Below are 56742 nucleotides of genomic sequence, written 5' to 3' on the forward strand. Positions count from 1 at the left end.
GAACGACGCGATGCATTGCGCCGCTGTCCACTTGATGTGATTTTTTAAACTAATAGTTGCCTATTGGCCATAATTTAACTAAACTGATCTAAAAATTAGAGCGATGCAATATTTGTGGCGAAAGTATATGTAAACACGGTCAAGGGCGAGTCGATGACGTTACCTATGTCTGGAATCGACGCAGGCGTGCGTGCAGTGCTGGTCGCTTGTGGCACCGACCATGACCGTATCGCTGTGAAAAGACAAAACGTCCGTCGGCTCGCCCGTTACGTGAACCTGGCTGTTACTTGTAACGGCAGCAGAACGGCGACATGATGCTATTCACATCGCAAGCAATTCCACGAGGACGCGAAACAACGCCATCCGGAGCGCTGGACCGCAACTGCGCGGGGATTGGGACTTGAACGATGAAGTCTGGTTGAATCCGGAACGGGAGCCGCCAGAGAAATCAAGAAAAGCGGCATGACTTGACGCGACATCTCTGTTGATAACTACCGAATAAAAATGGTCGATATTCACTATATTCAGAATGAAAATCTTATTTCCGCGAGATTTAAGGGAATCAAGATCGAGGAGGTCGAAAAATGGTGCGCCGAGCTGAGGGAATTAGTTGGCTCCTTGTCTGGGGAGAGCACGCTGAGCAAATTGTACTTGCCCCTGATCGAGAAGCTTGAAGACCGGATCATAGCGGTCCTTATTCATGTCTGGCCAGTTCCCAAGGATCCGGTCGTCATGATGCTGCTTGAAGTGGCGTCAGGTGCTATCCATCAGGCCAGGCAGAGCATGAGCAGCCAAATGGCATGACTGGTCTGCTAAGGACGGCGAGGAATCCGGGACAGGAGGAATTTTGCTGTGTACAGCACAATCAACGAACCGCTGAAGTCACCAATCGCCATGACGATAAAACTTTCAGCCAAATGAGGCTTGTGTTCGTAGATGGCAAACCACAGGTGATGCAGCAGTGGACTCGCCACTGAGAATGCGCCAGCGCATTGGAGCAGTCTCAATGGCGTTAAATTTTTCAGGTTTTCATGCAGTCCGGTGTATTTTTTTGCGACCAGATAGACAATATAGGGCGCGGCACTGCCAAGTATCCCGCCAGCGAACGAGCGAACGGGATCGTTGGGAAAAAAATAGAGAAAGCAAATCAGCCACGAAACCAGCATCAAACCGATTGCTCCGCTCTCCGCAAACAAAAGCGTGCAAAGAAGTCGAATACCGGCAGGCAGGTAAATCCAGTTAATGCCGGCGGAAAACTCCAATTTCGTGAAGAGCACTTCGTTGATGACCAGTGTGATAATAAACATGATCATGGTCGCTGCAACCATGGATAGTTTCAGCCTTAGTTGGCGCATGTCCGGCCTTGAAATGATGTAGAATGATTTTAACTTTTGTAGCGGACTACATCAAAGTTGCAACAGCTTAACGTCTATCCATCTACATTTGCAATCAACCATCTTGTTATGGCATGAAAAACACCCGTCCCGCTGACATCTACTTGCGTTTCTTGCAACTTGCGGAGGTTTTGCGGGGACTGCCATCTTTGCCCCCATTGGATCCCCTGGAAGAACGCATTCTTGCCCTCGTCGCCAGGGCGGGGCATGACCGGGATCGCTTGTCTGTGCGCGACATGATGGGACAAGGCGAGCTTGGCGCGCCCGCCACCATCCATACCCGACTTAAATCCATGAGAGAGAAGGGGTGGATCCTGCTTTCGGACACCGAGGATACGCGGCGCAAACAAGTCGAGCTGACGCAGGCAGCGCTTGTTCACTTCGACAAGTTGTCGAACTGCATACTCAAGGCGGCTGAAGGCAGCACATAGCATCGTCGCTATCAACCAACAGCGACACCGCTTTGGTACTCATCCCAGCCATCCCAGCCTCCCGCGCGTCCGCTTACTTCATCCCGTCAGCGCAATTCTTCTTGTTCATGTCTGCTCCAGTCGTTGACTAAAAATGGTCGCCGCCCGGTCGTCCATCACGCGCATGCGCGAGCAGCTTGGTAAGGTACTTTTGTTACGTGGCAGGAAAATATACCTACTGCCTTCGTGTGCCTGAGTGGAAGATTTTTGATCAGCGCGATTTTCAAGTGAGCGCATCTTTCGTGAAGTATGTAGTTTTAATACCTTTTCACTTTTGCCACTGTACGAGAGCATCCTGAACGACCGTTTCCGCGCACCGTGCGCAGCGGGCAGACGGCGCATCCCACCCATTTGAAGCGCTTTTCATTTCGTGGTCGGTGTACTATCATTCAACCGCGCAAACGTTTGCGCGCTGGTTTCTATCCCACGTAAATACCCGACAAGCACCCTCAGACGTGCTTGCATTCTCTGGAGACACACCTTGAAAACTGCCCGTACCCGCCTGAAACTGATCGCCGCCTCCATCCTCGTGTGCGCGCTGCCTGCCGTTCCTGCCATGGCACAAACTGCAGCCAAGCCAAAGGTCGCGCTGGTGATGAAGTCGCTGGCCAACGAGTTTTTCCTGACCATGGAAAACGGCGCCAAGGCGCACCAGAAAGCCAACGCTGCCAAGTACGACCTGATCGCCAATGGCATCAAGAACGAAACCGATACCGCGGCCCAGATCAAGCTGGTTGAGCAGATGATCGTCTCGAAGGTCAACGCGCTGGTGATCGCGCCTGCCGATTCGAAAGCGCTGGTGCCGGTCCTCAAGAAAGCAGTCGATGCGGGCATCCTCGTGGTCAACATCGACAACAAGCTCGACGATGCCGCGCTGAAAGAGAAGGGTTTTTCGGTGCCGTTCGTCGGTCCTGACAACCGCAAGGGCGCCAAGCTGGCCGGCGACTTCCTCGGCAAGCAGATCAAGGCCGGCGACCAGGTCGGCATCATCGAAGGCGTCTCCACCACCTTCAACGCGCAACAGCGCACACTGGGCTTCCAGGACGCGATGAAAGCAGCCGGCGCCAAGGTCGTCGGGGTCCAGTCGGGTCAGTGGGAAATTGCGCCGGGTAACACCGTTGCGGCAGCAATGCTGAACGCCAATCCAAACATCACGGCGCTGCTGTGCGGTAACGACAATATGGCGATCGGCGCCGTCTCTGCCATCAAGGCGGCCGGCAAGGTCGGCAAAGTCAAGGTGATCGGCTACGACAACATCAACGCCATCAAACCGATGCTGGCCGATGGCCGCGTGCTGGCGACCGTCGACCAGTTCGGCTCGCAGCAAGCCGTGTTCGGCATCGAAAGTGTGCTCTTCGCGCTGGGCGAGAAGAAAACTCAGGCCACCATGGGCGGCATGATCGAGACCAAGGTCGCACTGGTGACCAAAGACAGCAAATAAGCTGCCGGCCAGCGGCGCCGCCACGCGCTGCCGCCGCTGGCGCCGTATCCTGTTTCCCGATTGTTCCGGAGTTCCGTATGACCCATGATCTGAATGCGGGTGTCGCCAGCGACATCCCGCTGCTGGCGCTATCCGGCATCGGCAAGACCTATGTCGCGCCAGTGCTGCGCGACGTGCTGCTGTCCGTGCGCGGCGGCGAAGTGCTGGCGCTGACCGGCGAGAACGGCGCCGGCAAAAGCACGCTCTCGAAGATCGTCTGCGGGCTGGAGGCGGCCACGACGGGCACCATGCTGCTCGACGGCCAGCCCTACCAGCCGGCTTCGCGCACTGCCGCCGAAGCGCTCGGTATCCGCATGGTGATGCAGGAACTGAATTTGATTCCGACCCTGTCGATTGCCGAGAACCTGTACCTGAACCAGTTGCCGCACCGCTTCGGCTGGATCGCGCGCGACCGCCTCGAGCGCGATGCGCGCATCCAGATGGACAAGGTCGGGCTGACCGGCATCGATCCGTGGACGCCGGTGGGCCAGCTCGGCATCGGTCACCAGCAAATGATCGAGATCGCCCGCAACCTGATCGGCACCTGCCGCTTGCTGATCCTCGACGAGCCGACCGCGATGCTGACCCACCGCGAAGTCGAGCTGCTGTTCGCCCAGGTGGCGCGCCTGAAAGCCGAGGGCGTGGCGATCATCTATATTTCTCACCGCCTCGAAGAATTGAAACGCGTGGCCGACCGCATCGCCGTGCTGCGCGATGGCGACCTGGTGTGCGACGACGCCATCGCCGGTTACAGCAGCGCCGACCTGGTGCGCCTGATGGTGGGCCGCGCCGCCGACGCTGACATCGACCTGTCCGGCCGCACCATTGGCGCGCCGCTGCTGCGCGTGCGCGATCTGGGCCGCAGCGGCGTCGTGCATCCGACCTCGTTCGACCTGCGCGCCGGCGAAATTCTCGGCATCGCCGGCCTGATCGGCTCGGGCCGTACCGAACTGCTGCGCCTGATTTTCGGCGCCGACCAGGCCGACAGCGGCGCAGTACTGGTGGGCGACCAGCTTGATGCCGCCGACATCGGTTCGCCCAAGTCGGCCGTGCAAGCCGGCATCGCCATGGTGACCGAAGACCGCAAGGGGCAGGGCCTGCTGCTGCGCCAGTCGATCGCCGTCAACACGACATTGGCCCGGCTGGGCACGGTGAGCACGGCCGGCTGGCTCGACCACGCACGCGAAGGCGCCATCGCCGACGACTACATCACGAAACTGGGCGTGCGCTCGCGCGACAGCGGGCAACTGGTGGCCGAACTGTCCGGCGGCAACCAGCAAAAGGTGGTGATTGCCCGCTGGCTCAACCGCGACTGCCCGGTGATGCTGTTCGACGAACCCACCCGCGGCATCGATATCGGCGCCAAGTTCGACATTTATAACGTGCTGGCCGACCTGGCTCGCCAGGGCAGGGGACTGGTCATCGTCTCCTCCGACCTGCGCGAGCTGATGCTCATTTGCGACCGCATCGCCGTCATGAGCGCCGGGCGCATCGTCGACACCTTCGAGCGCGGCGCCTGGAGCCAGGACCAGCTGCTGACGGCCGCCTTCAGCGGCTATCTGAACAATTCCGACCATTCAACAGCTGCTGCCTGACGCAGCTGGAAAGACTTTATGCCTACCACTTATTTGAAACGCAGCATGGCCGACCTGAAGAACTACGGCGGCCTGATCGGCGCACTGGTGCTGATGTGCTGCCTGTTCGGCTACCTGAGCGAAAACTTTTTCACGCTGGGGACGCTCGGCACCCTGGCCAATAATATTCCCACGCTGATGGTGATGGCGGTCGGCATGACCTTCGTCCTGATCATCGGCGGCATCGACCTGTCAGTCGGTTCGGTGCTGGCGCTGGCCGCCTCCTTCCTGTCGATGGCGACGGTACGCTGGGGCTGGCCGGTGTATGCCGGCGCGCTGCTGGGCATCCTGGTCGGCGCGCTGTGCGGCACCATCACCGGCATGATTTCGGTCGGCTGGCGCATCCCCTCGTTCATCGTCTCGCTGGGCGTACTGGAGATGGCGCGCGGGATGGCTTACCAGGTCACCGATTCGCGCACCGAGTACATCGGCAGCGCCGTGGAAGGTATCAGCACGCCGATTTTGCTCGGCATGTCGCCGGCCTTTTTGATCGCCATCGTGGTGGTGATCGTCGGCCAGCTGGTGCTGACCAAGACCGTGCTGGGCCGCCAGTGGATCGGCATCGGTACCAACGAGGAAGCGGTGCGCCTGTCGGGCATCAATCCGCGTCCGCCCAAGGTGCTGGTATTTGCCTTGATGGGCATGCTGGCCGGGCTCGGTGCGCTGTTCCAGGTGTCGCGCCTGGAAGCGGCCGACCCGAATGGCGGCGTTGGCATGGAGTTGCAGGTGATTGCCGCGGTGGTCATCGGCGGCACCAGCCTGATGGGTGGGCGCGGCTCGGTCTACGCCACCTTCATTGGCGTGCTGATCATCTCGGTGCTGGAAGCCGGGCTGGCGCAGATCGGCGTGTCCGAGCCGATGAAACGGATTGTCACCGGTCTGGTGATTGTCGCTGCCGTGGTGCTCGACACCTACCGCCGCCGCGGCGAGCGCGCCTGACCCAGCGCCAGGCCCCATGGCAACGATCAAAGAGGTGGCGCTGGCCGCCGGGGTGTCCTACACCACCGTCTCGCACGTGCTCAACGACACGCGCCCGGTCAGTCCGGCCGCGCGCGAGCGCGTGCTGGCGGCCGCCGCAACGCTGCATTACGTGCCCAGTGCGCTCGCGCGCTCGCTGCGCAGCCAGGTCACCGGCACCATCGGCCTGATCATCCCGAACAACACCAATCCGTATTTTTCGGAGGTGGCGCGCGGCATCGAAGACAGCTGCTACGCGGCCGGTTACAGCGTCATCCTGTGCAATTCGGACGACGACCCGGCCAAGCAGCTGGCCTACCTGAACGTGCTGCTGACCAAGCGCTGTGACGGGCTGATCATGGCGGCGCTGGCGCAGACTGACGGCGCCTTGCTGCGCCAGCGGCGCGTGCCGGCCGTGTTCCTCGACCGTGCGCCGGACGGGCTGGAGAACGATGTGGTCGGCATCGACAATCTTGCCGGTGGCGAACTGGCCGGGCGCCACCTGCTGGCGCTCGGGCGGCGCCGCATCGGCTGCATCGGCGGGCCGCGCGAGCTGGAGGTATCGAACCAGCGCATCGACGGCCTGCGCCTGGCGCTGGACGGCCAACTGGACGACAGCTTGTGCGACTTTGGCGACTTCAGCAGCGCCAGCGGCTATGCGGCCGCGCTGCGTTTGCTGGCCGGTCCGGCAGCGCAGCGCCCCGACGCACTGTTCTGCTGCAACGACATGATGGCGATCGGCGCGCTGCGCGCCGCCGCCGAACTGGGCATCGCCGTACCGGCGCAACTGGCCGTGGTCGGCTTCGACGATATCGACCTGGCCCAGTTCGTCCATCCTGCGCTCTCGAGCGTGTCGCAGGGCACGCGCGCGCTGGGCAATATCACGGCCGACTGCCTGCTGGCGCGCATTGCCGAGCCGGGCCGGCCCCTGCAACAGCGCCGCATTCCCCCCATACTCATGGTGCGCGAGTCGAGTCTTGCGCCCGCAACTTTTTCAGGAATTTCATCATGATCGTCGTCATTGGCAGCATCAATATGGACCTCGTTCTGCGCGTGCCGCGCATGCCGCTGCCCGGCGAAACGCTGACCGGCGGCGCCTTCCAGACCATCCCCGGCGGCAAGGGCGCCAACCAGGCGGTGGCTTGCGCGCGCCTGTCGCGCGGCGCCGTCAACGGCCAGCCGGTGGCAATGGTCGGCTGCCTGGGCGACGACGCCTTCGGCCAGACCCTGCGCGCGGCGCTGGTCGCCGACGGCGTCGACGTCAGCCACGTCACCACCTTGCCGGGCGTGGCGTCCGGGATTGCCTCGATCCTGGTCGACGCCAGCGGCCAGAACAGCATCGTGATCGCCGGCGGCGCCAACGATCTGCTCAGCCCGGCGCACATCGACGCCGCGCTGCCGCTGATCGCGCGCGCCAGCATCGTGGTGCTGCAGCTGGAAACGCCAGCGGACACGGTGCGGCACGCAATCGCGCTCGCGCACGGCCTGGGCAAGACGGTGGTGCTCAATCCGGCCCCGGCGGCGATCCTGCCGGCAGCCGTACTGGCCCACGTCGATTATTTGATTCCGAACGAGATCGAAGCGGCCATGCTGCTTGGGCGCGCACCGGGCACGGATGGCCATGCCGCCAGCGCCGCGGCGCTGCAGGCGCTGGGCTGCCGCAACGTGATCGTCACGCTCGGCGCGCAGGGCGTGCATGCGGCCTTCGACGATGGCAGCGACGCATTCCCGGCGCGCGCGGTCAACGCCATCGACACCACGGCCGCCGGCGACACGTTTATTGGCGGCTTCGTCGCCGCGCTGGCAGCGGGCTTGAGCCCGGCTGCCGCGATCGACCTGGGCCAGCGCGCCGCCGCCATCGGCGTGACGCGCCACGGCGCCCAGACCTCCATCCCCTACCTGCATGAACTGGAACTGCCATGAAAAAAGGCCTGCTCCTCAATATCGCCCTGTCGCAACTGATCGCTTCGCTCGGCCATGGCGACATGGTCGTCATCGGCGACGCCGGCCTGCCGGTACCCCCGGGCGTGCCGGTGATCGACCTGGCGCTCACGCGCGGCGTGCCTGGCTTTATGCAGACGCTGACCACGGTGCTGGCGGAAATGCAGGTCGAACGCCACCTGCTGGCCGACGAGCTGGCAGAGAACAATCCGGTGGTTGCCGGCGCCATCGCGGCGCTCGATCTGCCCGGACGCAGCGCCGTCCCGCATGCCGAATTCAAGCGCTTGTGCGCGCACGCGCGCGCGGTCGTGCGCACGGGCGAGTGCACGCCGTATGCCAACATCATCCTGGTGGCCGGCGTCGTGTTCTGATTGCTCCCCGTTCCGTTGACGATTTCATCGTCGTGTCATATTAAAAACCTAAGCTTGCCCGGTCTTGAATGATCGGAGCAAGCATGGGTTCATCGATTTCGCGTCGCAGTTTCCTGTCCCGGGGTGGGGTATTGGTGGGCAGTTCGGCATTCGGCGGCTCCCTGCTGCTGGGGGGCTGCGGCAGCAGCATCAGCCATACGGCAATCGGTGTCAGCGAGAACGAACGGCCCAAGATGCCGTCGGGAATACAGTTCGGCGACATCACGGATGATCGGGCGATTATCTGGAGCCGCAGCGACCGCAATGCGCAGATGATCGTCGAATACGATACCAGCGACCGTTTCAACAACGCCAGCCGCATCGTTGGTCCGAATGCCAGCGACGCCACCGATTTCACCACTCGTGTCGACCTGAGCGGCTTGCCCGCCGGTCAGACGGTATTCGTGCGCGTGCGCTATGTGGATCCGAACAATTCGAGAATCTCGAGCGAAACCATCTCTGGTCAATTCAGGACCACGCCGCCTGCCGATGGAAGCCGGGCCGTGCGGTTTCACTGGAGCGGCGACCAGTGCGGCCAGGGCTGGGGCATCAACACTGAATTTGGCGGGATGAAAATCTATGAAGCGATGCGTTTGCGCGACCCGGACTTTTTCGTCCACAACGGCGACACCATTTATGCCGACGGCCCGATCCTGGCCCAGGTAACGGCGGAAAACGGCAAACTCTGGCGCAATCTGGTCACGGAAGAAGTCAGCAAGGTCGCGGAAACGTTGAAGGAATACCGCGGCCGCCATGCCTACAACATGCTCGATGCGAACTTCCGCAAGTTCGCCGCCCAGGTGCCGCAGGTCTGGCAGTGGGACGATCACGAAGTGACCAACAACTACAGCGCCGCGAAAGATTTATCGCTTGATGCGCGGTACACTGAAAAGAGCATTGCCACCCTCAGCACCCGCGGCCGGCGCGCCTTCCTCGAATATGCGCCCATGCGCTATTACAAGCAAAGCGAACCGCAGCGCATTTATCGCGCCATCTCGCACGGCCCGCTGCTGGACGTATTCGTGCTGGACATGCGCAGCTACCGTGGTCCGAACAGCACCAACCTGCAAACCGCCGAAGACGCCAGTTCGGCATTCCTGGGTAGTGAACAGGTGGAATGGCTGATCGCCAGGCTGAAGGCCTCCACCGCCACCTGGAAAGTCATCTCGGCCGACATGCCCATCGGCCTGAACGTCGGCGACGGCAATAACGCCCGGGGTGAAGCCGTCTGGGAAGCACTCGCCAACGGCAACGACGGCGTGCCACTCGGCCGCGAACTCGAAATGGCGCGCCTGCTCAGCAGCATCAAGGCAGTCCCCAACGTGGTCTGGATCACCACCGACGTCCACTACTGCGCCGCCCATTATTACGATCCGGCCCAGGCCCGTTTCACGAACTTTTCGCCATTCTGGGAATTCGTCGCCGGCCCGATGAATGCCGGCGCCTTCGGCCCGGGCGTGCTCGACAAGACCTTCGGCCCCACCGCGGTATTTTCGAAAAGCCCGCTGATCCAGAATTCCTCGCCGTTTGCCGGTTACCAGTTCTTTGGTGAAGTCAATATAGACCCGCGCACCAAGGCGATGAAGGTCGAGTTGTTCAACCTGGACGGCGTCTCGCAGTTTGCACAGACGCTGCCGGCGGCGGGTGTGTAAAGCGCCGCAGCACGCGCTGTACTTCAGGTGTAAGCAAGAAAGCGCCCGCAACTGATTACGCCTATCCATAATCCCAGCGATGCTGCGGCATGCAGTTGCGCCAGGGCCGGCGCGCCGGCATTCCACCTTGCTGCGGTACGGTAGACCCCCAGGTGAAAGCTCAAGGCATTCAATCCGGCCAGCGTGATCAGGACCAGTTTCAGCTGAAATACCTGGTTCAATGCAAGTTCGTGGGGGTGGGCGGAAAACAGCAGCAGTCCGGCCGGAACGATCGCAAACAGGCTAATCGCTGACCACGGCAGCAGCATACTCCCGGCCGCTTGCACCGCGACCGAACGGCCGAAACCGAGCACACGCAGGTCAAACATGGCGACTGATCCTACCAGCACCGATAACCCGACTATATGCACAACTTCGACGATAGGGTAGAGCCAGGTGCTGCCACGCATTGCCGCGGCTACTGCGCTCGTGTCGAGCATTGTCAACACCGTCGACCACACTGACATTCAGCGCAGCTCCGTGGTTTTCTGGCCCACCGTGATGCGTTCAGCGCGCAGTTCGTTGGCGTCGGCGCGCTTCGGATAGCCTTCGACCGCAACGGTGGTACCTTTCGCCAGTTGCGCGCGCGCCAGCCCGCGGTTTTCCATACGCGACGGCGGTGCCAGCACCACCAGCCACGTCTTGTCGGCGGTTTTCAGGCGCACAAAGCCGTGCGGATGCTCATAGCCGGATTCCTCGATGGTGCCGCTCAGGCGCAACGGCCGCTGATCGTCGTACTCGCTCCACCCGTGATGTGCGCTTGCCTCGGCGGCAATCAATAACGCTAATATGGAAAGCAATCTCTTCATATTATCTCCAAGGTATTTGATCGGAAATCCGATTTTATAGTGACTTGGCTGGCGCTCGTCGCACTTGTGAGGCGTTGGACGAAGCCGAAATGTCTCCGGCATGCCTGATCGCGCAGCGGCGCCGTCAATGCCCTGTGGCGACAACCGGAGCGCTTGCTTGAAGTCGACGCTGCAGCAGGGCCCTGGCCACCGCGAGCGCGTTGTCCGGCGTCGCCGCGATATCTGGCATGACGCCCACGCCCTCCCAGTTGGTATGGGTAATGGGACTGATGGTGCGTCGGCTCGGTATCACGGCAATAAAATGGTCGGCAAGGCGATAAGGGCGCGCGGCGTGGGCGCCGCCCCATGTCCGCTCGCCAATCACCGTGGCACGTTTCAGTGCTTGCATCGTGTACACGAATGCTTCGGCAGCGGACTTCGTATTCGCGCCTGCCAGGATGACGACCGGCTTTTTGCCACCGTAGCGTTTGCCATCAAGCTTATCCTGCGTCCAATACTGCGTGGTGAGGTCGGTCGCACGCTCCCAGGTGTCGTTGAGACGGGTGCGCTGGTCAACCAGATAGCTGATCAGGAGCGCCACGGAGTCGCCCCCACCGCCGCCGTTGTTGCGCAGATCAATGATGAGGCCATCGGTGTCAGCGAGTTCAGTCATCGCCGCAGCGAACTTGTCGGATACCAGAAAAACCGGCCCGAACGAAGAAATCTGCAGGTAGCCGATATTCGGACTGAGGTGATCAACCTTTTCCACGCCAAGGTTGGACGCGAGGACCCTTGCGAGCACCGCCGGCGGCACCTGTTTTTCCCACGCTGCCCGGGTCTGGGGTGGTGGCGGCATGGCATCGTCGGGCGGCACCGGGCCGGCGCTGACAGCGACCAGCATATGCTTGTCGTGAACAACGCCTTGCATGTCATCCGACAGCTGTTCGGCCAGCTTGGCGCCGTCCGTGATCCCATCGTACTTGCCCTCGCGCTGGCGTTGGCGCAAAACCGTCTCGATTTGTTTGGCTTTGTCTGGAAACACATAGTTGGCATTGAGCTTGGCGACCAAGATATCGACGACCTCCAGTTGGGTCGCACGATTGAGCGCCACCGTGGGCGGGGGACTGGCGATTGCGCCTGCCACGGTCAGCATCAGCAAAGACGGTATGACGATCCATTTTGTTTTCATTTTTCCTCTAAGTCTGGCGGTGGACCCTACTCGCAGTCCAAAAAATTACTACATTGGGGAGCTTATAAATGCTACATCATAGAAAAATTTAATGCTACATTGTTGATAATAATTTTAAAATTACTGACATACTGTTGCTATCGAGTTAGGACCTCACGATGAAGTGCATCTTCCTGCTGGCTAAACAATCGCGCGGACACCTGATCGACGCGCTGTTCAGCGCCTGCCTGATCTTCTTCCCAGCGCTCGTTTTCGCTGGCGCCCCGCTCGCGCAAGCAGACACTGCCCGCGTTGTTGACACCCTTGCCGAGCGCATGCACCAGCATTACGTCTCTGCCGAGGTCGGACGCCAGGTTGCGGCCGGGCTGCGCCTGCACCTGGCCCGGCGCAGCTACGACGGGCTCGACACCGAACAACTGGCCGAAAAACTGACCATCGATCTCGTGGCCCTTACCCATGATGAGCATGCTGGGGTCTTGTATATGGACAAAACGCTCGATCCCGTCGACACGCCGATCTCGCATGCCGTGTCGAACATGACGCGGGCCGGCGTCGACGCCTGGAACCAGCGCGTGTCGAGCGCACGCGTGCGCGAATTCGCCAACCATTTCGGCTTGCCGAAGAGCGAGCGCCTGGCGGGTAATGTCGCCTACCTGCGCATCGACAGCTTTGGCGAGATCGAGACCTGCGGCCCGAGCATCGAAGCCGAGCTACAGGCCACGCGCGACGCAGCAGCCCTCATTATCGACCTGCGCGAAAACGGCGGAGGGCGCATTGAATCGGCCACCTTGGCGGCTTCCTATCTGTTCGATGACCAGCCTGTTCACCTGCTCGACGAAATCATGCGCGGCACCGGACGGGTGCGTCCAATCTGGACCTCGCCCATCGCCAGCGACCTGCGCATCGGCAAAAAGAAGCCGGTCTATCTGCTCGTCAGCCACGACACGTTCTCCGCCGGCGAAAGCTTCGCTTATGTGCTGCAGGCCGCCAAGCGGGCCGTGGTTATTGGCGTGCCCACCCGTGGTGGCGCGCATGGTGCCCGCGGCTACGTCATCCATCCCCACCTCCTGGCCAGCGTGCCCAGCCGTCGGATGACCAGCCCGGTCACGCACGGCGATTGGGAGGGCACCGGCGTGCAGCCCGACCTGAGCGCGGCGCCGGACCAGAGCCTTGCCATTGCGCTCGCGATGGCGGCGAAATCGGCTGTAGTTGTTCCGTAAGTGCAGTGCAGTTTCGTCTGTGGCAGTGACCGTATGAATGAACACGGAGGTATGCGCAGAGAAAGCTGAAGAGGTGCGCTTTTGGCGTATCCGCATTCTGGCGAACTTATGCTTGCCACTCAGTTGCCTTTCGCCGGAGAATGTCATCCGAAACCAGACCGATGGAGGAGCATGATGCGATCGTTTCTTGCGTTCTTGTGTTTGGCGTTCCACCTGTGCGCGCAAGGCGCGCAGCCAGCAGTCGCCTCGTGCGCCGATGCGGCGCGGGCACAAGCGGCCGGCTTCGATGCCGCTCTGCTGTGCGCCACGCTGGCCGATTTTGCAACGACGGAAACGAACTTTCATGCGCTGGTGATCGAGCGGCATGGGACCGTGGTGGCACAGGCCTACCGACGTGGCAAGGATGCGTCGATCTATTCCCTGTTGCCCTGGCGGACCAGTTTCGACGCCTCGCGCCTGCACGATGTCCGTTCCATCAGCAAGTCGGTCACCAGCCTGCTGTGGGGCATTGCCGATGGCGCGGGCAAGATGCCTGCGCTCAGTACGCCGGTGCTCGATTTGTTTCCGGCACAACGTCAGGCCGGTGGCGCCGGGCGCGAAGCGATCACGCTTGCGCACTTGTTCAATATGCGCAGCGGTTTGGCGTGGAATGAGCACATGCCATACACCTTCGGCAACGACGAATTCGGCCTTTACTGGCATACATCGCAAGAGCGTTACGTGCTCGAGCGACCGCTGATAGCGGCGCCGGGCACGCTTTTTAACTATAACGGGGGCGGCACGGCGCTCCTTGCGCGGGTGCTGGCCGATCGCACCGGGATGTCACTGCGCGACTATGCACGCAGCGAATTGTTCGAACCGCTCGGGATCACCGAATGGGAGTGGCTCAACGATATGCGCGGCCGCCCCCTGGCGTTTGCCGGTCTGCGCCTGCGCCCGCTGGACCTGGCCAAGCTTGGTCGCCTGGTGCTGCAGCATGGCCAGTGGCAGGGCCGTCAAATCGTGCCTGCAGCCTGGATCGAGCGCACCCTGCAATCGCCCACGCCTACTGGTGACGGACTCGATTACGGTTACCAGTGGTGGGCCGGTAGCGTCGACGCACTGGGCGCGAGCCGGCGCTGGCATGGCGGCATTGGGAATGGTGGGCAGCGCCTGTTTATCGTGCCGGCGCTTGACTTGGTGGTGGTGATCACGGCCGGCGATTACAACCAGTACGCGATTGGCGCATCGGATCGGGAACTGTTTGGCAAGATCGCGGCTGGCTTGCGCGAATAATGTCGCAGATAAGGGCACGAAGCGCAATCTGCTGCAGTCCCACACCGTCAGGCCACTACCCCCTTGCTGCGCAGGGTCGCGATGTCCTGCTCGCTCAAGCCCATCTCGCGCAGGATACGGTCGGTGTCTTCACCGAGCCGCGGCGCGGCCGAGCGCACGCTGCCGGGTGTACCGAGCAGCTTGGGCACGATGCCGGGCACCTCAAGCTCGAAGCCATCGCGCGTGGTTTGCGCCAGAATCATGTCGCGCGCCCGGTAATGTGGATCCTCGGCGATGTCCCTGGCATCGTACACTTTGCCCGACGGAACTCTGGCCTCCCCAAGCACGGCGAGCACGTCGGCAACCTGCCGCGTCGTGGTCCAGGCGCCGATCGCCGCATCGATTTCGGCCACCCGTGCCACGCGACCAGCGTTGTTGGCCAGTGTCAGGTCGGACCCCAGGTCGGCGCGACCGATGGCATGCATCAGGCGCCGAAAGATGCTGTCGCCGTTGCCGGCGATGAGCACCACGCCGTCGCTGCAACGGTAGGCATTCGACGGCGCAATTCCGGGCAGGGCGCTGCCGGCCGGTTCGCGCACCGCACCGAACGCACTGTATTCCGGAATCAGGCTCTCCATGACGTTGAACACTGCCTCATGCAAGGCGACATCGATGACCTGGCCGGCGCCACCATTCACTTTGCGGTGGTAGAGCGCGGTCAGGACGCCGATGGTGCCGTGCAGCGCTGCCAGCGTGTCGCCGATCGACACGCCGCAGCGCACCGGGACGCGGCCGGGTTCGCCGGTCAGGTGGCGCAGCCCGCCGAGCGCCTCGCCGATGGCGCCGAAGCCGGGCAGGTCGCGGTAGGGGCCGGTCTGGCCGTAACCGGAAATGCGCAGCATGACCAGGCCAGGATTGAGCGCCGACAATGCGTCCCAGCCCATGCCCCAGCCTTCCAGCGTGCCGGGCCGGAAATTCTCGATCAGCACATCGGCTTCGGCAATCAGTTTGCGCGCGATGTCCTGGCCTTCGGGGCTGCGCAGGTCGAGCGCAAGCGAGCGCTTGTTGCGCGATTGCACCTGCCACCATACCGAGGTGCCGTCTTTCAGCAGGCGCCAGTTACGCAAGGGGTCGCCGGCGCCCGGCGCCTCGATCTTGATCACGTCAGCGCCGAATTCACCCAGCGTCTTGCCGGCAAACGGTCCGGCAATGAGCTGCCCCATTTCGATGACCCGGACCCCGTTCAGTGCACCCTCAGGAATGATGTTGACTGGCTTCATGGTGAACCTTTCTTCTTCGAGTCGGTGCAGATGCATGGCGTTCAGACAGTCCTGGTGAGGCGTACCCGGCATCCGTACCCGCCGGCTATGGCCTTTATTTCAGCTAGCGCTTAGTATGCCCCTTCACACCACCTTTGCGAGATTCGCCGCATGAGCCATCCGAGCCAGTTTTCCCTGCTGACCCAAAAGCGTTTCGCGCCGTTCTTCTGGACCCAGTTCCTCGGCGCTTTCAACGATAACCTGTTCAAGACCGCCTTGCTGGTCAGCCTGACCTACGACGCTCTGAGCTGGACGACGATGTCCCCGTCGCTGATCACCAACCTGATTCCCGGCCTGTTCATCCTGCCCTACGTGCTGTTCTCGGCCACCGCCGGCCAGATCGCCGAAAAGGTCGAAAAAGCCCGCCTGTCGCGCTACGTGAAAATGCTGGAGATCGCCATCATGGCCATCGCCGGCATCGGCTGGATGACGCACACGCTGTGGCTGCTGATCGCCGCCGTGGTCGGCATGGGCATCCACTCGACCCTGTTCGGCCCGGTGAAATACGCCTACCTGCCGCAAAACCTGAAAACCGAAGAACTGGTCGGCGGCAACGGCATGATCGAGATGGGCACCTTCGTCGGCATCCTGATCGGGCAAATCCTGGGCGACGTGCTGGTCATGCAGCAGCAATGGGGGCTGGAACTGGTGGCGGCCGGCACGCTGTTCTCGGCCCTGCTGGGCCTGTTTGCCAGCTACCGCATTCCGCTCTCGCCGGCGCCGCGGCCCGACCTGAAAATCAGCGCCAATTTTGTCGCCGAATCGTTCCGCAACATCGCCTTTTCGAGCAAGAACCGCACCGTGTTCCTGTCGATGCTGGGCAACTCCTGGTTCTGGTTTTACGGAGCGGTCGTGCTGTCGCAGTTTCCTGTGTTCTCCAAGGATTATCTGCACGGCGACCATAACGTGTTCGTGCTGCTGTTGATCGTGTTCTCGATCGGCGTTGGTGCCGGTTCGCTGCTGTGCGAAAAGCTATCCGGCGGCAAGGTCGAAATTGGCCTGGTGCCGTTCGGCTCGATCGGCCTGACCGTGTTCGGCATCGACCTGTATTTCGCCTGCCTGGGCTACACCAACACTGCCACGGTCGGGATGGCCGGCCTGCTGGCGCAAACCGGCGCGCTGCGCATCCTGGCCGATATCACGCTGATCGGCGTGTTCGGCGGCCTGTTCATCGTGCCGCTGTTCGCGTTGATCCAGACCCGCTGCGACCCGGCCCATATTTCGCGCACGATTGCCGGCATGAACATCCTGAACGCGCTGTTCATGGTGGTGTCGGCCGGCATGGCGGTCGCGCTGCTCGGTTACGGCTTCACGATTCCCCAGCTGTTCCTGATCACCGCCTGCCTGAATGCCCTGGTGGCCATCTACATCTTCTCGCTGGTGCCGGAATTCCTGGTACGCTTCATGGCCTGGCTGTTGATCCACACCATTCACCGCGTGGTCACGGTGGACGGCCAGCGCATTCCGGATGAAGGGCCGGCCGTGCTGGTCTGTAATCACGTGTCGTACGTCGACGCGCTGGTGATTGGTGCAGCCAGCCCGCGCCCGATCCGCTTCGTGATGGATTACCGCATCTTTAAAACGCCGCTGCTGGGCTGGCTGTTCCGCAGCGCCAAGGCGATCCCGATTGCGTCCGCCAAGGAAGATCCGTGGATCATGGAAAAGGCCTACGTCGATATCGCGCGGGCCCTGCATGAAGGCGAGCTGGTCTGCATTTTCCCGGAAGGGCGGTTGACCAGTACCGGCGAACTCAACGAGTTTCGTGGCGGCGTGGCCAAGATCGTCGAACGCAGCAAGGTACCGGTGATTCCGATGGCCTTGCGCGGTCTCTGGGGCAGCCTGCTCACGCGCGACAAGGCGAATCTGTTCGAGCGCTCGCTGTCGCGCGGCTGGCGCTCGCGGCTGGCGCTGGCGGTCGGCCAGCCGGTCGCGCCGCACCAGGCCACGCCCGAGTATTTGCAGGAGCAGGTGCTGGCGCTGCGGGGCGACTGGAAGTAAGGCTCACCCGCGGCATTCATCCGGCAGCACTGTTGCCACTTCAGGCATCAGGCGGTTGATCACGCTGTAGTTCAGCGCTGTCCACCATTCCGAGCCTTCTCCGCACAAAGCGTCTTCGGCGGCGGCAATGGCGGCGTGGCCTTCGCTGACCAGGTAATCCTCGACGTCGTTCATCGACGCGAACGCGAAGATGGAAACGGCATCGATCTTGCTGCCTTCCGGGTCCTTCTGGGTTGAGCCAATATTGTGCAACTGGGCGTAGCGGCGCACGAATTGTGTGGTTGCCGGATCGGCCAGCACGCGTTGCGCGTGCTCGTGCAGCAGCCGCTGCTGGAACTGCTCGCGCGACAGTTCGCGGTTGCGGTGGTGGATTTGGACCAGGCTGATGGCGTCGCGGTGGCGTTCGCTGGGAATCAGGATGAACTCGCGCGTGATTTCGCGCGAGACCATGCGAAATGCCACCTGCTCGTCCGCAATGATGCGCTCGGCGAATTTTTCCTGTTGCAGCGTCGTTTCGATGTCCTCCTGTTCGGCGTAGGTGATGTACGCAAGGCCGTCCCAGAGTGGCCGCTGGAGCGCCGGCACGTGCTTGTGCGGGTCGGACGGCAACTTGCCGGAGGCGTCGATCATGGCGCGATAGGGCGGCGCGAAGAATGACGACGGCCCGGAAGCGATGCGGTGCAGTTGGTCGTAGCGCAGCACCAGCGCGCCGGAGCTGCCCGGTTCGTCCCAGGCAAACTTGGGGCCGTGGACTTTGCGCCAGTATTCGTCCCAGTGTTCGAACGCGAGGTTAGGATTGTCTTCGAGGGCCAGCGCGCCGGCGCGCCAGTTGGGAAAATGGATCGCGTGGCCATGCTTGCTGGTGGAGGCGCTGGCGTCCAGCGGCCGCTCGCCGCGCGCGGTGTTGTCGACCCGGCTGACGAAGGTGCCGGTCACGATCAGCGGTTTGGAAATGGCGCCCTGGGTGGCGCCGAGAGGCGGGCGCTGCAGGTTGTCGCTACGGTCGAAGTCGGTGGGCATGGTGGCTCCTGGTTGGTATGCACGTCGGATCGACCAGATTGCCTGTGCATTCGATACCTTTCGGTTCGGTACTACACTTAAACTTGGTATCAGCCAATCGTCCAGGCCCGATTCAATCCGCTGCTTTATCGCAATTGGCGCCGCAAGGCGTCTGCGCGTTCTGCTCGAAATACATGCGGCTGCCCGGGTAATCGAGCACGATATCGAACCGGTGCAGCACGGCATACCCCAGGTTGCCGGCAAGGCCGGGCGCCGACAGCAAATCGCGGGTCTGGCGCGACAATTGCAACTGCGGGCCGCGCAGGCTGGCATTGCCGAACTCGAGCAATTTGGCCTGGGTGAGCAAAGCCTGCGCGCCGCCGCCGATGCCGCCGTAGTGGCTGACTTCACCGTTGGGATACGCCACGTCGAGGCCGGTCGCGCGTGCAAAAGCCGGGTTGACGGTCACGCCCGCGAAGTCACCCGTATCGAGGTTGAACCAGCCGGCATGGCCGTCGATGCGCGCCTCGACCCGGGGCACGTTGCCGACGAATTCCAGCGGGCGCGGCTGCGCCGGTCCGCGGTACACATAGCTCGCCGGATCGTAGAACGTGAGCTTGCGCGCGGCCCAGTCGATGCGCGTGACGGCCTGGCGCAGCCATTGGTAGCCCAGCAAGCCGTCCGCGCCTTCGTACCCGATGGGGAGGACAGCGAAAGTCTGGCCGGCCTGGGTCAGGCTGTCCAGGCTGGTGCGTGCAACGCTGGCCAGGGCGCCGGCGCTGGTGCTGTTCGACGTCCCTTGCACCGTCACCTTGCCCTGCACCTTGACGCCCAGGCGCGCTGCCGTTTCGGGCGTCATCACATTCAATGCGGCGCCGCTGTCGAGCATCATGCGGAACGGACCTTTGCCGTTGAGCATGGTGTGGACGCAGAGATGGGTCTGGTCGCCGCACTTGTCGAGGTCGACGGTGACGCCGTCCGGGTGGCCAGCCAGGCCCTCGATCGGGCGGTCCACCGGCTTGGTCCAAGCCTGCTCCGGCACCGCTGCGTTGAGCTCGACGCGTGACAGGCGCATCAAGAGCGTGCCGGTGGGTGAGGTGGTGCGTTCCTCGAATGCGATCTGGACGGCGCCCACCTGGCGGAAGTCGGCATAATCGACCATATTGCGCAGGCCCGGGCCGTAGGCCAGTCGCTCGATGCGGCGGGTCGCGTGATTGATCCAGAATTCAACGGGTTTGTGGGCCGGCGACGTGATGCGCACTACGCCGTAGCTGGCGCCGCCATGCTGGCGCTGGCCGGCCATGCTGAATATGCCCGGTCCGCAGCGCGCGTACCACTGACCCAGGCACTTGATGAAGGCCAGATCGGCTTCGGACGCTTGCTTGTAGTTGCTGATGCCGAACTGGCTTTCCCAATAGCGCTTGCCGTCCCAGCCGAAGCGCAGCGGCAGGCCATTCGGCGTGGCGATGGTGGCGGCGTAGCGGCCGCTTTGCAGGTCGGTCAGTTCACTGCCGGCGTCCGTCTCGCCGTTGTCGAGGATGTTGGTGTAGATACGGCGGGTGCTGGTTAGCTGGTCCCAGGCGGCGCCACCGGTGGCTTGTTTGGCCTGGGCGAGCAGGGCGCGGGCGGCGGCGGCGGTGTCGGCCTGGGCGCAGCTTGTGAACAGCGGCAGCGACAGAATGAAGAGGAGGGCGGAACGATGCATCAGTTTATTTGTGGCGGGTTTGGGGTGGCGGGCTCTGGAGAATGAGACGAAGTTGTCGTTGCAGTGAGTCGACGGGAAAAATTCTGCGTGGCACGGCAGCTATGGTAATCGACCCCAGCGCAAACCGTATTTCAGCGTGGCGACAGGCATGACATGCAAGACTCGGTTGACATGTGTGACATGCCTGCCTACACTGTGCTGGTTCACGAGGAGTTTGTAATGTCAGCAATTGCAAAAGAAAATCCAGGCGCGGCGCACGACGCAGGTGCCGAACTGTTCGATCAGCTCAGCGCATTGCTGGCCCGGCCCAGGGTGCGCTACCCTTCGGTCCTTGCCACGGAAGTGAAAAAGTCCGTGCTACGCTTTCACGCTGAGGGGTCCGCGGCTGAAGTGGCCGCCCTGCGCTTGATCGTGCAAGAGGTTGTGATCCAGATCGATCAGCTGGCGCCGCGTGACGAGAGTGGCACTGTGCCTGAGCAGTTTGCACCGGACCAACTGGCGCGCGCCGCGCACGAGGATGCGCTTGTCGACGCAACGCTGGCGGGTGCCTTGCATCGTGCCCCCCGAACCATGGCGACGCCGCATTCCATGCGCGTTGGAAGCAATGAACGCGCCAATGCCGTCCAAGCCGGCGCAGTGACGTTGAAGCAGCGTATCGAGCGCGGCGAGTTGATCGGTTCAGGCGCGCTGCAGCGGGCATTGGGCGTGCAGCGCCAAGCCATCAGTGCCGCCATGAAAGCAGGGCGGCTGTTCGCGTTTGTCGGTCCCTCCGGCGAGAATTATTATCCTGCCTTCTATGTCGACCCCGCGCTGGACCGGCGCGCCATTGAACAGGTGTCGAAAGCGCTGGGTGCATTGCCCGCCGCGTCCAAATACTATTTTTTCACTGAACAATTCACGGCGTTGCAGGACACACCTCTTGGCGCGTTGCGCAATGGCAGGTTGGCAGCTGTACTGGCCGCCGCGGCCAGCGTCGTGGGCCGTTAGGCATGGCAGGCACGCTTCCGCTGCGCTTGCCACCTGCTGACATCCATCGCCGGGTTCTGGACACGGTTCTGGTGCCACCCGAGGCCCTGATTCGGGTCTCGCGCTACACCACCGGCGAACCATTCTTCGGACGCACCGGCGCATGCCGGTTTGACGACGCGGCCCGGCGCTTCGGCACCTGCTACCTTGGGTTCGACCTGACCGTCGCCTTCGCTGAATCGGTGCTCCACAATAAAGAACCAGATGCCAGTGGTTTTTTCGTGCCCGGCGCCGAGATCGATGCGTGTTTTGCACTCAGCTTCATGGGAAGCGGTCTGAAGCTTGCGAAATTATATGGCGCTGCTTTGCTGCGACTCGGCGGCAACGGCGAACTCAGTGGTACCGGGGATTACACGCTGCCGCAGGCCTGGGCCAGCGCGTTGGTAGCGCATCCCGCCGGTATCGACGGTTTTATCTACATGTCACGTCGCGTCAACGATGCGCCCGCCGTCGTGCTGATCGAACGCGATGCGCAACAGCCACTTGCCATGCAGATGGCGCAGGATGTCGCGCTGTTCGACCATATCGATTATCTCGCCACGGTGGCAGCGCTGGGCGTCACGCTGATCTAGCTGGTTTAACTTTGCCGCAGTGCGTTGTCGGGCAGCCATCAAACCAGCCAAGGTCGCACCTTGCGATGGCGGACGCGCGCAGCCTGATGACTGACAAATGAAAATGCTGACGTTTGCAGGCCGTCTGCCCATATCATGTGTGCAGCAAGTCAGCCGCGGCGAATCGGCCGGCTGTCCCACCACTTTTGCAACACAAGGACCGTAATGAATTTGCAACGCCCGTTTTCCCGTTTGCCCCTTGTCTCCTTCATCCTCATTCTCGTCAACGTTCTGTTGTTTGTATTCGAACTGACGCGCGGCGTCAGTGCGCTCAAGCCGGCCACCGCCGACATGATCGGCTGGGGCGCCAACGTGGCGGCGCTGACCCTGAATGGCGATGGCTGGCGCCTGTTGAGCAGCATGTTCCTGCACATCGGCCTGATCCACATCGCTTTCAATATGTACATGCTGTTCGCGTTCGGGCCGCTCGTCGAAGACCGCTTCGGTAGCGCGCGCTTTATCCTGGTGTACTTTTTGTCGGGCCTGTTCGGCAGCCTGGTGAGTGCAGAATGGCATGCCTCCCAGAACCAGGTCGTGGTAGCGGCGGGCGCGTCGGGTGCGCTGATGGGGATATCCGGGGCGTATGTCGGCCACTGGCTGGTGGCCCGGGGACGCGAAGGGATGCAGGAGGAATTGAACATGCGGCCGCTGGCGCAGACGATTGGCCTGAATCTCGTGCTCGGCTTCATCAATCCGGGCGTGGACAATGCCTGTCACGTCGGTGGCTTGATCAGTGGCGTCGTGTTGGGGGGTGCGTTCGCGCTGGGTAGTTTCGAGCGCAGCAAGCTGAAACGTGTGGTGGCCAGTACGGTGATTTCGGTCCTAAGCCTGGGCGTCATTTACGCCGTGCTGCAGCGTCCGACGACGCCGGAAATGCAGTTGCTCGGCGACGAGATTCGGGACATGCAGGCGGCGCGGGCGCCGCAATAAACGAGGCCTTGGCGTACTTGTGGGCCGTACCGGAAACCGGCGCTGAGCGCGCTGACGTCGACGTCGAACCAGTGACACGGTAAGTGACCAGAAAGAAAAAAGAGCTAGCAGCTTGCGCCACTAACTCTTTGATTTCATAAAACTTTGGTCGGGGCGAGAAGATTCGAACTTCCGACCCCGTGCACCCCATGCACGTACGCTACCAGGCTGCGCTACGCCCCGACTGGGTGAAAATTATACCAGAGCGTTTGCACAACGTTGCTGGTTTTGCAGCGGTTTTTTTCGTGCCGGTTTCGGCCGGCGCCGTATGATCGAATAGCGAGCGCCAACTTCACTTCAATGCCAGCTGCAAGGCCCGTGCATCATCCGCTTGCGGAAACTTCATGTCGCCCTTTAGCAGCAGGTCGAGTTCCTTGCGCGCGCCATCGAGGTCGCCGGTTTTGTTCAGTCCCGCCGCCAGGTGGTAGCGGATATCCGGCGCGGTCGGCGCCATGGTGCTGGCCTTGCGCAAAGCCGCCACGCCGCGCGCAGCGTCGCCACGATCGACCAGGATCCAGCCCAGCGTGTCGAGAATCACCGGATTGTCCGGCGCCAGTTGCAACGCCGCCTCCGCGGTCTTCTGCGCGCGCGGATCGTTCAATTGTTGATAGGCCAGTGCCAGGTTGTTCAGCGCCGCAGCGTTGGCCGGGTCGCGCGCCAGCGTGGCCTCGATTTCCAGCGCCGCCTGTTTCGGCTGGCCATCGTTCATCAACAGGTCGGCCTTGTAGCGCCGCACCCGCACGTCGTCCGGCCGCTTCGCCAGCCAGGCGTCGATGCGGCGCCCCACGTCCGCGCGCTTGCCCACGCTGCGCTGCGCGTTGGCAGTCTTGATGAGCAGCTCGCTGGACGCGGTGATGCCGAGCGCTTTTTCAAACAGGGGCAAGGCCAGGGCCGCCTTGTTCTGACCCATCTGGATATCCGCTTCCAGCTGGTAGCCGGCCGACGCCTGCGGATGCTTGCGCTGCAGCCGGCCCGCTTCGATCAGGGCCAGGTCGGTCCAGCCCTTGCGCGCGTACAACTCGGCCAGCGCCAGTTGCGCGGCCGGAAAATCGGGCTGGATGGCAAGCGCCGTCTTGAGCGTGCCTTCGGCCGCGGCGGGGTTTTTCAGCAGCAGTTGCAAGGCGGCGATTTGCATCTGCACCTGCGCCGAGCGGGGCAGGGCGGCGGCGAGGGTGCTGTAGGTGGCCAGCGCGCCCGGCATGTCGCCGTTCGACAGCTGGCTCTTGCCCAGTAAATCGAGCAAATCCGGGTTGTCGGGGTGGGTCACCTGCAATTGGCGCGCCAGGGCCAGCGCCTTGTCGGACTGACGCGCCAGCAGGTACTGGGCGATCAGGTTGACGGCCGGGCCGATGGCGGCGGGATTGACGGCGTTGGCGCGTTCCAGCCAGGCAGTCGCGTCCGCCGTCTTGTTTTCACTGTTCGACAAGGTCGCCAGCGCCGTCATCGCGTCGATGCCAGGCTTGTTGCGTTCCAGGAACGCCATCAGCTCGGCGCGCGCCTGGGCCGGGCGCTTGTCGTCCAGTTCCAGCTGGGCCAGATTGGCGCAGGCCGGGAAGTAGGCAGGATCGATGGCCATGGCCTTGTGGAAGGCCGCGCGCGCGGGCACGACCTGGTTCCTGGCCATCAGCACGATGCCCTTCAGATCCTGTACGGCGGCGTTGCCGGGCTGCGCCTGTTCCAGCTGGAGCAGGGCGTCCCACGCTTTGTCGATGTGCTGCAAGCCAAGCTCGGTGCGCACAAGGGTGAGACCGGCTTGCTGCGATTTCTTGTCGAGCTGGGTGGCGAGCACGAGGTCCGTGACCGCCTGCGCCGCTTGCCCCTTGCCCAGTTTGCTCATCGCGAGCGAGGTGCGCAAATTGGCCGCCGTCGGGTTGATCGCGCTGGCTTGTTCGAAATAGTTGGACGCGCTGTTGAAGTCGCGCACCTGCATCGAGGTTTCGCCGGCCAGGGCCAGCAACTGCACATCCTGCTGCGGGTTTTTCAGGGCCGGGGCCAGAACCACCAGCGCGTCGGGGCTGTGGCCGTTGCGCATCAGGGTAGAGGCCAGCATTTTGCGCGCTTGCAGGTGAGTCGGGTTCGCTTCCAGGTAGTGGCGCAGGTAGTTCTCGGCCTGGTGCAAGGCGCCCAGGTTCAGGCTGACCGCGCCCGCCAGCAGCAAACTGGGCATGTGCTCCGGCGCCACCCGCAGCACTTTCAGGATGCTGTCGCGCGCTTCGTCGTTCTTGCCCTGCGAAAGGTCGAGCAGCGCCTGCGTGTAGGTCACCAGCACACTGCCCGGCGTGATGGCGCGGGCCGTGTCGAGGTCGTGCTGGGCGATTGCGAAGTGGCCTTGCGCAATTTCCATGTAGGCCTTTTCGACGTGGGCCGAACGGTGCCATGGCTGGATCGCGATGACCTTGTTGTAGGCCGCCTGGGCTTCGGCGTTGCGCCCCTGCGCGCGCATCAGGTCGCCGTCGAACAGCAGGCTCTCGATGTCTTTCGGGGCGGCGATCAGCGCGCGATCGGCAAAGCGGCGCGCAGCGGGCATGTCGCCCATCACGGACGCAGCGCGGCCCAACCCCACCAGTGCCGGCGCATAGCGCGGATTGGTCTCGAGCACGCTCTGGTACAGGGCGATGGCGTCGCCAGGCTTGCCGAGCGCCAGCATGGCGTCGCCGCGCAGCTTGACGACCTCGGCGTCCAGGCTGGTGCCGGAGCCATCGATAGCTTTCTGAAATTGTCCCTGTAACAACAGCGCGCGCATCAGAACCGGGCGGGTGGCGGCGAGCGGCATGGCGTGTGCCATCGCGAGCCGCACTTCCTTTTCGGCGCTGGGCGCGTCGCCAATCTCGAGATAGACCTGGGCCAGCTGGAAGCGGGTGGCGGCATCATCGTTCGACAGCGCGATGGCATCCTTCAAGGCCACCACTGCGGCGGGCAATTTGCCCTGCAATTGCAGTTGCGTCGCCTGGGTGCGCAACTCGCTCCCCGAGTGCGGGCCACAGGCGGCCAGCAAGCCGCCGAGCAGCGCGAACGATGCCAGGCTGACAACCCTGATGGCGATGCGGCGATGACATTTGGTATTCACTGAGCAATCCTGCAAGATAATTTCCGTATGACAATTTTGGGGCATCTTGCTGACTGAGGGAAACAGAATTGGCATCTAACTCTATAAATGACGTATTCAAACAACACCATTTTCGGGCCATGGGATATTTGAACCACAATAGTTTATTGCAGGAATTTTATATGCTATAAAGACAAGGCCCCCCATCCGGACCATTTACATGAAATCAATTCTCGCATCCCTGTTACTCGCCGCCAGCAGCTTGCTGACGGTGCCATTCGCCAGCGCGGGTAGCATCGGCGACAACTACATCGGCGCGGGGTTCAGCCCGGTCGACGTGATCGGCAAGAGCACCTACGATATCGCGGGCGCGACCATTGCCCGCATCGGCAGCGTGTTGACCATCACCATTGCGACCAACTTCGCCGGTCATGCGGGCATGGATTCAAACATCACTCCGGGCGGCATTGGCTACGGCGACCTGTTCCTGGCGCAGGCGTGGAATCCGGCCGGCACCGCTGCATCGAGCTACAGCGCTGACGATGCCGCCCACGGCACCAAGTGGAGCTACGGTTTTGCACTGGATAACAATTTCAGTAACACCGGCGGCACGTTCAAACTGATGCAGCTGAACGGCACCACCAACGCCAGCAATATCATCAATTCGAATGAAGTCATCAAATGCAACAACTGTGATTACCGCAAAGGCCAGGCCACCCTGGTCAATGATGTGACGTCAAAGACGGTAAAAGATACCGGCTTGCTGGGCAGCTGGTCCGTCACGGCGGACAAGTCGATCCAGTTCACCATCGACGTCACGTCGAGCGATTTGCTGAACTTCTCGTCGTTTGCCATGCACTGGGGCGAAACCTGCCAGAACGACGTGATCGAAGGCGTGGTGCGCATGGTGCCGATTCCGGGCACCTTGCCGCTGCTGGGCCTGGGCCTGATGGCGATGCTGGGCATCGCGCGCCGCAACAAGGCAGCGCAGCGCTGATCCTGCCTGGACAAAAAAAATGCGCCGGCTTGAACCGGCGCTTTTTTTTTGTGCGCCTGCTTGTTACTTGTTTTGTTATGCGCGGGCGTAATCCAGGTAGCGCTTGAGGAGCACATCGAGGGCGGCGATGGTCAGCGGTTTGGCGACGAACTCCTGCATTCCGGCCGCCAGGCAATCGGCCATGTCGTCCGGCTGGCCACCCACGCCGATGATCGGAATCGGCGTCAGGCCCAGTTTCTGTTCGTGCGCGCGCCACGCTTGCGTCGCTTCGCAACCATTCATGAAAGGCATGGCGCGGTCCATCAGGACCAGGTCGAATGGACGCTTGTGCAGGGCGTCCAGGGCGCTCACGCCGTCGTTGGCCGCTTCGAAGCGGCAGCCGGCGCGGCCCAGTTGCAGACTGAGCAGTTCGCGCATCAGTTCAACGTCGTCGACGACCAGTACGAGTGGCGCCAGGACTGCAGATGGGGTTTGGGTGGTCATTGTGCTGCTTCCTCAGGTGTGGCGTCGTTGTCGACATCCCACTGCGTTCTGATCTGCAGCAGGCGGGGCAAAATTTCATGGAATAGATCGACCAGCTTCGGCTCGAAATGGGTACCGCTGTTGGCGTCGATGTGGGCGCTGATGCGCTCGATGCTCCAGGCATCCTTGTAGGTGCGGCGCATCGACAGGGCGTCGAACACGTCGGCCAGCGCCACAATGCGCGCCGACTCGGGAATGGCAGTGCCGGCCAGGCCGTCCGGGTAACCCGAGCCGTCCCATTTTTCATGGTGGCGCAGCGACACTTCAGCGGCCAGCTGGAACACCGGGGCCTGGCTTTTGCCGAGGATGGCGGCGCCGATCGCAGGGTGGTTCCGCATCACCTCCCATTCCTGCGGCGTCAGGGGGCCGTCTTTGCGCAAAATCATTTGTGGCACGCCCAGCTTGCCTGTGTCGTGCATGGGGGCGGCCAGTTCCAGCTGGTGCGCGTCGTCTTCGTCCCAGCCGTAGGCCAGCGCCAGTTCGCGCGCAAAGGCGGCCATGCGCCAGATGTGGGCGCCGGTGTCGGTGTCGTTGTAGTGACCTGCATGGCCCAGCATCAGAATGGCTTCGCGGTAGCTTTCCTCCAGCGCCGTGGCCTGCACGCGCGACAGGTGGGCGGCCACGCGCGCGCGCACCAGTCGCGGCGACACCGGCTTGATCAGGTAATCGCTGCAGCCGGCTTCGAAACCGGCCGCCTCCCGGCCCTGGTCGCGGTAACCGGTGACGAAAATGACCTGCATCTCGTGGGTGAGGTCGAGGTCCTTGATGCGCCGGCACAGTGCGACCCCGTCGGTATCGGGCAGGCCGATGTCGAGCAGCACCATGGCGGGACGGTGCTTGATGACCGCGGCCTGCGTTTCGGCGCCATTGCGCGCAAACACCAGCTTGTACTGGCCCTGCAGCGCGTCGCGCATGATAGCCAGGTTGCTCGGTTCGTCATCGACGATGAGGATGGTCGGTGCTTTCATGGTTCGCTCGGTTCCGGGTCAGTCGCGGGTGGCGTCAAAGGGTTCAGGTAGCTGCAGGTGCAGGCGCTGCGCCAGCGCGTGCGTGGCGTGCTCGGCGCCGCGGAAATCGAACGCTTCGATCAGGGCGCCCAAGGCCCACACATCCGGACCCGGCAGTTCGATATTGAGTGCCTGCAGCACCGGCGCCGACGGGCCGGGGTTGTCCTGGTGTAGCGCTTCCAGCAATTGCAGCAGCAACGGGGCCACGCGCTCGGACAGCACCTGTGCCGACGGTCGGGCCACTGGCGTGGGCGCGACCGGATGCGGCAGCGGCGCGAGCTGGGCAATGTCGCCGAGTGCGGCCAGCAGCGCCTCTTCCAGGTTACTGCAAATGAGGCTGTCATGCGGCGTGCCAGCGCCCTCGCTGCCGTATCCGGCCAGCTGGCGCTCGGCCTCCATGGCCAGTTGCGCCACTTCCTGCAAGGCGACATTTGCGGCGGCGCCGGCCAGCTTGTGCGCCATGCTGGCCGCTCCCGCCAGGTCGCCGGCGGCCGCGCGTGCCTTTATTTCGCTGGCGCACGTCGCAAAGCTGGCGGCGAACTTGCGCAGGTACAGCTGATAGGTTTCCACGTCACCCCAGATGTCGATGCCGCGTTGCAGGTCGATCACCGTCAGCCGCGGCGCCGGCGTGGCCACTGCGCTGACGTGCGCCGCCGTTGCCACGCCGGTGGCGCCGGCGCGACCCGTCAGTTGCAAGATCAGGTCGATCGTCAGCGGAATATCGAAGGGCTTGGTGACAAAATGGGTCATCCCTGCCGCGCGCGCCGCTTCATGGTGCGATTTGAAGGCGCCCGCAGTCAGTGCCACGATCGGCAAATTGGCAAAGCGCGGCATGGCGCGCAGCTGGCGCGTCGCTTCGATGCCGTCCAGTACCGGCATCTGCACGTCCATCAACACCAGGTCAACCGTGTCAGGATGGGCCAGCAGCCAGGCGATGGCGCGCTGGCCGTCTTCGGCCAGGGCCACGCTGGCGCCCTTTTCCTGCAGGATACGCTGGGCCACGTCGCGGTTGATGTCGCTGTCGTCGACCACCAGAATGTGCAGGCCGGCCAGCTCGCAGCCGGCCGGCACGCGCGGCGTCACGTCGACGCCGGCGTTGGCGCGCTTGCGCCGCGCTGCCACGGCAGCGTTGTGCAGCGTCGAGGCGGTGACCGGCTTGGTCAGCAGGGCATCGATGACGCCGTCGACCTGTTCGCGCTTCAGGGCAGCGGCGGCAGCGGTGCAGGCCATGACGACGATCGGGCACTGGTCCGACGGTGCGATCTGACGCATGGCGCGGGCCACCGCAATGCAGTCGCTGCCGTTGCGTTCCCAGTCGAGCACGATCACTGCAGGCAGCTTGGCCGCGGCGTCGTTGCCGGTGCCGGCCCGGCGCGTCAGTTCCATCAGCGCTTCCTGGGGCGACTCGACAGCACAGACTTTCCAGCCCAGTGTGCGTCCGGTGGCGTCCAGGTTGGCCAGCGCGCCGCCATGGTTGCAGGCGACGATGGCGTCGAGCTGGACCATTTCGGCACTCGAAAAATCGGCGTCGGCAATGCTTTGCAGCGGTAGCGTGAACCAGAAGCTGCTGCCAACGCCGACCGTACTGGACAGGCCGATCTGGCCCCCCATCAATTCCACCATTTTTTTGCAGATGGTCAGCCCGAGGCCGGAGCCGCCGAAACGGCGCGTGGTGGAACTGTCGGCCTGGGTGAAGGGCGTGAACACCGCTTCCTGCAGCGACTGGACGATGCCAATGCCGGTATCGGTGACGCAGAAGCGCAGCGTGCGCGCGCCGTTGGCGGCGCGCCCATGCTGCACCGATAATTCGACGTGGCCCTGGATGGTGAATTTGATCGCGTTGCTGGTGAGGTTGACCAGCAATTGCTCCAGGCGCAGGGCGTCGCCCTTGATGCTCGAGACGCCCGGCGGCAGCGGGTGCACCAGCAGCTGCACCGGCTTCTCGCCCACCGCCACGCCCATGGTGGCGGCCACGCTGTCGATCACGTCCTGCAGGCGCAGCCAGGTGTGCTCGACGACCATGGCGCCGGCTTCGATTTTGGATACGTCCAGCACGTCGTTGATGATGCCCAGCAGCGAGCGGCCCGAGCTGCGGATCTTGACCAGCATGGCGCCGGCATCGTGGCCCAGCCCGGACTGTTCGAGCAGGTAGGCCAGGCCCAGGATGGCGTTGAGCGGGGTGCGGATCTCGTGGCTCATATTGGCCAGGAATTCGGCCTTGCTCTGGTTGGCGGCCTGGGCGGCATCGCGCGCTTCCAGCAAGAACGCTTCAGCGCGTTTTTGTGCCGAGATATCCTGCGCGAAAATCAGCGTGACCGGACCGTCGCGCAGCGCCACCCGGGTGGTCGCCTTGAACATCGGAATCAAGCTGCCGGTGTTGCCAATGCCCATTACTTCGAAGCGCAATTCGGTGGGCGAATCGGCATTGATCAGGCTGGCCTGCATCTTCAGGCCGTCGAGCGAGTCGGCGGCGATCAGTGCACTCCACGGCAGGCCGGCCAGTTCGTCGCTGTCGGTGTAGCCGTGCAGCACGTTGTAGCGCCGGTTGGTGTAGACAAAACGGCCCTGGCGCACGATGGCGATGGCCACCGGGGCTTCTTCGATCAGGGTACGGAAGCGCGCTTCGGACAGGCGCAGCGCATCGGCTTCGGCCTGTTCGACTTCATGGGCGGCGTTGTCGCGCAACCAGCGGCGCCGGCGCAATTGCAGCACGGCCAGCAGGGCGCAGCACAGAATCGTCAGCGCGGTCAGGAATAGCGCGAACATTTTGCCCTGGCGCAGCATTGGCGCGACCACCGCATGCGGATCGCGGCTGATGCCGATGAGCAGGTAATTGTCGCTGTGCGTGGTCAGGGGTGCCACCGTGCGCTGCACGCTGAGCGGCTTCAAGGGCTGGAACAGGAACGAAGCGGAAAACCGGGACTGCTGCGCCGCGCTGTCGTAGCCGGGTGTGGCCACGCTCACGAAGGTGGCGCCGCCGCTGTGGCCCATCCAGGCCTTGACGTCGGGCGCATACAGCACGCTGCGCATGCGCTCGCTGAAATACAGGGGATTGAGGATGCCGTTGATGGTGCCGTTGAACGCGCCGCTGGCGCCGGGAATGAGGCGCGAGGCGGTCACGATCACATCCTTGCGTATCGATACATACGGATGCGAGATATACAGCGTGTTCGCATCGGGCCGGGCCTTGGGCGCGGTGTAAAAGTAGCGGTCGGAAAAATCGCGCCCGATCAGGTCCAGCGGAAACCCTGCTATCACCACGCCGCGCGTATCGATCATGGTCGCGCCGCGCATGCCGGGCATGGCGTCGGTGATGGCGCGCAGGTGGCGCTGGATCGAGACCTGGTTGGCTGCGCCGAAATGGTCCGGATGGTCGCGCACCACGCCGACCAGGGCGCGGTCCATGGCGTCCAGATTGAGCGCCATGTCGCTGCCGACCACGTCGACCAGGGTGACCAGGCGCAGGCGTTCCGTGTCGAGCGCGCGTTGCGTCTCGACATTGTGTGACACGAATCCCGCAGCGCCGACGGCGACGAAGATCATGGCCAGCGCCACCCATTCGAGCTGCTGGCGGGTGGCCAAATTTTTGGACGTAAATAATGCCATGAGGTCACTCTAGACGGAATGCATAGGGCTGTCGACTGAATCATGTTTCTGAGAAACTACCAGTTACGTTTAATTTTGCTTGTTGGTTTTTTTGCGCCGGGCTGCGCGCACGCGTGCGGACCGTGCGCCATCGGCGTTGCTTGTGTGATGGTCGTTTAAAATTCGGAAAATCCAGCAAGCGCATGCTTATCCGCAACGCGATGTGTTATCTTCAGGCATCTTTCCCCTGGCGCATATGGCAATCACTACACGCTCAAGCCGCATCGCGACTGCCTTGGCGACATTTCTGTTGCTGGCCATGCTAGCCACGCTGTGTCTGGCGATCTGGTTTGCGCGCGACCAGGCCATCGACGAATGGCGCGGTCAACTCGATAACCTGGCGCTGGTGCTGGCCGAGCAGGGCGCGCAAGAGGTCAAGTCGGCCTACCTGGTGCTCGACAGCATTGCCGAGACGGTCGAGGCACAGGGTGTCACCAGTCGCGATGCACTGCGTGGCAAAATGGCGACACAAGGCCACTTCGACAGCATGCGCGACAAGATCCGCGGCTTGCCGCAAGTGGACGTGGCCACCATCGTGTCAGCCGACGGCGATGTGATCAATTTCACCCGATCCTATCCGGCCCCGCAGATCAACCTGGCCGACCGCGATTATTTCCGGGCGCACATGCGCGACCCGCAGCTGGGCGTGTACATCTCCGAACCGGTGCGCAACAAGGGCAATGGCCAGTGGACCTTTTATTTGAGTCGCAGGCTGAGCGGCCCCAACGGCGAATTCCTGGGACTGGCGCTGGTAGGGTTTTCAAGTACCTTCCTGTCCGCGTTTTACCGGAAAATCAATCTTGGCGCCGACGCCAGCGTGACCTTGTACCGGCGCGACTTCACGGTGCTGGCGCGCTGGCCGCACGTGGACCGCCTGATGGGGAAAATCAACCGCACCGGCTCGACCTTTCACATCGTCGAGACGCTGCAGCAGAACCACGGCGTGATGATGGTGACCTCGCCGCGCTTTGCGCAGGACGGCGACCAGGTCGTGCGCCTGGGCGCGGCGCGCCTGTTCGACGGCTATCCGCTGATCGTCAACGTCACCGTCACCGATGCGCGCTTCCTGGCCCAGTGGCGGCGCTTTTCCACCGTGCTGTCGCTGGTGGGCGGCTTATCGACCTGTGCGCTGCTGCTCATTTTTGCGGTACTCATTCGCCTGCTCAAGCGCCGCGAACAGGACATGGAAGCGACCCGGAAACTGAAGTCGGTGGCGGAAGCGGCCAGCCTGGCCAAGTCCGATTTCCTGGCCATGATCAGCCATGAAATCCGCACGCCGCTCACCTCCATCATCGGGTTTGCGGAAATCCTCGAACGCACCCAGCCGGGCCGGCCGGGCGGCAATACGGGCGCCATCATCCTGCGCAACGGTCAACATCTGTTGACCATCATTAACGATATTCTCGACATTTCGAAGATCGAGGCGGGCCGCCTGCCGCTTGAAGAATTGACCTTTTCGCCGTACGAACTGGCCGAGGGCGTGCATGCCTTGATGGCGGCCCAGGCGCTGGCCAAGGGCTTGCGCTTTGAACTGGCCGTCGCGTATCCGCTGCCGGCGCAGGTGGTGGCCGACCCCACGCGCTGGAAACAGATTCTGTTCAACCTGGCCAGCAACGCCATCAAGTTTACCGAGTTGGGCAGTGTGCAGCTGGCGCTGCACTACGACAACGCCACGGGGCGCCTGGTCAGCACCCTCACGGACACCGGCATCGGCATCGCGCCGGAGCACCAGGCCAATTTGTTCCAGCCGTTTTCGCAGGCCGACAGCAGCGTCGCGCGCAAGTATGGCGGCACCGGCCTGGGGCTGTACCTGGTCAGCCAGCTGGTCACCCGGATGGGCGGACAGGTCACGGTGGCCAGCCGTCCCGGGCACGGCTCGACGTTCACCGTGGCCATTCCGGCACCGCTGCCGGCGGCGCCCGCATGGCTGGAGCGGGCGCCGCCGGCCGCGCCGCCGGTGCGCAAAGCGCTGGAGCGCAACCCGTTCGCGCAGCGCTTGGCTGGCCACGTGTTGCTGGCCGAAGACGGCCCGGACAACCAGGTCCTGATCTGCACCTTTCTCGACGCCATGGGCCTTACCTACGAGATCGTGCAGGACGGTGGCGCCGCAGTGCAGGCTGCCCTGGCCGGTAATTTCGATCTGATCCTGATGGATATCCAAATGCCGGTGCTGGACGGCGTGCGCGCGACCTCGGTGCTGCGCGGCGCCGGCTACGCGCGCCCGATCGTGGCGCTGACCGCCAACGTCATGGCGGAGGATCTGGCGCGCTACGCCCGCGCCGGTTGCAACGGCACGGTGGGCAAACCCATCGAGGTCGCGCATTTTGTGCAGACAGTGGCGCGCATGCTGGGCAATGCCGAGGGGTTGAACGCGCCGATGTGCTTCGAGGAAATCGACGGTTATCCGGCAATCCAGGCGGCCTTCCAGGATGGCCTGGCGGCGCGCCTGCAGGAACTGGCCGACAACATCGAGCAGGAACGCTGGGACGAGGTAGCCACGCTGGCGCATAAATTAAGGGGCGCAGCCGGCGCCTTCGGTTTCCCGGGTGTCACGCAGGCAGCGGCGCAGGTGGAGGCGACGGCGCTGCGATCCGACCGCCCGGGCGTGCGGCGCGCATTCGCGCACTTGATGGCTTTGGATGAATTACGGCAAGTTAATCTGGCGGGAGCGAGCATATGGCAAGCATGAACAATATTCCGGTATTAATTGCCGACGACGAGAACCTGATGCGCGAGTTGCTGTCGTCGATACTGCGCAGCATGGGCTACCAGAACATTAAATTTGTTCCCGATGGCGCGCAGGCAGTCGAGGCGATCAATCAGGACGGCATTCAGATCGCGTTCCTGGATATCGACATGCCCGGCTTCACGGGGCTGGAAGTACTGGGGATTGTTAAAGATACGCGGCCGGATTGTTTTACCGTGATCGTCAGCGCGCATAGCGGGCTCGATAACGTGATGGCCGCGCTCGGCGCCGGCGCGCGCGGGTTCATCGTCAAGCCCTACAACGCGCAGAAGATTCATGATGTATTGCTGAAGTTCGGGAAGTAGGGCGCCGGCCGGCACGCCGCCTCAACTGCCGTCATCGAGTCGGACGATCGCCAGCGCCGCATCGACGATATCGCGGGCCTGGTACGCCGCCCGGCCAGCGCCGGCAGCAAGCCGCGCTTGCGGCGCAGGCCAGTGCTCGCCATCGCTTGCAAGCAGCAGTGTCCTGCAGCCGGCTTGCTGCCCGGCAGTGCAGTGCTGCGCGCCGCCCGCCAGCAGCCACGACGCCGCCAGGTCGATGCCGTGCTGCCGGGCCAGGCGCAACAGCGTGTCCGGCACGGGTGGGCACCCATCGCACGCCGCGCCGGCGCCGTGACTTCCGGCGTGGCAACTGGTGTAAAAACAGCAGGCGCCTGCCAGGTCGATGCGCTCGCGCGCCAGCAGATCGGCGATGCGCGCCAGCGGGATGGCGCTGGTCCGACGCCGGTCGCGCACGCATGGCGTCAGCACGACGATGCGATAGTCGAGCCGGTCGAGCAGCCGCAGCGCGGCGCCCGCGCCCGCGCGCAGGCCCGGCTGGCGGCCGTGCGTGGGCGCACTGTCGAGCAGCACGCTGGCCAGGTCGACGAACAGCGCCCTGGCCAGCAGCGCACTGGCGCCGTGGTGGCGCTCGAGGGGAGGGCTCATCGCGTGTTCATCTTGTAAGGGTCCTTTCGCAATCGGGCTCAGGCAAACCGCACGCGGTGGCGCAGCGCGCCCGACAAGCGCCAGAACACGGCCAGCGGCGGGATCAGTACCGAGGTGACGAGGATTTCGGCGACATGGCGCGCGCTGCGCGAGGTGCCGTGCAGGCGGCGCCGGCACAGGCCTGCTGTGAGCAGCAGCCAGGCCAGCACGCCGGTCGCGGCCAATAGCGGACTGCCGGCCAGGGTGGCGACGATGGCCAGCAACAGCACCGCGACGATGGCGTAATAATCCCAGGGTGGCCGGTCCTGGATTTTGGCGCGGTACATGGCCGGGTGTTTTTTGAACAGCAGGGCCTGGCCAACGCTGTGGCGTAGTTCGCTGACACTGGCGCCCCACGGCGGCGGCCGCAGAGGCTGGGTCACCTTCACCTGCTCGGCATGGGCGATCTGGGCCGGCCGGGCCAGCAGGCGGAAGTGCAGGTCGCTTTCGCTGCAATCGGCATCTTCGAAGCGTTCGTCGAAACCGCCTTCTGCTTCGAGCAGGCTGCGCCGGCTGAAGAAGTTGGTGCAGGCGAATTCGGCCGATTGTTTGCGCAGCGCCTGGCGCTGATACTCGGTGGGCGTGGCGGCCAGCGGCATGGTGATTTTGCCGCACACGGCATCCACCCCACTGGCAAACGCCGCCAGGCCTTGTTCCAGCCAGTCGGGGGCGGGGATGGCCGCGTCGTCGGTAAAAGCGATGATGGGCGCGCGCGCCACGCGCCAACCCCGGTTGCGCGCCGCGGCGTCGCCGTGCGGACCCGGGTTGGCCAGGTAGGTCAGGCGCGGTCCGCGGTCGAGCTGGCGCGCGCGCCAGCCCGATACGAGGTGCAGCGTGTTGTGGTCGGGATCGTCGTCGACGACGATGACTTCGAACCGTTCGGGCGCCAGCGTCTGGCGCGTCAGCGCATCGAGGCAGCTGTCGAGCTGGTCCAGGCGGCCCCAGGTGGGCACAACAACGGACAGGGCGATGTTGGCAGGGTCAATGGCGGCGGCGGGCATGGTGGGCCTCCATGGGCGAACGCGGGCAAGGCGCGGGAAATGATTCGACGCCGCGACACCGCCCCGGTTCCGGCGTCCCCGCGGCGCCTGAATCTGGATCAAGGATCTGTCATCCAGACGCAAAAAAGGCCAGCGCAAGCCGGCCTTCTGTGCGTGTCTGGCGAAGCTTAGCTTAGTCGGCCGTCATGTCGTCGCGTCGTCCCACATTGCTCTGGCGGGCCTGGCGCGCCCTTGCATCGCCCGGCGGCTGCGCGTTGGCGGTATTCGACAGCCCGGTGTCGTCGTCCATTTTCTGGTCGGCCGCCAGTTCGTTGGCGCCGCCGGGGCTGCGCGGATAGCCGCCGGCCGCGTCGTTCGAGTCATGCCCGACGCTGTGATCCGCCCCGGCAACATCCGGCTGGCCCTTGCGCTTGCTGACATTGTCCAGTTGCTGGTTGTTTTCGATGAGTTCTGCGTTGTTCATGTTGTGCCTCCAAGTGGGTCGATTCAACCATTTTGCGCGCAATAAACTGCACTTGGGATAGGAACGACGACCGGCACCCTGTAGGAGCCTGCCTCTCATCGAACCAGCGGCAAGGTTCTTTTCGCAAGGGCATTTTCTATCGCCTGTTGTCCTACAAAGTCATCTGATTCTGTCCTATACCCGCAATATGTAGGGCTGCCTAAGATGAATTGATCGCTCATCTACGTTGGCGGCGATCGATCCTGCCGCTTGCGCGGCGGTTCCCGGCTCCGGTGCGCAAGCAAAGGGGCTGACCATCTGCCGCAGAACGCGGCGATTTTTGCAGCGAACCGTGCAACAGCGTGTGCGGGACACTTGCAAATACAAGGAGAGCATCATGGCTAGCAATCAAGGCAACAAGCAAAATTCCGGCACCAAAAACCGTGGCTTCGCATCGATGGATCCGCAACGCCAGCGCGAAATCGCCAGCGAAGGCGGAAAAGCGGCGCACCAGAAGGGAACTGCCCATGAATTTACATCCGAAGAAGCGCGCCGCGCCGGCAGCATGAGCCACGGCAATCGCCAGTCGGCCGAGTCGTCTGCCGGCAGCAAGGCAAGCACATCTGCCACGCCGGCTGGTAACAAGCAAGGTGGGAGCCGCTCGACGGGGGGCGGGGCGAAGTCGGGTTGAGGCCTTCCCCGTGCAGGCGGGGATCCATCACCCATCGGGAAAAGTGGCAAGTCAGGCGTAACGATACTGCATGCATCAGCACAGAACAGGTGTGCTGTGGGCCCCCGCCTGCGCGGGGATTGCGGTAAAATCGTTGCGCCTTTTTAACTTACCGCAAGGAATCGTCGTGAAACAAGTGGTCATCCGTCAAGTCAAAAGCCTTTCCATGTCGTGCGACAAGATCGGTAACCTTCTGCTGGCGAAGTTTTCCTCGCAAGGCGCCTCGGACACCATGATCCAGATCCCGGCCAGTATCATCTTCTGGCTGCTGAAACATCTGCCGGTCAACCAGGATCCCACGCTCGTCGCGCCACCACCGGGGCCGCAGATTACCCAGGCCGACTGGGACAGCCGCGCCGTGCCGGTCGCGCAGCGGGTCGACGCCAAGGAATTTCGCGAAGCCATACGCCTGACGTTCATCCTCAATGCCAAGCAAGACCTGACCGTGGTGCTGAATCGCGCCAACGTCGAATTGCTGCGCCAAGTCATGATGCACTATCGAAACGACCTGATCGACCTGGACGCGTAACGCCCGGCTCTCACGTGACGCCTGCGGCGAACCCGCCCGGGCGACCCAGCACTTCCCAGAAGGATCCATCATGACCATCAAAATCAGCCAGCACTTCGACTCCGGCAGCATTCAAGTCGTGCAGGCGACCGATCCGCGCCAGATCGACCTGAACCTGCGCAGCGATTCGCACGCCGATATTCACCAGTGGTTCCATTTCCGTCTCCAGGGCGCGCGCGGCCAGGCTTGCACGATGCGCTTTCTGAACGCCGGACAGGCGACTTACGCCAAGGGCTTCGAAGGCTATCAGGTGGCAGCCAGCTACGACACCGAAAACTGGTTCCGCGTGGCGACCACGTTCGACGGCCAGGTCATGACGGTCACCCACACGCCCGAGCAGGACAGCGTGTACTACGCGTATTTCGAGCCATATTCGTGGGAGCGCCATCTGCGCCTGCTGGGCGAAGTGGCTGAAAATCCGCTGGCGCGCGTGCATGACATCGGCACCACCGTGGACGGTCGCGACATGAACCTGGTGGTCATCGGCGACCCCCAGGCGGCCAAAAAAATCTGGGTCATTGCACGCCAGCACCCAGGCGAGACGATGGCCGAATGGTTCGTCGAAGGCTTGATGGATGCGTTGCTCGACGACGCCAGCCCGGTGGCGCGCAAGCTGCTGCAAAAAGCCGTGTTTTATATCGTGCCGAACATGAACCCGGACGGCGCCGTGCGCGGCAACCTGCGCACGAATGCCGCCGGCGCCAACCTGAACCGCGAATGGATGACGCCGACAATCGAGCGCAGTCCTGAAGTGCTGTGCGTCAAAAACAAGATCCATGAAGTCGGCTGCGACATGTTTTTCGACATCCACGGGGATGAAGCGCTGCCGTACAACTTCGTGGCTGGCAACGAAATGCTGGCCGACTTCACGCCCGAGCGCGCCGCCCACCAGGCCGCCTTCATCGACCAGTACATCGCCGCCAGCCCGGACTTCCAGAAAGTGTATGGTTACGCCGCCAGCAAGTACCGTGAAGACATGCTGACGCTGGCCTCCAAATACATCGGCCACACCTTCAAATGCCTGGCGCTGACGCTGGAAATGCCGTTCAAGGACAATGCCGATTTGCCCGATCCTTACGTCGGCTGGAACGGCGCGCGCAGCGTCGCGCTGGGCGCGGCGATCCTGCAGCCAATCCTGCACTCGCTCGACTAGGCCGCCATGGGCGTCGAGATCGAGCGCAAGTTCCTGGTGACCGGTGACAACTGGCGCCAGCTCGGCGCCCCTGTTCTGCTGCGCCAGGGTTACCTCAGTACCGACCCGGCGCGCACCGTGCGCGTGCGCATCGAAGGCGAGCAGGGCGTGCTGACCATCAAGGGCAAGAACACGGGGGCCACGCGCGCCGAGTGGGAGTACCCGATCCCCCTGCTGGAGGCGGCCGAATTGCTCGATACCCTGTGCAGCGCGCCGCTGGTGGAAAAGTTCCGCACCCGCGTTAGCGTCGGCAAGCACGTCTGGGAAGTCGATGAATTCCTCGGCGCGAACCAGGGTTTGTTGGTGGCCGAGATCGAACTGGCGGCGGAGGATGAACCGTTCCTGCTGCCGGCGTGGGTCGGCCTCGAAGTCACGGGGGAGGCGCGCTACTACAACTCGAGCCTGATCAAACAACCGTTTTCCACCTGGCAACAGAACCCATGAAGCGCTGCCTGCTGGCCGTCTTGTTCACGGCCGGCACGGTGTCGGCCCAGTCTTCCTACTTTCCTCCAGCGGGCAGCTGGGCGCACAAACAGCCGGCGGAGCTGGGCCTCGACCCGGTCAAGCTGGGCGCCGCCATCGCCTGGGCGCAGGCGCACGAAACCGAACGCGCACTGGATTTTTCCGACCAGGAAAAAACCTTCGGCACGCGCCTCGGCTCGATGCCGACCCGGCGCGCGCACACCAATGGCATGGTGATCTACAAGGGTTTCGTGGTCGCCGAGTTTGGCGACACCAGCGCCGTCGACCCGACCTATTCGGTGGCGAAAAGCATCCTGGCGACCATCGCCGGGGTCGCCGTGCGCGACGGCCGCATCGCCAGTCTCATCGACCCGGTTGGCAAGAGTGTCGTCGATGGCGGCTACGCGGGGCCCAATGCGGGCATCACGTGGCAGCACCATTTGCAGCAGGAATCCGAGTGGCAGGGCAGTCTGTGGGGCAAGAATGCCGACTTTATCGGCGCCGCCGCGTTTGGCGCGGGCGAGCGCAAGCCACGCGCAGCGCTTGCGCCCGGCACCTTCTTTGAATACAACGACGTGCGCATCAACCGCTTTGCGCTGTCGCTGCTGCGCGTGTTCGACCAGCCCTTACCCGAGGTCTTCCAGGAAGAAGTGATGGGGCCGATCGGGGCCTCGTCGTCATGGAAATGGGTGCCGTACACGAACAGTTATGTCGACTTGCACGGCCGCCAGGCCGCCTCGGTCAGCGGCGGCACGCGCTGGGGTTTTAACAGTTTCTTCGGAACTTAATTGAACTTGGCTAGTCTTATCCGGATGAACAAGCCTGTACCGATCAGTACCGCAGCCAGGGTCATCGGCGCCTCGACCAGCACAGGCTGAAAGTGTCCGCTGCGCCTTCAAGGAGGCACAATGTTAGCCCACCGCATCCGGCTCAATCCGAACAATGTTCAGGCAACGTCTTTATCCAAAGCCGCCGGTGTTGCTCGCTTCGCCTATAACTGGGCGCTCAATGAGTGGAAACGGCAGTACGACGTTTGCCAAACAAACCCTGCGCTGCCAAAACCGAACGAGGCTGCACTGCGTCGCCAGCTCAATGCCATCAAGCGTAGCAGTTTTCCGTGGATGCTTGAGGTAACCAAGAACGCGCCGCAAATGGCCATCATGCAATTAGGCGACGCTTTCCAGAACTTCTTTGCGGGACGCAGCCGTTACCCGACTTTCCGCCAGAAAGGCCATGATGACCGATTTACGCTCACCAACGACCAGTTCAACATTGTCGGCAAGCGCATCCGCATTCCTAAACTGGGCTGGGTGCGTATGCGCGAGTCGTTGCGTTATGCGGGCCACATTGTCTCGGCGACGGTCGCGCGTCATGCAGGCCACTGGTACGCCAGCATTACTGTCGATACGCCTGACGAAACGTCCTTACCGCAAGCCGAAAACCAAGGTGCGGTTGGGGTGGACCTGGGCATTACGGCGCTGGCCACACTGTCGACCGGTGAGAAAGTTGTCGGGCCGAAGGCTTTGACAACGCTATTGAAGAAGCTGCGCCGCCTCGGACGCAGTCTGTCGCGGAAGGTCAAAGGCTCAAGCAACCGGGCCAAGGCAAGGCAGAAGCTGGAGCGGTTACATGCGCGCATCGCCCACCTGCGCAGCGACTGCCTGCACAAGCTGACAACAGAGCTGACGCGCCGTTTTCATACCATCGTCATCGAGGACCTGAACGTGAAAGGCATGTTGAAAAATCACCGCCTGGCGCGCGCCATCGCCGACATGGGCTTTCATGAATTGCGTCGCCAACTCACCTACAAAGCAGGGCGGCGCGGTGGTGAAGTCGTCGTCGCCGATCGCTGGTATCCAAGCAGCAAGCTGTGTTCAAACTGTGGGGACAAGCTCGAGAGGCTTGATCTGGGAGTCAGGCAGTGGCACTGCCCGGTGTGCCATGCGATGCATGACCGCGACATCAATGCGGCGATCAATTTGAGAAATCTGGCGGTAAGTTCTACCGCTGCGGCCTGTGGAGGGGACAGCTCTGGCCATGCGTGCAAACGCAAGGCGAAACCGGCCCCAGCGAAGCGGGAATCCAACGGCAAGAAAACTTAGCTTCGGCTAGGTTTGCGTGAGTTTGGAGGAACGGTGGCGGCATGTGGATCGATAGCTGGGATATGGCGCGCCTCGGCTACCTGTGGCTGCGCCAGGGTGCCTGGAAGGGCAGGCAGATCGTGCCGGCGCCCTACGTCAGCACTGCGCTCACGCCGAGCGCCAACGGGCCCGATTATGGCTATCTATGGTGGTTGAATACCAAGGGCAAGAATTTGCCCGGGATGCCGGCCACGGCCTATGCCGCGCTGGGGGCGGGCAGCAACAGCATCGTGGTCTCGCCCGAGCACGACCTGGTGGTCGTGTGGCGCTGGCACGCGGGCAATCCGGCCGAGTTTGTGAAGCGGGTGGCAGAGGCCATCAAGTAGTTTCAGCAGGCGCGCAACCTGCACGCCTACTTGCGCATCAATGGAAGTGCTCGGTCCCTTCCGGCGTATCTTCCGGCATCTCCGCATGCACCAGCTCGCCGCCCGGATCGGCGAACAGCGGCGCGCCGCAATCGTCGCAGTACTCGGCCACATAGCGCTCGCCGATTTTCTTGACGTGGTTGATGCCCACTTCCTTCAGGTGGCCGATGATTTCATCGACCGGCGTCACCAGCACCGGCTCGCTGCCCGGCGCACCCGGCTGCAGGCCGTTCATCGGCGTGCCGTCTTCGTCTTCCTGGCCATACAGCGGCCAGACGATGCCGTACACCACGTCGGCGGTCTGGCGCAGCGTGAAGCTGACGCGGTATTCGTCGACCTGGCCGTCCGCCGCTTCTTCACCAAACCCGGCAATCACGGCGCGCAGATCGGCCGCTTCCACGCCCAGCACATTGGTTAAATAGTGCACCGCGGCGCGGATCGAGACCGGGCGCACCAGCTTGTCGGCTTCGCGGCAGGCCACGTAATACGCTTCCGGCAGCAAGACTTCGATGCCGCAACCGGGCATCAGGCGCGCCAGCGTCGGGGTCGCCTGCGTGCGCCACTGCTCCAGCGCCTTGCTACGCTCGGCCACGAAATTCACATGGTGGGCTGGCTCTTGCCAGCGGAACATTGGCGCGCCCTGCGGCGCGATGATTACCGCCAGCAAATAGCGCGTGTCGGCCAGGAAGGGCGCCGTATCGGGCGCGCGCGCGGGCGCCTTGATGGCACTGCCCTTGTGCGCCGACTGGGCCAGCTTGTGGGTCATCGCATATGCTTCTGCATGCGTGCGCGGCAACTGGTCGATGGCGTACAGGGTGGGCGCGATCGCCAGGCGTGTGCCTTCGGCCAGCAGGTGGGCGGAGAAATGCGCCGACAGGGTCGTCATGATCTCGCCAGGGATGGGGCCGGACGCAATCGTGAAACGGGTCCAGGCCAGGATCGGCGCGGCGACCAGCAGGGCTTGCCAGGTCACTTCGACGCCGTCCTGCATCTCGACCATCGTCGACGATTCACTGATGGCTTCAACGCCATCCATCAGCACGTCGTAGGCCGCCAGGTCGTCCTTGAACAGCATGTTCAGCGAGGCATCGATGCTGTCCTGGTGGCTGGTTTTGAGCAGCTTTTGCAGGTGCGTGTCGAGGTGGCGTTCGAGGACGCGCTCTTCGACGCGGCTGGCAACCTGGACGATGGCTTGGGAGAGGCTGGCAAGGCGCAGGCTTTCTGCCGACAATTTTGGTGTGGAATCTTTAGATGGACGACGCATATCGCTTTGAAGTCTCGTTGTGAAGTTTGCGGATCGGTGTCCTGGGCGTGCTTTTCAAGCGGATGCCATATTGTAGTTGATTCACGTCGGCGCGTTACCTTGTGTGTGCCAACGCGCTGTCAAACTGGCATCCTCTGGCTTCTCGCTATATACTCAGGAATATATCGCGCACCGGAGCTTTCATGTACCGTCTTGCCTTGCTGCTGTTTGCCGCGGCCGTTTCCATGCCCGCGTTCGCCGATGAAGTGAGCGTGGCTGTCGCCGCCAATTTCACGGCGCCGATGAAAGTCATCGCCGCCCAATTCGAAAAAGACACCGGCCACAAGGTCCTCGCTTCCTACGGCGCCACCGGCAAATTCTATGCGCAGATCCGCAACGGGGCGCCGTTTGACATCCTGCTGGCCGCCGACGATGCCACCCCGGCCAAACTGGACCAGGAAAGCGCCACCGCACCGAACACGCGCTTCACCTACGCCATTGGCAAACTTGTGCTGTGGAGTGCGCAGGCGGGCGTGGTCGACGCCAAAGGCGATGTGCTGAAAACCGGCAAATTCGACCATCTGGCCGTGGCCAATCCAAAGCTGGCGCCGTACGGTCTGGCCGCCGTCGAAACGCTGCAGAAGCTGAACCTGCTCACCACATGGCAAGCCAAATTCGTCACCGGCGAAAACATTGGTCAAACCTACCAGTTCGTCGCCAGTGGCGCCGCGTCACTGGGGTTTGTCGCCATGTCGCAAGTGTATGAAGGCAACAAGCTGAAAAGCGGCTCGGCCTGGATGGTGCCATCACACCTGTACAGCCCGATTCGCCAGGATGCCGTTGTTCTCAGCAGGGGCGGCAACAAGCCGGCGGTGGCTGCCTTCGTCACCTTCCTCAAGGGCGATGCGGCAAAAGCGATCATCCGCTCCTACGGCTACGGTCTGTAAGCCATGCTCGATGCCGAAGACTGGGGCGCGATCTGGCTGACCCTGAAGCTGGCCACGCTGGTCACGCTGTTGCTGCTGCTGATCGGCACGCCGCTGGCGTGGTGGCTGGCGCGCACCCGCTCGCGCCTGAAAAACGCGATCGGCGCCGTGGTCGCGCTGCCGCTGGTGCTGCCGCCTTCGGTACTCGGTTTCTATCTGCTGGTGACCATGGGGCCGCACGGCCCCATCGGTCACCTGACCCAGTGGCTGGGCATTGGCTTGCTGCCGTTTACCTTCCCCGGCCTGGTGCTCGGCTCGCTGCTGTATTCGATGCCGTTCGTGATCCAGCCGCTGCAGAACGCCTTCGAGGCCATCGGCGCGCGCCCGCTGGAAGTGGCCGCCACCTTGCGCGCCAGTCCGCTCGACACCTTTTTTCACGTCGTGCTGCCGCTGGCCAAACCGGGTTTCATTACCGCCGCCACGCTCGGCTTTGCCCACACCATCGGTGAATTCGGCGTGGTGCTGATGATTGGCGGGAATGTGCCGAACGTCACGCGCGTGGTGTCGGTGCAAATCTATGGCCACGTCGAAGCGCTCGAATATGCCCAGGCGCACTGGCTGGCCGGCGGCATGCTGGTGCTCAGTTTTATTGCATTGCTGCTGCTGTACACCTTCAATCCGACCCGGACGCCCAAATGATCAAGCTCGGCTGCGATGTGGCCCGCACGGGCTTTTCCATGCACGTGGACCTCGCACTGCCGGGGCGCGGCGTAACCGCGCTGTTCGGTCATTCCGGCTCCGGCAAGACCACCATCCTGCGCGCCGTCGCCGGTCTCGAGCGCCATGCCAACGGCTACCTCGAGGTCAATGGGGCGCTCTGGCAGGACGATGCGCGCGGCCTGTTCGTGCCGACGCACCAGCGCGCACTCGGCTATGTGTTCCAGGAAGCGAGCCTGTTTACCCACCTGTCGGTGCGTGGCAACCTCGATTTCGTGCTGAAACGCACGACCAACAAAGGCACGGCCCTGTTCGACCACGTGCTGGCCTTGCTCGGCATCGAACACTTGCTGGAACGGGCCACGCCTGATTTGTCCGGTGGCGAGCGCCAGCGCGTGGCCATCGCCCGGGCGCTGTTGACGCAGCCAACGATTCTGCTGATGGATGAGCCGCTGGCGGCCCTGGACGCGCGTCGCAAGGAAGAGGTGCTGCCCTACCTGGAGCGCATCCACGCCGAGCTGGATATCCCGATGCTGTACGTCAGCCACGCGGCCGAAGAGGTGGCGCGCCTGGCCGACCACGTGGTCCTGCTCGGGAACGGCAAGGTGCTGGCCAGTGGACCGGCCGCCGATACGCTGGCGCGTCTGGACCTGGCGGACGGCCTGGCAATTGACGCCGGTGTGCTGGTCGAAGGCGTCGTGCATGGCATCGACGCGGCATATGGACTGGTGCACCTGCAGGCGGCGGGCGCCACCTGGTACGTCGCGCACGCCGCACTGGCGCTGGGCACGCAGCTGCGCCTGCGCGTGCTCGCGCGCGACGTCAGCCTGGCGCTGGCGCGGCCAGAGGACAGCTCGGTGCTGAACCTGGTGCAGGCGAAGGTGGTGGCCACCTGGCCGGCGAATACGCCGGCCCACGTCATCGTCAAGCTCGACGCCGCCGGCACGGCGCTGCTGGCGCGCATCACGCGGCGCTCGTACGACCAGCTGCACCTCGAGATTGGCAAGCCAGTCTGGGCGCAGGTAAAAGCCGTGGCCTTGCTATCGATAAAACCCGGACCATGAGGACAAGATGACGATGCGGATCGATGTAAAAGTGCGCGTGCGTGCCGGCGACGAGATTGCCATGGGCCCAGGCAAGGCCGACCTGCTCGACGCGATTGGCGCCACCGGCTCGATCAGCGCCGCCGCGCGCAGCATGAATATGTCGTACCGGCGCGCCTGGCTGCTGGTGGACGTGATGAACCGCAGCTTCCGCGCGCCACTGGTGATCGGCGCAGCCGGCGGTCATCAGGGCGGCGGCGCCGGCGTGACCGAGACCGGGCGCGCGGTGCTGGCCGCCTTCCGTGCCATGGAAGCGGCCAGCACGGCGGCGGTAGCGGCCCATGCGGCGGCGCTGGCCAGCCTGCTGCGCGGCGCGCCTGGCGAATAAATTCTTGAAACGTTGAATCTGTTATCGGCTTGTCCACGTACAAGTGTATGATGAATAAAAAAATCGTCATACACATGGAAGACACCACGATGCCGCCTTGTATTATCAGAACTCCCGTTTGCCTGGCGCTGGCCGCCCTGTTCAGCACACCGGCGCTGGCCGACGATGCGCCTGCCGCGCCCCTCAATACCGTTGTCGTCGCAGGTTCGCGCGCCTCGCAGCTGGGCGTGGCGGAAAGCGCCAGTGCCGGGATTGTCACCCAGAAGCAGCTTGAGGCGCGCACGGTGTACCGCCCTGGTGAATTGCTGGAAGTGACACCCGGCCTGATCGTCAGCCAGCACAGCGGAGAAGGCAAGGCCAACCAGTTTTATCTGCGCGGTATCAACCTGGACCATGGTACCGACCTGCGCACCAGCGTCGACGGGATGCTGGTCAACCAGCGCACCCACGCGCACGGGCAGGGCTGGACCGATGTGAACTTCATGATTCCGGAGCTGTCGTCTTACCTGGAATACGCCAAGGGACCGTACAGCGCGGAGCAGGGCGATTTCGCCTCGGCCGGCGCGGTGAGCGTGCATTACGCGAATACCCTGGCGCAGGGCATTGCCAGCGTCGGCATCGGCCAGAATGGCTACGGCCGCACCCTGATCGCCGACTCGCCGCAAGTTGGCAACGGTAATCTGCTGTACGCACTGGAGCTGTTCAAGAACGATGGCCCGTTCGTCAACAAGGACAAATACCGCAAACTGAACGGCGTGCTGCGTTACAGCGAGGGTAGCGAGACGAATGGCTTCAACGTCAGCCTGATGGCCTACAAGGCGCACTGGAACGCCACCGACCAAGTGCCGCAGCGCGCGCTCGAGAATGGGCAGCTGGCCAGCCGCTTCGACACCATCGACCCCACCGACGGGGGCGAGGCGCACCGTTACAGCCTGTCCGGCGCGTGGATCCGCACTGACGCCGACAGCAGCACGAAGGTCAACGCTTACGTGGTTCAGAACCAGCTCGACCTGTACTCGAATTTTACGTATTTCCTCGATCACCCGGACACCGGCGACCAGTTCGAGCAGCCCGACCGCCGCATCACGCTGGGTCTGAACGCGTCGCACGCGTGGCGCGCGCAGCTGTTCAACCGGGCATCCGAGACGGTGCTCGGTCTGCAGCTGCAGAGCGACGATATCCACAACGGTTTGTATGACACCCAGGCGCGCGTGCGCACTGCGACCACGCGCGAGGATCACGTGCGCGAACGCAGCGCCGGCCTGTATGCGCAGAACGCCATCGTCTGGCAACCGTGGTTTCGCACGGTGCTGGGCGCGCGCGCAGATTATGTCCACAACGATGTGACGAGCGCGCTGCCGGTCAATTCCGGTCGCGCCAGCGGGCACCAGTTCAGCCCGAAAGCCGCGTTTATTTTTGGCCCGTGGGACAAGACCGAGTTTTACGTCAACCTGGGGCGCGGCTTTCACAGCAACGATGCGCGCGGCACCACGATCCGGGTCGACCCGAAAAATCCGGACACGGCGGCCACCCGCGAAGCGCCGCTGGTTGCCTCAAAAGGGCTGGAGCTGGGCGCGCGCAGTGAACTGGTGCGCGGCCTGCAAACCAGCCTGGCGCTGTTCCAGCTCGATTACGATTCGGAGCTGCTGTTTGCCGGCGACGCTGGTTCCACGGCCGACACCGGCCGCCCGAGCCGGCGGCGCGGGTTAGAGCTGTCGAACTACTACAAGCTGGCCAACTGGCTGACGGTCGACGCCGACCTCGCCTACGCGCGCACGCGCTATCGCGACAGCGACCCGGCCGGCCGCTTCATACCCGGCTCGATCGAAGGGGTGGCGTCGCTGGCGCTCACGGTCGATAACGTCGGGCCGTGGTTCGGGGCGCTGCAGCTGCGCTACTTCGGGCCACGCCCGCTGATTGAAGACAACAGCGTGCGCTCGCGCGCGACCGGGACCGTCAACGGGCGCATCGGCTACAAGCTGGCGCCGAACCTGCGCCTGGCGCTCGAGGTGTACAACCTGACTGACCGGCGCGATTCGGCCATCGATTATTACTACCAGTCGCGCTTGCCAGGTGAAGCGGCCGAGGGACGCATGGACATCCACTTCCATCCGGTCGAATCACGCTCGGTACGCCTGAACCTGGTGGCGAACTTCTAGGCGGCGCTGGCTTATAATCCCGGTATGTATCGGAGCGCGAAAAGGTGGAGTGCCTGCGCATGGATCGCCATCATGGCCATCCTGTTTAACGCGCTCGTCCCGGTGCTCTCGCATGCCCGCGCCAACGCCGGCGCAGCGGCCGCGCAAGTCGAAATTTGTACTGCGATGGGCGTGACGATGGTGGCTATCCCAGGCGACAAGCCCGACCCGGGCCAACTGGCCAAGGGCATGAACCACTGCGCCTGGTGCGCCACCCACGCCGGCTCGTTCGGACTCCCGCCGCAGTCGGTCACGCTGTTTGCCGTGCTGGGCGGACACGATGTGTACCCGAGCTTATTCTTTCAATCGCCTTCCCCCCTGCCTGCCTGGAGCGTCGCGCAAGCGCGCGCGCCGCCTGCCGCCGTCTGATTTTTCTGCTCTTTTCCTGACGTTCGCCTGCGCGACCGGCACACCCGTACCGTGGTCGTGCCCGGCGCCGTCATTCCCCATGCATTTTTGGAAAACCATATGAATCATTACGCCGCATCCCAGGCACTCCCCATCCTCATCGCGCTTGCCGTACCGGCATGGGCCGTCGAGCAGCCCGTACCCACTGTCACCGTCCACGGCGACGCCGCCAGCGACGACCAGGCCGACAGCACCAGCCGCACCACCATCCCGCTCAAGGACCTCGCGGCATCGATCCAGGTCGTGCCGCGCGAACTGCTGCGCGAGCGCGGCGTCACCCGCACCGACCAGCTGCTCGACAACGTCAGCGGCGTGCTGGCCGAAGCGAGTTACGGCGGCAATGGCGCCACCTTCTTCAATATCCGCGGCTTCAGCGAAAACAATGGCTTGCGCGACGGCTTTCGCAACTACGGCTACCTGGCGTTTCGCGACGTGCAGAACATCGAGCGCGTGGAAGTGTTCAAGGGCCCGGCCGGCGCCCTGTATGGCGGCGTGGGCGCCATCGGCGGCTACGTGAATACGGTGTCGAAGCGCCCGCAGCAGGCCAATTTCGGCGACGCCGGCCTGACCCTTGGCACGGCCGGCCTGGCGCGCACCACGCTGGACGTCAACCGGATGCTGGAGAACGGTGTCACCGTGCGTCTGAATGGTGCGCTCGACAAGAATAGCGGCTTTCGCGATGACACCGGCACCCGCTCCTGGTCGCTGGCGCCGTCGATCAGCTGGGTCAATAGCGCCGGTACCTCGCTCACGCTCCTTACCGAGTTCAATCACCTCGAGCGCGACGCCTTCGATTTTGGCGTGCCGAATATCCCGCGCTACCAGGACCTGGCGCGCACCCGCTATTACGGCGACAGTGGCGACTTCGGCAAGAACGACACCCAGGCGGCCACGCTGCTGTTCGAGCATGCACTGAACGACCAATGGCGCGCGCGCCTGTCGGCGCATGTCAGCCACGCGCACCAGCTGTCGCAGCAAAGCTTCCCCGATCTGTTTTCGTATGCTGGTGGCAGTCTGCTCGATTATTCGGTGTACAGCGGCGCCAACGAATCGTCGAAGCAGGTTGACGTTCAGGCCGAGCTGGTGGGCAAGGTGGTCGTGGCCGGGATGCAGCACGCGATCCTGGCCGGGATCGATTACGGCTACCTGGCGCAGGGCGGGGCAGGGTCGGCAGTATCGGCGCTGACGCTCGACCTGTTCGACCCGCGCGACGTGTCGACGCTTGCGCCGGTTGCGGCCGCGGGTCCGTATCACGAGGCGCGCGGCAAGGACCTGGGTGTCTACGTCCAGGATCTGATCGCTATCGCGCCGCAGTTCAAGCTGCACCTGGGGCTGCGCGCCGACCGCTTCGACAATCGCGAACTGCTGGGCGATGCGCAAACCGCGCGCGGCGGCCAGAACGCCATCTCCCCGCGCGTGGGACTGGTATGGCAGCCGAACGGGCGCACTTCGTTCTTCACCGACTGGAGCCGCAGCCACGCGCCGAACGTTGCGCACAGCATCACCAACAGCACCTACGACGCCGAAGTCGGCCAGCAAGTCGAAGCGGGCGTGAAGCAGGAAATCATCAGGAATCGCCTGCATGCCTCGCTGGCCGTGTTCGATCTGAAGCGCGCCAACATGCTCACCAACGACCCGCTCGACCCGACCCGCCAGGTGCTCACCGGCCGCCAGAACAGCCGCGGCGTGGAGTTCGATATCGCCGGCACCGTTGCGCCAGGCTGGAAAGTGATCGGCGCTTACACCTGGCTCGATGCCGTCGTGAAAAGCGATACCAGCCTGCCAATCGGCGACGCCTTGTCGAACGTGCCGCGCCACCATGCCAGCGTGTGGAGCACCCATGAATTGCAGAACGGCGCCTGGAAAGGGCTGGGCTTCGGGGCCGGCGTTTATTATGTTGGCGCGCGCGAGGCGAACCTGCCGAATATCTACCGCCTGCCGGGCTATGCGCGTGTTGACGCGTCGCTGTCCTACCGCAGCGGCCCGTGGCGCACGCAGCTCAATGTCGCCAACCTGTTCAACCGGCGCTACGTGAGCGGCGGCGCGGCCAGCGTCTTCAATTACGCGCTGGCACCCAGCCAGCCGCTCGCGGCGCAGCTGACGCTGGCCTACCATTTCTAAACAGATGAACACCTCGGCCCTGTACCGCCGCATCTGGCGCTGGCATTTTTTTGCCGGCGTGTTGTGTGTGCCGTTCATCCTGTCGCTGGCGATGACCGGTGCGCTGTACCTGTTCAACCGGCAGATCGATGACCTGGTGTACGGCCCCACGCTGCTGCGCCAGTCCGCTGGCGCGAGTCAGGCGCCGGCGCGCCTCATCGCGCAAGCCGTGGCGGCGTATCCCGGGCAGCCGGCCGCCATCACGCTGCCTTCCGACACCCGCCACAATGCGCAGGTCGACGTGGTCCGCGCCGGCGGCACGCTGCAGGTATTCGTCGACCCCGGCACCGGCAAGGTGGCCAACGCCGTCGAGGAAGGCTCGCGCATCATGACGGTCGTCAAGCACATCCACTCGCTGGCCATCGTCGGCAGCGCCGGTCAGGTGCTCATTGAAATCGTGGCCGGCTGGATCATCGTGCTGATCGCGACCGGCACGTGGCTGTGGTGGCCGCGCGGGCGCACGGTCGGCGTGGTGTCGATTCGCCCGCACGCGCAGGGCCGGACCTGGTGGCGCGACCTGCATGCGGTCACTGGCGCGTTCGGTGGCATCGTGATCCTGTTTCTGGCGCTGACCGGTATGCCGTGGTCGGTGGTGTGGGGGACGAATGTGAATGCCTGGCTGACGGCGCACGGCCTCGGCGTGCCGGTCGGGATGTGGGTCGGCGTGCCGAAGTCGGATTTATCGGCCAGTGCGCTTGGCACGCTGCCGTGGGCGCAGCAGCAGGATGCGCTGCCGGCCTCGATGGATGCGCATGCGCTGCACCACGGGATGCACATGGAAATGGCCATGGCGCCGGCCGGACTGGGTGTCGATGCAATCGCGGCCCGCGTGGCCAGCCTGAACGTCACTGGCGGCTACCGCCTGGCGCTGCCGCGCGACGCGCGCGGCGTCTACAGCATGATCCAGCTGCCCGGGCCGGTGGAGCAGCAGCGGGTGGTCCACTTCGACCAGTACAGCGGGCGCGTGTTGCTGGACATTGGCGGCGGCAATATCGGCGCCGTCGGACGCGTCACCGAATGGGGCGTTGCGGTGCACCAGGGAGTTCAGTATGGCTGGCCGAACCTGCTGGTCATGCTGGCAGGGTGCCTGGCGTTGATATGCCTGTGCGTCAGCGGGATCGTCGTCTGGTGGAAGCGCCGGCCAGTCGGCAAGCTGGCTGCGCCGCCGCGCAAGGACGGCGACCGGCTGGCGAAAGGCGTGCTGGTCATCGCCGTCGTGCTGGGTTGCGTGTTTCCGTTGCTGGGGGCGTCGATGCTGGCGGTGCTGCTGATCGATGCGCTGGTTAGCCGGTTGAGGGTTCAGGAGCCCGGCTGAAAATGCCGGTGCTGGTGCACGCCCAGCGATGGGGTATCGAGGTGCAGCGGCACCATGTGGACATTCCCGTGGCGCACGCCGTTCTGCGCCACCAGCACCTTGCCGAAGGCATCGACATCGCGGTATTTGCCGCGCAGGATGACGGTTTCCAGGCAGTTGGCGTGGTCCAGCACAACGTGGGTGGCCGAAACACATAAATCGTGGTGGTCGTGGCGCAGGGCGGCCAGGCGCATGGCCAGGTCGCGCTCGTGGAAATTGTAGATGTAGGTGACGGTGGCGACGCCGTGCAACGCGGTCCAGCCGGAACTTTTGCGCTCGTCTTCGATGCGTGCGCGCAGCAGGTCGCGGAAGGCTTCCGAACGGTTTTCGTAGCCGTGCCGTTCGATCAGGTCGTCGAATTGCTGGGCCAGTTCTTCGTTGACTGAAATGGTAATGCGCCGCATCGTGCCGCCGTGGGAGTGTAAGCAGACGCTAGGATAAACGATTAGCGCTGTTCCGGCGCGATCGCTTTGATGGCCGCCGCAAACGCCGCATGCGCGACCGGATCGACCGGCCGATGCTTGACCGTCGTACTGGCCGCATCATTGCCGAGGTAATTGTTGTTCTTCCAGTTCCGGGCCGGCCGCAGCGGGCGCGGGGCAAAACCGCCGGCGCAGTTGGGGCAGACGTTGGCCAGAACCGTATCGACGCAGTGGGCGCAGAAGGTGCATTCGTAAGAGCAGATACGGGCGTCCGTCGCGGCGGGTGGCAGGGACTTGTTGCAGTGTTCGCAGGTAGGGCGCAATTCGAGCATCGTTTTCCTTTTCTCCAGACGAAAAAAAAGCGCCGGACGCATCCGGCGCTTTGCTTTTTACGCAGCGAGCAGCTGGCGCAGCACGAATGGCAGAATGCCGCCGTGTTTGTAGTAATCGACTTCGATCGGGGTGTCGATACGCAGCAGCACGACCACTTCGCGCACTTCGCCGTTGGCGCGGTGGATGATGAGGGTTGCCAGTTGCTGTGGCTTGATCTCGCCTTCCAGGCCCTTCAGGTCGAACGTTTCGTCGCCCACGATGCCCAGCGTCTGCACGCTGTCGTCGCCAACGAATTGCAGTGGCAGCACGCCCATGCCGACCAGGTTCGAGCGGTGGATGCGCTCGAACGAACGGCAGATGACCGCTTTTACGCCCAGCAGCTGGGTGCCCTTGGCAGCCCAGTCACGCGACGAGCCGGTGCCGTACTCTTCACCGCCGAACACCATGGTCGGGGTACCCGCTGCGACGTACTTCATCGCCGCGTCGTAGATCGACATCTGTTCGCCGTCCGGCTGGTGCAGCGTGATGCCGCCTTCGACTGCCGAGCCGTCTTCCTTGGCCGGAATCATGCGGTTTTTAATCCGCACGTTGGCAAAGGTGCCGCGCATCATGATTTCATGGTTGCCGCGACGCGAGCCGTACGAGTTGAAGTCGGCTTTCAGGACGCCGTGCGCCTTCAGCCATTTGCCGGCAGGGCCCGACTCCTGGATCGAACCAGCAGGGGAGATGTGGTCGGTGGTGATCGAATCGCCGAACACGCCCAGTGCGCGCGCGCCAGTGATGCCGGTGGCGGCCGCTTTTGGCGTCATCGTGAAGTCGGCGAAGAACGGCGGCTCGGCGATGTAGGTCGATTCAGGCCAGTTGTAGACTTGCCCTTCGACGGTCGAGACGTGCTCCCACAGCTTGCCCGGGTTGCCCTTGACGTCGGCGTAGTTCGATTTGAACACGTCCGAGTTCATGGCGAACTTCATCAGGTCGGCGATTTCTTTCGAGGTCGGCCAGATGTCGCCCAGGTAGACATCGACGCCATTCGCATCCTTGCCCACAGGCTCGCTCATCAGGTCGCGCGTCATGTTGCCGGCGATGGCGTAAGCGACCACCAGCGGTGGCGACGCCAGGAAGTTGGAACGGATGTTCGGGTGGATCCGCGCTTCAAAGTTACGGTTGCCCGACAGCACAGCCGAGGCGACGATGTCGTTGTCGGTGATCGCGGCGTTCAGTTCCGGGGTCAGGTCGCCGGCATTGCCGATGCAGGTGGTGCAGCCGTAGGCGGTGACACCAAAGCCCAGTTTTTCCAGGTAAGGCAGCAGGCCGGCAGCGGTCAGGTATTCGGTGACCACGCGCGAGCCAGGGGCCAGCGAGCTCTTGATGTGTGGCGCTACCGTCAGGCCGCGCTCGACAGCTTTTTTCGCCAGCAAACCGGCAGCGATCATCACGCTCGGGTTCGAGGTGTTGGTGCACGAGGTGATTGCCGCGATCAGCACGTCGCCGTTTTTCACGCGCACGTTGTTGGTCGTGGTGTACACCTTGTTCAGGTCGTCAGGCGACTTGTTGAAACCGTTTTCGGTGGTTGGCTTCGAGAACAGTTCGGTGAAGTTGTTTTTGACGTTGCCCAGCTCGATACGGTCCTGTGGACGCTTCGGGCCCGCCAGCGATGGCGTGACGGTGGCCAGGTCGAGCGAAACCACGCGGGTGTAGTCGATGTCGCCTTCTTGTGGCACGCCGTACAGGTTCTGCGCCTTGAAGTAATTCTGGAAGGCGGTGATTTCGGTCTCGGTGCGGCCGGTGCCCTTGAAGTACTCGACCGTTTCGTCGTCCACCGGGAAGAAGCCCATGGTCGCGCCGTATTCCGGTGCCATGTTGCCGATGGTTGCGCGGTCGGTCAGCGACAAGGTGGCGGTACCGGCGCCGAAGAATTCGACGAACTTGCCGACGACTTTTTCTTTGCGCAGCAATTCGGTGATGGTGAGAACCAGGTCGGTCGCGGTGCAGCCTTCGCGCAATTTGCCGGTGAGGTTCACGCCGATGACGTCTGGCGTCAGGAAGTACACTGGCTGGCCCAGCATGCCGGCTTCGGCCTCGATGCCGCCCACGCCCCAGCCGACCACGCCGATGCCGTTGATCATGGTGGTGTGCGAGTCGGTGCCGACCAACGTATCAGGGTAGTACACGCCGCCTGCGTTGTGCACGCCGCGCGCCAGGTATTCCAGGTTGACCTGGTGGACAATGCCGAAGCCTGGTGGCACGACGCCGAAGGTGTCGAACGCCTGCATGCCCCATTTCATGAACTGGTAGCGCTCGTTGTTGCGCGAGAATTCCAGCTTCATGTTCAGGTCCAGCGCGCCTGGTTCACGGTAGTGGTCGATCGTGACCGAGTGGTCGACGACCAGGTCGACCGGGACCAGCGGCTCGATATTCTTTGGGTTCATGCCCATTTTGCTGGCGACGTTGCGCATCGCGGCCAGGTCGGCCAGCAGTGGCACGCCGGTGAAGTCTTGCAGCACGACGCGCGCGACGACGAATGGAATCTCGTCGGTACGGGCCGCGTTCGCGCCCCAGCTCGCCAACTGCTTGACGTGTTCTTCAGTAACTTTTTTGCCGTCGCAATTACGCAGCACCGACTCAAGCACGATACGAATCGACACGGGCAGGCGCGACAGGTT

At 63.3% G+C, this 56742-nt stretch carries 51 protein-coding genes and 1 tRNA gene (1 of these 52 only partly in view); 33 read left to right on the top strand and 19 right to left on the bottom strand.

Features of this window, described 5'->3' with window-relative positions:
- Positions 1–504 precede the first annotated feature (504 nt).
- The gene (locus V6M87_RS02980; RefSeq protein WP_332848237.1) at positions 505–804 is read left to right on the top strand and encodes a hypothetical protein; all 300 of its coding nucleotides are present in this window, start codon (positions 505–507) and stop codon (positions 802–804) included.
- Between the two features lie 8 nt (positions 805–812).
- On the opposite strand, the gene V6M87_RS02985 is transcribed toward V6M87_RS02980, so the two are convergent.
- Complete coding sequence (locus tag V6M87_RS02985; RefSeq protein ID WP_332848238.1) at positions 813–1328, bottom strand: hypothetical protein; 516 nt, start codon at positions 1326–1328, stop codon at positions 813–815.
- A gap of 140 nt (positions 1329–1468) precedes the next feature.
- Between V6M87_RS02985 and V6M87_RS02990 the strand changes: the two genes are divergently transcribed.
- The 8 genes from V6M87_RS02990 (at position 1469) to V6M87_RS03025 (ending at position 9938) form a co-directional block, all read left to right on the top strand.
- Positions 1469–1825 (top strand): winged helix-turn-helix domain-containing protein, encoded by a 357-nt coding sequence (locus V6M87_RS02990; RefSeq protein WP_332848239.1) that lies wholly within the window; start codon positions 1469–1471, stop codon positions 1823–1825.
- A 520-nt stretch (positions 1826–2345) separates the two neighbouring features.
- Positions 2346–3305: a sugar ABC transporter substrate-binding protein gene (locus tag V6M87_RS02995; protein ID WP_442920543.1), complete on the top strand. Its 960-nt coding sequence runs from the start codon at positions 2346–2348 to the stop codon at positions 3303–3305.
- Positions 3306–3382: 77 nt separating this feature from the next.
- On the top strand, positions 3383–4939 hold the full coding sequence (locus V6M87_RS03000; RefSeq protein WP_332848240.1) for a sugar ABC transporter ATP-binding protein: 1557 nt from the start codon (positions 3383–3385) through the stop codon (positions 4937–4939).
- Between the two features lie 18 nt (positions 4940–4957).
- The gene (locus tag V6M87_RS03005; RefSeq protein ID WP_332848241.1) at positions 4958–5917 is read left to right on the top strand and encodes an ABC transporter permease; all 960 of its coding nucleotides are present in this window, start codon (positions 4958–4960) and stop codon (positions 5915–5917) included.
- A 16-nt stretch (positions 5918–5933) separates the two neighbouring features.
- On the top strand, positions 5934–6947 hold the full coding sequence (locus tag V6M87_RS03010) for a LacI family DNA-binding transcriptional regulator (protein ID WP_332848242.1): 1014 nt from the start codon (positions 5934–5936) through the stop codon (positions 6945–6947).
- On the top strand, positions 6944–7858 hold the full coding sequence (gene rbsK / locus V6M87_RS03015; protein WP_332848243.1) for a ribokinase: 915 nt from the start codon (positions 6944–6946) through the stop codon (positions 7856–7858). Before V6M87_RS03010 ends, rbsK begins: the two co-directional genes overlap by 4 nt.
- Positions 7855–8247 (top strand): D-ribose pyranase, encoded by a 393-nt coding sequence (gene rbsD, locus V6M87_RS03020; RefSeq protein ID WP_332848244.1) that lies wholly within the window; start codon positions 7855–7857, stop codon positions 8245–8247. Before rbsK ends, rbsD begins: the two co-directional genes overlap by 4 nt.
- Before the next feature lie 83 nt (positions 8248–8330).
- Positions 8331–9938, top strand: a complete 1608-nt coding sequence (locus V6M87_RS03025; RefSeq protein WP_332848245.1) for an alkaline phosphatase D family protein — start codon at positions 8331–8333, stop codon at positions 9936–9938.
- A gap of 23 nt (positions 9939–9961) precedes the next feature.
- Here the strand turns inward: V6M87_RS03025 and V6M87_RS03030 are convergent, their stop codons facing one another.
- The 3 genes from V6M87_RS03030 to V6M87_RS03040 form a co-directional block, all read right to left on the bottom strand.
- Positions 9962–10417 carry a DUF6644 family protein gene (locus V6M87_RS03030; protein WP_332848246.1) on the bottom strand — a complete coding sequence of 152 codons (456 nt, stop codon included), beginning with the start codon at positions 10415–10417 and terminating at the stop codon, positions 9962–9964.
- A gap of 27 nt (positions 10418–10444) precedes the next feature.
- Positions 10445–10786: a DUF6152 family protein gene (locus V6M87_RS03035; protein WP_332848247.1), complete on the bottom strand. Its 342-nt coding sequence runs from the start codon at positions 10784–10786 to the stop codon at positions 10445–10447.
- A 124-nt stretch (positions 10787–10910) separates the two neighbouring features.
- Positions 10911–11954 (bottom strand): S41 family peptidase, encoded by a 1044-nt coding sequence (locus V6M87_RS03040; RefSeq protein ID WP_332848248.1) that lies wholly within the window; start codon positions 11952–11954, stop codon positions 10911–10913.
- Between the two features lie 158 nt (positions 11955–12112).
- On the opposite strand from V6M87_RS03040, the gene V6M87_RS03045 reads away from it, so the two are divergent.
- Both V6M87_RS03045 and V6M87_RS03050 read left to right on the top strand, forming a co-directional pair.
- Positions 12113–13174: a S41 family peptidase gene (locus tag V6M87_RS03045; RefSeq protein ID WP_332848249.1), complete on the top strand. Its 1062-nt coding sequence runs from the start codon at positions 12113–12115 to the stop codon at positions 13172–13174.
- A gap of 171 nt (positions 13175–13345) precedes the next feature.
- Complete coding sequence (locus V6M87_RS03050; RefSeq protein ID WP_332848250.1) at positions 13346–14449, top strand: serine hydrolase domain-containing protein; 1104 nt, start codon at positions 13346–13348, stop codon at positions 14447–14449.
- A gap of 47 nt (positions 14450–14496) precedes the next feature.
- Here the strand turns inward: V6M87_RS03050 and V6M87_RS03055 are convergent, their stop codons facing one another.
- A complete protein-coding gene (locus V6M87_RS03055) occupies positions 14497–15708 on the bottom strand; it encodes a CaiB/BaiF CoA transferase family protein (RefSeq protein ID WP_332848251.1) in 1212 nt (403 codons plus the stop codon).
- Positions 15709–15858: 150 nt separating this feature from the next.
- Between V6M87_RS03055 and V6M87_RS03060 the strand changes: the two genes are divergently transcribed.
- On the top strand, positions 15859–17745 hold the full coding sequence (locus V6M87_RS03060) for an MFS transporter (protein WP_332848252.1): 1887 nt from the start codon (positions 15859–15861) through the stop codon (positions 17743–17745).
- A 3-nt stretch (positions 17746–17748) separates the two neighbouring features.
- On the opposite strand, the gene V6M87_RS03065 is transcribed toward V6M87_RS03060, so the two are convergent.
- A complete protein-coding gene (locus V6M87_RS03065) occupies positions 17749–18765 on the bottom strand; it encodes an EthD domain-containing protein (RefSeq protein WP_332848253.1) in 1017 nt (338 codons plus the stop codon).
- Between the two features lie 112 nt (positions 18766–18877).
- Positions 18878–20449, bottom strand: coding sequence for a retropepsin-like aspartic protease (locus V6M87_RS03070; RefSeq protein WP_332848254.1), 1572 nt, complete (start codon positions 20447–20449; stop codon positions 18878–18880).
- Between the two features lie 195 nt (positions 20450–20644).
- On the opposite strand from V6M87_RS03070, the gene V6M87_RS03075 reads away from it, so the two are divergent.
- From V6M87_RS03075 to V6M87_RS03085, 3 genes are all read left to right on the top strand, one after another.
- On the top strand, positions 20645–21436 hold the full coding sequence (locus tag V6M87_RS03075; RefSeq protein ID WP_332848255.1) for a hypothetical protein: 792 nt from the start codon (positions 20645–20647) through the stop codon (positions 21434–21436).
- 2 nt (positions 21437–21438) lie between these two features.
- Positions 21439–22047: an RES family NAD+ phosphorylase gene (locus tag V6M87_RS03080; protein WP_332848256.1), complete on the top strand. Its 609-nt coding sequence runs from the start codon at positions 21439–21441 to the stop codon at positions 22045–22047.
- Between the two features lie 204 nt (positions 22048–22251).
- A complete protein-coding gene (locus V6M87_RS03085) occupies positions 22252–23016 on the top strand; it encodes a rhomboid family intramembrane serine protease (protein WP_332848257.1) in 765 nt (254 codons plus the stop codon).
- Positions 23017–23161: 145 nt separating this feature from the next.
- On the opposite strand, the gene V6M87_RS03090 is transcribed toward V6M87_RS03085, so the two are convergent.
- Together V6M87_RS03090 and prsT are read right to left on the bottom strand one after the other, a co-directional pair.
- A tRNA-Pro gene (locus V6M87_RS03090) sits at positions 23162–23238 on the bottom strand.
- A 109-nt stretch (positions 23239–23347) separates the two neighbouring features.
- Positions 23348–26122, bottom strand: coding sequence for an XrtA/PEP-CTERM system TPR-repeat protein PrsT (prsT, locus tag V6M87_RS03095; RefSeq protein WP_332848258.1), 2775 nt, complete (start codon positions 26120–26122; stop codon positions 23348–23350).
- Between the two features lie 199 nt (positions 26123–26321).
- Between prsT and V6M87_RS03100 the strand changes: the two genes are divergently transcribed.
- Entirely contained in the window at positions 26322–27098 is a 777-nt protein-coding gene (locus V6M87_RS03100; RefSeq protein WP_332848259.1) for a hypothetical protein, read from the top strand.
- Between the two features lie 75 nt (positions 27099–27173).
- Here the strand turns inward: V6M87_RS03100 and V6M87_RS03105 are convergent, their stop codons facing one another.
- Genes V6M87_RS03105 through V6M87_RS03115 form a run of 3 tightly spaced genes read right to left on the bottom strand, consistent with a single transcriptional unit; the run spans position 27174 to position 32233 of the window.
- Complete coding sequence (locus V6M87_RS03105) at positions 27174–27581, bottom strand: response regulator (protein WP_332848260.1); 408 nt, start codon at positions 27579–27581, stop codon at positions 27174–27176.
- Entirely contained in the window at positions 27578–28588 is a 1011-nt protein-coding gene (locus V6M87_RS03110) for a response regulator (RefSeq protein WP_332848261.1), read from the bottom strand. Before V6M87_RS03110 ends, V6M87_RS03105 begins: the two co-directional genes overlap by 4 nt.
- Positions 28589–28606: 18 nt before the next feature.
- Positions 28607–32233: a response regulator gene (locus V6M87_RS03115; RefSeq protein ID WP_332848262.1), complete on the bottom strand. Its 3627-nt coding sequence runs from the start codon at positions 32231–32233 to the stop codon at positions 28607–28609.
- A 274-nt stretch (positions 32234–32507) separates the two neighbouring features.
- Here V6M87_RS03115 and V6M87_RS03120 point away from each other — a divergent pair, with 274 nt between their 5' ends.
- Together V6M87_RS03120 and V6M87_RS03125 are read left to right on the top strand one after the other, a co-directional pair.
- Positions 32508–34961, top strand: a complete 2454-nt coding sequence (locus V6M87_RS03120; protein WP_332848263.1) for a hybrid sensor histidine kinase/response regulator — start codon at positions 32508–32510, stop codon at positions 34959–34961.
- Positions 34958–35323 carry a response regulator gene (locus tag V6M87_RS03125; protein ID WP_332848264.1) on the top strand — a complete coding sequence of 122 codons (366 nt, stop codon included), beginning with the start codon at positions 34958–34960 and terminating at the stop codon, positions 35321–35323. Before V6M87_RS03120 ends, V6M87_RS03125 begins: the two co-directional genes overlap by 4 nt.
- A gap of 21 nt (positions 35324–35344) precedes the next feature.
- Here V6M87_RS03125 and V6M87_RS03130 read toward each other — a convergent pair whose 3' ends face one another.
- The 3 genes from V6M87_RS03130 to V6M87_RS03140 form a co-directional block, all read right to left on the bottom strand.
- The gene (locus V6M87_RS03130) at positions 35345–35947 is read right to left on the bottom strand and encodes a hypothetical protein (protein WP_332848265.1); all 603 of its coding nucleotides are present in this window, start codon (positions 35945–35947) and stop codon (positions 35345–35347) included.
- Between the two features lie 38 nt (positions 35948–35985).
- Positions 35986–36987 carry a glycosyltransferase family 2 protein gene (locus V6M87_RS03135; protein ID WP_332848266.1) on the bottom strand — a complete coding sequence of 334 codons (1002 nt, stop codon included), beginning with the start codon at positions 36985–36987 and terminating at the stop codon, positions 35986–35988.
- Between the two features lie 172 nt (positions 36988–37159).
- The gene (locus V6M87_RS03140) at positions 37160–37450 is read right to left on the bottom strand and encodes a hypothetical protein (protein ID WP_332848267.1); all 291 of its coding nucleotides are present in this window, start codon (positions 37448–37450) and stop codon (positions 37160–37162) included.
- Positions 37451–37826: 376 nt separating this feature from the next.
- Here V6M87_RS03140 and V6M87_RS03145 point away from each other — a divergent pair, with 376 nt between their 5' ends.
- The 7 genes from V6M87_RS03145 to V6M87_RS03175 all read left to right on the top strand — a co-directional run bounded on the left by V6M87_RS03145 (position 37827) and on the right by V6M87_RS03175 (position 42848).
- Positions 37827–38120: a KGG domain-containing protein gene (locus V6M87_RS03145; RefSeq protein ID WP_332848268.1), complete on the top strand. Its 294-nt coding sequence runs from the start codon at positions 37827–37829 to the stop codon at positions 38118–38120.
- A 166-nt stretch (positions 38121–38286) separates the two neighbouring features.
- The gene (locus tag V6M87_RS03150; protein WP_332848269.1) at positions 38287–38688 is read left to right on the top strand and encodes a hypothetical protein; all 402 of its coding nucleotides are present in this window, start codon (positions 38287–38289) and stop codon (positions 38686–38688) included.
- Between the two features lie 70 nt (positions 38689–38758).
- Positions 38759–39880 (top strand): M14 family metallopeptidase, encoded by a 1122-nt coding sequence (locus tag V6M87_RS03155; protein WP_332848270.1) that lies wholly within the window; start codon positions 38759–38761, stop codon positions 39878–39880.
- Between the two features lie 6 nt (positions 39881–39886).
- Positions 39887–40363 carry a CYTH domain-containing protein gene (locus V6M87_RS03160; protein WP_332848271.1) on the top strand — a complete coding sequence of 159 codons (477 nt, stop codon included), beginning with the start codon at positions 39887–39889 and terminating at the stop codon, positions 40361–40363.
- Positions 40360–41169, top strand: a complete 810-nt coding sequence (locus V6M87_RS03165; RefSeq protein ID WP_332848272.1) for a hypothetical protein — start codon at positions 40360–40362, stop codon at positions 41167–41169. The genes V6M87_RS03160 and V6M87_RS03165 overlap by 4 nt, the downstream gene beginning before the upstream one ends.
- Before the next feature lie 120 nt (positions 41170–41289).
- The gene (locus tag V6M87_RS03170; RefSeq protein WP_332848273.1) at positions 41290–42483 is read left to right on the top strand and encodes an RNA-guided endonuclease InsQ/TnpB family protein; all 1194 of its coding nucleotides are present in this window, start codon (positions 41290–41292) and stop codon (positions 42481–42483) included.
- A gap of 41 nt (positions 42484–42524) precedes the next feature.
- Positions 42525–42848, top strand: coding sequence for a hypothetical protein (locus tag V6M87_RS03175; protein ID WP_332848274.1), 324 nt, complete (start codon positions 42525–42527; stop codon positions 42846–42848).
- Positions 42849–42885: 37 nt separating this feature from the next.
- Here V6M87_RS03175 and V6M87_RS03180 read toward each other — a convergent pair whose 3' ends face one another.
- The gene (locus tag V6M87_RS03180; RefSeq protein ID WP_332848275.1) at positions 42886–44151 is read right to left on the bottom strand and encodes a DUF2863 family protein; all 1266 of its coding nucleotides are present in this window, start codon (positions 44149–44151) and stop codon (positions 42886–42888) included.
- Positions 44152–44333: 182 nt separating this feature from the next.
- Here V6M87_RS03180 and modA point away from each other — a divergent pair, with 182 nt between their 5' ends.
- The 8 genes from modA to V6M87_RS03220 all read left to right on the top strand — a co-directional run bounded on the left by modA (position 44334) and on the right by V6M87_RS03220 (position 53285).
- A complete protein-coding gene (modA, locus tag V6M87_RS03185; protein ID WP_332848276.1) occupies positions 44334–45077 on the top strand; it encodes a molybdate ABC transporter substrate-binding protein in 744 nt (247 codons plus the stop codon).
- 3 nt (positions 45078–45080) lie between these two features.
- On the top strand, positions 45081–45755 hold the full coding sequence (modB, locus tag V6M87_RS03190; RefSeq protein WP_332848277.1) for a molybdate ABC transporter permease subunit: 675 nt from the start codon (positions 45081–45083) through the stop codon (positions 45753–45755).
- Positions 45752–46837 carry a molybdenum ABC transporter ATP-binding protein gene (gene modC, locus V6M87_RS03195; protein ID WP_332848278.1) on the top strand — a complete coding sequence of 362 codons (1086 nt, stop codon included), beginning with the start codon at positions 45752–45754 and terminating at the stop codon, positions 46835–46837. Before modB ends, modC begins: the two co-directional genes overlap by 4 nt.
- Positions 46838–46844: 7 nt before the next feature.
- Positions 46845–47204 carry a winged helix-turn-helix domain-containing protein gene (locus V6M87_RS03200; RefSeq protein ID WP_332848279.1) on the top strand — a complete coding sequence of 120 codons (360 nt, stop codon included), beginning with the start codon at positions 46845–46847 and terminating at the stop codon, positions 47202–47204.
- Between the two features lie 74 nt (positions 47205–47278).
- Positions 47279–49363: a TonB-dependent receptor gene (locus tag V6M87_RS03205; RefSeq protein ID WP_442920545.1), complete on the top strand. Its 2085-nt coding sequence runs from the start codon at positions 47279–47281 to the stop codon at positions 49361–49363.
- Positions 49364–49387: 24 nt separating this feature from the next.
- Positions 49388–49771 carry a DUF2946 domain-containing protein gene (locus tag V6M87_RS03210; RefSeq protein ID WP_332848280.1) on the top strand — a complete coding sequence of 128 codons (384 nt, stop codon included), beginning with the start codon at positions 49388–49390 and terminating at the stop codon, positions 49769–49771.
- A 99-nt stretch (positions 49772–49870) separates the two neighbouring features.
- Positions 49871–51931, top strand: a complete 2061-nt coding sequence (locus tag V6M87_RS03215) for a TonB-dependent receptor (RefSeq protein ID WP_332848281.1) — start codon at positions 49871–49873, stop codon at positions 51929–51931.
- Positions 51932–51935: 4 nt separating this feature from the next.
- The gene (locus tag V6M87_RS03220) at positions 51936–53285 is read left to right on the top strand and encodes a PepSY-associated TM helix domain-containing protein (RefSeq protein WP_332848282.1); all 1350 of its coding nucleotides are present in this window, start codon (positions 51936–51938) and stop codon (positions 53283–53285) included.
- Here V6M87_RS03220 and nikR read toward each other — a convergent pair.
- The 3 genes in view from nikR to acnA are tightly spaced (at most 57 nt apart) and all read right to left on the bottom strand, a layout consistent with a single transcriptional unit that may run on beyond the window.
- On the bottom strand, positions 53270–53728 hold the full coding sequence (gene nikR, locus V6M87_RS03225; protein ID WP_332848283.1) for a nickel-responsive transcriptional regulator NikR: 459 nt from the start codon (positions 53726–53728) through the stop codon (positions 53270–53272). The genes V6M87_RS03220 and nikR overlap by 16 nt on opposite strands.
- Positions 53729–53769: 41 nt before the next feature.
- On the bottom strand, positions 53770–54078 hold the full coding sequence (locus tag V6M87_RS03230) for a DUF1272 domain-containing protein (protein WP_332848284.1): 309 nt from the start codon (positions 54076–54078) through the stop codon (positions 53770–53772).
- A gap of 57 nt (positions 54079–54135) precedes the next feature.
- A protein-coding gene (gene acnA, locus V6M87_RS03235; protein ID WP_332848285.1) for an aconitate hydratase AcnA crosses the window boundary here: on the bottom strand, positions 54136–56742 show its 3' portion. Its footprint extends 102 nt past the window's final position; 2607 of the gene's 2709 nt are visible here — the last part of the coding sequence; its start codon lies beyond the right edge, outside the window — the gene reads right to left on this strand; the stop codon is at positions 54136–54138.

Origin of the sequence: Massilia sp. S19_KUP03_FR1 (genome assembly GCF_036688685.1) — a bacterium.
Classification (GTDB): Bacteria; Pseudomonadota; Gammaproteobacteria; order Burkholderiales; family Burkholderiaceae_D; genus JALYUM01.

Excerpts from the sequence above, each read along its gene's own strand:
- nikR (WP_332848283.1), bottom strand. The coding sequence starts at position 53,728 with ATGCGGCGCATTACCATTTCAGTCAACGAAGAACTGGCCCAGCAATTC.
- V6M87_RS03140 (WP_332848267.1), bottom strand. The coding sequence starts at position 37,450 with ATGAACAACGCAGAACTCATCGAAAACAACCAGCAACTGGACAATGTC.
- V6M87_RS03005 (WP_332848241.1), top strand. The coding sequence starts at position 4,958 with ATGCCTACCACTTATTTGAAACGCAGCATGGCCGACCTGAAGAACTAC.
- V6M87_RS03175 (WP_332848274.1), top strand. The coding sequence starts at position 42,525 with ATGTGGATCGATAGCTGGGATATGGCGCGCCTCGGCTACCTGTGGCTG.
- V6M87_RS02980 (WP_332848237.1), top strand. The coding sequence starts at position 505 with ATGGTCGATATTCACTATATTCAGAATGAAAATCTTATTTCCGCGAGA.
- V6M87_RS03180 (WP_332848275.1), bottom strand. The coding sequence starts at position 44,151 with ATGCGTCGTCCATCTAAAGATTCCACACCAAAATTGTCGGCAGAAAGC.
- V6M87_RS03045 (WP_332848249.1), top strand. The coding sequence starts at position 12,113 with ATGAAGTGCATCTTCCTGCTGGCTAAACAATCGCGCGGACACCTGATC.
- V6M87_RS03100 (WP_332848259.1), top strand. The coding sequence starts at position 26,322 with ATGAAATCAATTCTCGCATCCCTGTTACTCGCCGCCAGCAGCTTGCTG.
- V6M87_RS03115 (WP_332848262.1), bottom strand. The coding sequence starts at position 32,233 with ATGGCATTATTTACGTCCAAAAATTTGGCCACCCGCCAGCAGCTCGAA.
- V6M87_RS03160 (WP_332848271.1), top strand. The coding sequence starts at position 39,887 with ATGGGCGTCGAGATCGAGCGCAAGTTCCTGGTGACCGGTGACAACTGG.
- V6M87_RS03060 (WP_332848252.1), top strand. The coding sequence starts at position 15,859 with ATGAGCCATCCGAGCCAGTTTTCCCTGCTGACCCAAAAGCGTTTCGCG.
- modC (WP_332848278.1), top strand. The coding sequence starts at position 45,752 with ATGATCAAGCTCGGCTGCGATGTGGCCCGCACGGGCTTTTCCATGCAC.
- V6M87_RS03030 (WP_332848246.1), bottom strand. The coding sequence starts at position 10,417 with ATGCTCGACACGAGCGCAGTAGCCGCGGCAATGCGTGGCAGCACCTGG.
- V6M87_RS03080 (WP_332848256.1), top strand. The coding sequence starts at position 21,439 with ATGGCAGGCACGCTTCCGCTGCGCTTGCCACCTGCTGACATCCATCGC.
- V6M87_RS03070 (WP_332848254.1), bottom strand. The coding sequence starts at position 20,449 with ATGCATCGTTCCGCCCTCCTCTTCATTCTGTCGCTGCCGCTGTTCACA.
- V6M87_RS03135 (WP_332848266.1), bottom strand. The coding sequence starts at position 36,987 with ATGCCCGCCGCCGCCATTGACCCTGCCAACATCGCCCTGTCCGTTGTT.
- V6M87_RS03065 (WP_332848253.1), bottom strand. The coding sequence starts at position 18,765 with ATGCCCACCGACTTCGACCGTAGCGACAACCTGCAGCGCCCGCCTCTC.
- V6M87_RS03200 (WP_332848279.1), top strand. The coding sequence starts at position 46,845 with ATGACGATGCGGATCGATGTAAAAGTGCGCGTGCGTGCCGGCGACGAG.
- V6M87_RS03145 (WP_332848268.1), top strand. The coding sequence starts at position 37,827 with ATGGCTAGCAATCAAGGCAACAAGCAAAATTCCGGCACCAAAAACCGT.
- V6M87_RS03010 (WP_332848242.1), top strand. The coding sequence starts at position 5,934 with ATGGCAACGATCAAAGAGGTGGCGCTGGCCGCCGGGGTGTCCTACACC.
- rbsK (WP_332848243.1), top strand. The coding sequence starts at position 6,944 with ATGATCGTCGTCATTGGCAGCATCAATATGGACCTCGTTCTGCGCGTG.
- V6M87_RS03105 (WP_332848260.1), bottom strand. The coding sequence starts at position 27,581 with ATGACCACCCAAACCCCATCTGCAGTCCTGGCGCCACTCGTACTGGTC.
- V6M87_RS03165 (WP_332848272.1), top strand. The coding sequence starts at position 40,360 with ATGAAGCGCTGCCTGCTGGCCGTCTTGTTCACGGCCGGCACGGTGTCG.
- modA (WP_332848276.1), top strand. The coding sequence starts at position 44,334 with ATGTACCGTCTTGCCTTGCTGCTGTTTGCCGCGGCCGTTTCCATGCCC.
- V6M87_RS03220 (WP_332848282.1), top strand. The coding sequence starts at position 51,936 with ATGAACACCTCGGCCCTGTACCGCCGCATCTGGCGCTGGCATTTTTTT.
- V6M87_RS03055 (WP_332848251.1), bottom strand. The coding sequence starts at position 15,708 with ATGAAGCCAGTCAACATCATTCCTGAGGGTGCACTGAACGGGGTCCGG.
- V6M87_RS02985 (WP_332848238.1), bottom strand. The coding sequence starts at position 1,328 with ATGGTTGCAGCGACCATGATCATGTTTATTATCACACTGGTCATCAAC.
- V6M87_RS03110 (WP_332848261.1), bottom strand. The coding sequence starts at position 28,588 with ATGAAAGCACCGACCATCCTCATCGTCGATGACGAACCGAGCAACCTG.
- rbsD (WP_332848244.1), top strand. The coding sequence starts at position 7,855 with ATGAAAAAAGGCCTGCTCCTCAATATCGCCCTGTCGCAACTGATCGCT.
- V6M87_RS02990 (WP_332848239.1), top strand. The coding sequence starts at position 1,469 with ATGAAAAACACCCGTCCCGCTGACATCTACTTGCGTTTCTTGCAACTT.
- V6M87_RS03085 (WP_332848257.1), top strand. The coding sequence starts at position 22,252 with ATGAATTTGCAACGCCCGTTTTCCCGTTTGCCCCTTGTCTCCTTCATC.
- V6M87_RS03130 (WP_332848265.1), bottom strand. The coding sequence starts at position 35,947 with ATGAGCCCTCCCCTCGAGCGCCACCACGGCGCCAGTGCGCTGCTGGCC.
- V6M87_RS03155 (WP_332848270.1), top strand. The coding sequence starts at position 38,759 with ATGACCATCAAAATCAGCCAGCACTTCGACTCCGGCAGCATTCAAGTC.
- V6M87_RS03215 (WP_332848281.1), top strand. The coding sequence starts at position 49,871 with ATGAATCATTACGCCGCATCCCAGGCACTCCCCATCCTCATCGCGCTT.
- V6M87_RS03205 (WP_442920545.1), top strand. The coding sequence starts at position 47,279 with ATGGAAGACACCACGATGCCGCCTTGTATTATCAGAACTCCCGTTTGC.
- V6M87_RS03025 (WP_332848245.1), top strand. The coding sequence starts at position 8,331 with ATGGGTTCATCGATTTCGCGTCGCAGTTTCCTGTCCCGGGGTGGGGTA.
- modB (WP_332848277.1), top strand. The coding sequence starts at position 45,081 with ATGCTCGATGCCGAAGACTGGGGCGCGATCTGGCTGACCCTGAAGCTG.
- V6M87_RS03210 (WP_332848280.1), top strand. The coding sequence starts at position 49,388 with ATGTATCGGAGCGCGAAAAGGTGGAGTGCCTGCGCATGGATCGCCATC.
- V6M87_RS03170 (WP_332848273.1), top strand. The coding sequence starts at position 41,290 with ATGTTAGCCCACCGCATCCGGCTCAATCCGAACAATGTTCAGGCAACG.
- V6M87_RS03125 (WP_332848264.1), top strand. The coding sequence starts at position 34,958 with ATGAACAATATTCCGGTATTAATTGCCGACGACGAGAACCTGATGCGC.
- V6M87_RS03035 (WP_332848247.1), bottom strand. The coding sequence starts at position 10,786 with ATGAAGAGATTGCTTTCCATATTAGCGTTATTGATTGCCGCCGAGGCA.
- V6M87_RS03000 (WP_332848240.1), top strand. The coding sequence starts at position 3,383 with ATGACCCATGATCTGAATGCGGGTGTCGCCAGCGACATCCCGCTGCTG.
- V6M87_RS03230 (WP_332848284.1), bottom strand. The coding sequence starts at position 54,078 with ATGCTCGAATTGCGCCCTACCTGCGAACACTGCAACAAGTCCCTGCCA.
- V6M87_RS03050 (WP_332848250.1), top strand. The coding sequence starts at position 13,346 with ATGATGCGATCGTTTCTTGCGTTCTTGTGTTTGGCGTTCCACCTGTGC.
- V6M87_RS03040 (WP_332848248.1), bottom strand. The coding sequence starts at position 11,954 with ATGAAAACAAAATGGATCGTCATACCGTCTTTGCTGATGCTGACCGTG.